Below are 57,671 nucleotides of genomic sequence, written 5' to 3'. Positions count from 1 at the left end.
TTAGAGATTCGTAAAGTAGTAGCAGACAATAAGGTTCACATGATGGATTTGTTGAAAAAAGAAAAAATGCTCTAATTTTTTTCTGAATATAGTTTAGAATCTGAATTAGATAAGCAAGAGGGGCTGATATATCGGCTCCTCTTTTTTGTATACTTTTGTAAAAAAGAATAAGTTTGCCTGTTTAAATACGAAAATACTGGTATAATAAAAAAAGAAGTTTATTAAAATCCGATTAGCTTAATCGGTATATTATTAGGAGTGGATTAAAATGGATCGTGTGTATAATTTCTCAGCAGGACCAGCTGTTATGCCGGTGACTGTATTACAAAAAATTCAAAAAGAGCTGTTATCGTATCAAGACAGTGGTATGTCAGTTATGGAATTAAGCCATCGGTCATCCTTATTTCAATCTATTTTGAATGACGCTGAATCATTATTACGTGAATTGATGGATATTCCTTCAAATTATGAAGTGTTGTTTTTACAAGGCGGAGCGAGTTTGCAGTTTACCATGCTGCCAATGAATTTAGGGAAAGCTAAAGTTGCATACGTCAATACTGGAAGTTGGTCGCAAAAAGCGATTGAAGAAGCTGAAAAAATTAACGGTCTAACGGTAGAAGTTATCGCTAGCTCAAAAGAGAATCAATTTTCCAAAAATCCTGTAGTACCCCTAGTCGATGAAACATTTGATTATGTGCATATCACAACGAATAACACAATTGAAGGCACAGCTTTTCTTGATGTTCCAACTAGTGGAGATGTACCACTAGTAGCGGATATGTCTTCAAATATTTTATCAAGCAGCTACAAGGTATCGGATTTTGGTTTGATCTATGCTGGAGCTCAAAAAAATATAGGACCTTCTGGCTTAACAGTTGTGATTTTGCGCAAAGATTTAATCGGTCTAAAAGAAAATTTACCGGCAATGCTAGACTACAAAGTGCAAGCAGATAATGGTTCAATGTACAACACTCCACCAACATTTGCTATTTATGCAGCTAAATTAATGTTTGAATGGCTTCAAGAATTAGGTGGCGTTGCGGAAATTGAAAAATTAAATCGAAAGAAAGCCGCTATGCTTTATGAAACAATTGAAGCATCAAAACTATATCGTTCACCGGTTGATAAAGGGTCACGTTCTTTAACCAATATCCCATTTGTTACGGGAGATGCAGAAATGGACAAATTATTTATTAAACAAGCAGAAAATAAAGGGATGATTAATTTAAAAGGGCATCGTTCTGTAGGTGGGATGCGCGCTAGTTTATATAATGCCTTTCCTTTAGAAGGTGTAGAAGAATTAATTAATTTTATGAAAGAATTTGAAGCGAAAGTGGAAGGGGACTAGCAAGATGTATGCAATCAAAACGTATAATGCAATAGCCGATGAAGGATTAAAAAAATTTGAACCTGAACATTACCAGTTAAATAAAACGGAAAACCCAGATGGAATCGTACTAAGAAGTCAAAATTTGCACGGTATGGTGTTTCCTAGCGATCTAAAAGCCATCGCACGTGCGGGTGCAGGAACGAATAGTATTCCCGTAAATGAATGTTCTGAAAAAGGGGTAGTTGTTTTTAACACCCCGGGAGCTAATGCAAATGCAGTGAAAGAATTGATCTTAGCTAGTCTACTATTAGCGGTTCGCCCAATTATTGAAGGTGTGGAGTGGGTGAAAACGCTCAAAGGCCCAGATGTAGATAAAAAAGTAGAAGCAGAAAAAAACCGCTTTGTCGGGAGCGAATTGGCTGGAAAACAGTTAGGGGTTATAGGATTAGGGTCAATTGGCGCGATGGTCGCAAATGATGCTTACCGTTTGGGAATGGAAGTGGTAGGGTATGATCCGTATGTGTCAGTTGATACTGCATGGAGTATTTCTAGCCGGGTCAAGCGAGTGTTAACTATTGAAGAAGTGTTAAAAACATCTGATTATATCACGGTTCATGTACCACTGATGGAATCAACCAGAGCAATGATCAGTGCAGATAAATTAGCGTTAGTAAAAAGAGAAGCTGTTTTATTGAACTTTGCACGTGGAGAACTGGTTGACTTAGATGCAGTCATTGCTGCACTTGAAAAAGGTCAGTTGAAAAGTTATTTGACCGATTTTGCTGACGAACGCCTAATTGAATTGGACAATGCTGTTGTCTTACCGCATTTAGGGGCATCAACAGCAGAAGCCGAAATCAATTGTGCTAAAATGGCTTCAAAAACATTGAAATATTTTTTAGAGACCGGTAATATTGTTCATTCAGTTAATTTTCCAACTGTAGAAATGGCTCTTAATTCGCCGCTTCGTTTAGCAGTCATCAATCGTAATGTCACGAATATGGTCGCACAGATGTCAATTGGTTTAGCTGAATACAGCGTGAATATCGTGAACATTATGAATAAAAGTCGCGGAGACTATGCGTATACGTTGATTGATATTGAGTTTATTCCCGCTGAAAAATTAGCACTGATCGTTAAAAGAATCCAAGATGTCGAAGGGATTTTAAGTGTTCGAGTGATCAAAAATGATAATGGTAAATAGGAGGAGAAAATATGGTTAAGATTAAACCGTTTAAAGCTATTCGACCAGCACGAGAGTATGTAAAAGATATTGCTTCTCTTCCTTATGATGTGCTAAATACAGCTGAAGCTCGTGAACTGGGCATTCAAAATGAAAAATCTTTTTTACACATTGATAAATCAGAAATTGATTTGGCAAAAGAAAATTCTCCTTATGCGGAAGAAGTGTATCAAAAAGCTGCCAGTAACTTAAAAGATTTTTTGAAAAAAGATTGGCTAGTGCAAGATGATGAAGAACAGTTCTATCTCTATCAACTGACAATGAATGGACGTTCACAGATGGGATTAGTTGTTTGTGCATCTATCAAAGATTACCAAGAGAAAACAATTAAAAAACATGAATTTACGCGTGAAGAAAAAGAAGTGGATCGGATTCGACATGTTGATGCGGCTGATGCAAATACAAGTCCAATTTTTTTAACGTACCGCGATCAAGAGTCAATCGATACGTTAATTGAACAATGGGTGACCGAAAACGATCCTATTTATGATTTTTCGAGTTTTCATGCTGTAGAACACAAGGTATGGATCATTGATCAAAAGGCAGTTATAGCGCAATTGAAAAATTTATTTGAAAAAAATGTAGCTGAATTATATATTGCTGATGGACACCACCGAACAGAGTCAGCTGTGAAAGTAGCATTAAAAAGAAAAGAAAGTCATCCAGATGCACCGGAAGATGCAGAATTTAATTATTTTCTAGCCGTTCTTTTTCCAGCATCACAATTAGCCATTTTAGATTATAATCGAGTAGTCAATGGAGTAATCGAAGAAAATTTTCTAGAGCAATTAGCTGAAAAATTTGAAGTCGAAAAAGTGTTGGGCAGCTACAAACCTGAACAAGCAAAAACAATTGGAATGTACTTGAAAGGTGCATGGTATAAATTAACTGTCAAGCCAGCCTTTATTTCAAATCACCCTGTAAAAGGGTTAGATGTTTCGCTTTTACAAGAGCATGTATTGACGCCATTGTTTGATATAAAAGATATCCGAACAGATAAACGAATTGATTTTATTGGTGGAATTAGAGGATTGCAAGCGTTGAGTGATGCGGTAGATGAAGGATCATTTACAGTAGCTTTTTCCATGTATCCCACAGAAATCGCTGAACTGATACGAGTGGCAGACAGTGGAGAAGTATTGCCGCCAAAATCGACTTGGTTCGAACCGAAATTGTTAAGTGGATTATTTATTCATGACCTTGAAAGTAAATGATCGTATAAGAAAGAGCAAGCCAAGAACTTCATTTATTTTCTAGTAATGTAGGATTCTTTATGTTAAAATTAGGGGTAGAAGAAACGGCAGACAGGAGGGCATTGAAATTGTACGATACACTTTTAATTGCTGAACTAATTATTTCAGTTTTACTTGTTATTGTGGTGGCTATGCAACCAACAAAGACAAACAATGCTGCTAGTGCATTTACTGGCGGAGCTGAACAATTATTTGGAAAACAAAAGGCACGCGGGTTTGAGGCTGTATTGCAACGTGCTACAGTAGTACTTGGAACATTATTCTTTGCGTTGGCACTGGCTCTTGCTTATATAGCAATTAATTAACAAACTTAGTGAAGCTACCTGAATCTTCAGGTGGCTTTTTTTTCTAAAAAAATTCATTCTTTTGCTGAAGTGAAGTTGAGTGTAAGACTTTTCTTAATGATAATAGTGTTACAGTATGAAAAAAAAGGATTTTACAGTAAAATAGTAGAATGAAGACTTAAAGGAAACGAGAAGAAGGAGAATAAGAATGGCAATAAAATCATTTTTTTTTGAAAATGGGCCTCAAGCAGTCGTCTTGATGCACGCTTACTCCAGCACTCCTAATGATATGCGCATGTTGGGAAGAGCGTTAGAGAAAGAAAATTACACGGTTTATGCGCCTTTATTCAGAGGACATGGGACAACTGAGCCAGAAGATATTTTAGCTGCATCACCAATGGATTGGGTAGAGGATGCAAAAGAAGCGATTCAGTTCTTGCGCGAAAAAGGTTATCAAGAGATAGCAATCTTCGGATTATCTTTAGGCGGTGTCATTGCTACAAAAATACTGTTAGATAAAGAACCAGTCTTAGCGGGGGGCACATTCTGTTCACCAATGATAGATTTTCATAAAGGAAGCAATGTAAGAGAAGAGTTTTTAACATTTGTGCGGACAATGAAAAAGAAAGCTGGTTATTCTGAGATAGAAATTAACAATCTTATGCCAGAAGTAGTGCGAAAATTAGACAGTCAGTTAAATGAAATAAGTGCATTGACGCAATCAATGGAAACTCACTATAGTGAAATTAACCAACCTTTTTTTATTGCACAAGCTGGTCAAGATGAAATGATTGATCCGCAAGTAGCGATCGCGTTCAAAGAAAGATTAACACAAGCTGCAGTAGTTGACTTTCACTGGTATGAAAACAGTAAACATGCGGTAACGGTTGGAGTAGATAGAAAAGCCTTGCAAGAAGATGTGAGCAATTTTTTAAAACAGTTAGATTGGAATGGAGGATAAAAAATGAGCGATAAAAAAAAGTTACAAGAAGCGATTTTAGTTTTTATGACTGAACATAAAAATGTTTCGTTTCAAGTTAGTGATATCAGTGAGGGAATGGGCATGACAAGTGCAGCCGACTTCAAAACGTTAGTTAGTTCATTGGCTGAAATGGAGCGAGAAGGTAAATTATTTTTAAGTAGAAAAGGTCATTTTAAATTGCCAAGTAATGATCCGGTATTAACAGGGGTTTTTAGAGCCAGTGACCGAGGGTTTGGATTTGTTGCAATTGAAGATGAAGAAAAAGATATTTATATTCCACCTAATATGACCAATTATGCATTAGATGGTGACAAAGTAACGGTGGATATTATTAAACCTGCTGAACCTTGGTCAGATAAAGGTGCTGAAGGAAAAATTAAAGCTATTGTTGAACGCAACTTTACTCAATTAGTCGGAGAGTTCTATGCTTATAGTGAAGAAGGAATTGAAGAAACCGGATTATATGGGTATATCGATCCTCAAGATAAAAAAATTACAGATATTCGTGTGTTCATTGAAGCAGAAGGAATTAAACCCGTTGATGGTTCGATTGTTGTCGTAGAGATAACCTTGTATCCAGATGATGAATTTCCAAGAAGTATGCAAGGAATCGTCAAAAAAGTTGTAGGGCATATAAATGATCCTGGAATTGATATTTTGACAATCGTGTATAAACACGGTATTCCCACTGAGTTTTCAAAAGAAGCTTTGCAACAAGCAGATGCTGTTCCTGAAAAAATCAAAGAAACTGACTTTGAAGGGCGCCGTGACTTAAGAGATGAAGTTCTAGTAACGATCGATGGAGCAGATGCGAAAGATTTAGACGATGCTGTAGGCTTGAAATTATTGGATAATGGAAATTATCAATTAGGAGTTCACATAGCAGATGTATCGTATTATGTAACAGAAGATAGTCCTTTAGATAAAGATGCATTTGAAAGAGGAACCAGTGTTTACTTAACGGATCGAGTTATCCCGATGATTCCACAACGTTTATCCAATGGTATCTGTTCGTTGAACCCACATGTAGATCGCTTAACGATGAGCTGTGTGATGGAAATGTCACCGGATGGAGAAATTGTCGGACATGACATTTTCCAAAGTGTGATCCGAACAACTGAACGTATGACGTACACTGAAGTCAATGAAATAGTAACAGATAAAAATCAAGAAACACGTGAAAAATACAGTAGCTTAGTGGGTATGTTTGAATTAATGGAAACATTGCATCATACACTTGAGAAAAAACGTAAGTCTCGCGGGGCAATTGATTTTGATACAAAAGAAGCAAAAATTATTGTCGATTCTGTAGGAAAACCGTTAGATATTGAGTTGAGAGAACGTGGTGTAGGTGAACGCATGATTGAATCATTCATGTTGTCAGCTAATGAAACAGTCTCTGAACATTTTTCTCGGATGGAAGTTCCTTTAATTTATCGTATTCATGAGCAACCAGATAGCGATCGAATGCAAAAATTCATGGAATTTGTTACAGCTTTTGGTATCACAGTTAAAGGTACTAGCAAGGATGTTTCACCTAAGACATTGCAAACCGTTATCAATAGTGTAAAAGGAAAACCAGAAGAGCAAGTCGTTTCAACGATGATGTTAAGAAGTATGAAACAAGCCAAGTATGATGTGGAACCATTAGGTCACTTTGGCTTAGGCGCAGAATTCTATTCACACTTTACGTCGCCGATTCGCCGTTACCCTGACTTGATTTTACATCGTCTGATTCGTTCTTATGGCGAAGAAGGAACAGGGTCTGCTCAAAAAACAAAATGGGCAAATCGTTTACCAGAAATTGCAGAAGAAACGTCAAAAGCAGAACGTCGTGCGGTTGATGCAGAAAGAGAAACAGATGCATTGAAGAAAACAGAATTTATGGTGGATAAAGTTGGCCAAACGTTTGAAGGAATTATTGGTTCGGTCTTGAAATTCGGTTTATTCGTAGAATTACCGAACACAGTTGAGGGACTAATCCACATTTCAAATATGAAAGATGATTACTTTAACTACATCGAAGAACAAATGATGCTTGTTGGAGAACGAACTGGTGTGGTTTATCGCATTGGACAAAAAGTGAAAGTGAAAATTACAAAAGCTGATCCCGAAACACGTGAGATTGATTTTGAACTTGTTCCTGATCCAGATGCACCTAAGTATGATGGACCTAAACGTTCAACACAAGGCAGAGGTCGTGGCAACAGCCAACGTCGAGGAAAAGAAAGTTCATCTACCTATAAACCTAAACAAGAGGGAAGCAGTAAAAAGAAAAGCAAACCTTTTTATAAAGATGTAGCGAAGGCTAAAAAACCTAAAAAGAAAAATTAATTTAGAGCGAATGAGTCAGGAGGCGATTATTGATGCCAAAAGGTACAGGTAAAGTACTTGCTCAAAATAGAAAAGCAAGTTATGATTTTTCAATATTAGATACAGTAGAAGCTGGGATAGTATTGCAAGGAACAGAAATCAAGTCTATTAGAGCAGGTCGAATCAATTTAAAAGATGGTTACGCTAAAATTCAAAATGGTGAGATTTTTTTGCATAATGTTCATATCAGTCCTTATGAACAAGGAAATCAATTTAATCATGATCCATTAAGAACAAGAAAATTGTTGATGCATAAAAAACAAATTGTGCGCTTATTGGGAGAAACGAAATCTAGCGGAAATACATTGATTCCCTTAAAAGTTTATTTAAAAGATGGCTATGCAAAAGTATTAATCGGTTTAGCAAAAGGGAAGAAAAAATACGATAAACGAGAAGATTTAAAACGAAAAGATCAAAAACGTGAACTGGATCGAGCGTTAAGATCAAGATAAGCAGAAGTTGCGTTATCAAAGTCATTCCTTTTGACTTTGATAAAGTAAGTGATGTAAAGTAAGGACAAGAAGAAGTATCTAAAAATATAGTATGTGAAAGAAGGACTAACAATGTCTGTTTACGATTATACGGTCAAGGAAATTAGTGGAGATGAAGTTTCGCTTTCAAAATACAAAGGAAAAATTTTGGTAATTGTGAATACAGCAACCGAATGTGGTCTGGCCCCTCAATTAGAAGGTTTAGAAAAATTGTATCAAACGTATAAAGATCAAGGACTAGTTGTATTAGGGTTTCCTTCAAATCAGTTTATGAATCAAGAACCTCGTGAAGGTGAAGAAATTGCCAGCTTTTGTCAAAAGAATTTTGGTGTTTCTTTCCAACTTCATGAAAAAATACTGTTAAATGGTAAAAATGCAGATCCACTTTATCAATATTTAACATCAGAAACAGGAAATAAGAAAATTAAGTGGAACTTCACGAAATTTTTAATTGGTCGAGATGGCGAAATCATTAAACGATTTGGCTCAACAACCAAACCTGAAAAGATGGAAACCGATATTGCTGAAGCAGTAACAACTAGCTAATAGTATCAAAAAGGTCTCAGACAAACAGTCTTGAGCCTTTTTTATTAGCTGTATTTTGTGCCATAGCGACGCTCTTTAAAAATATGAGAACTATTTTAGTTTGTACAACAAAAAAATAAAACATAAGAAACATGGTATAATGATTTGGTATAGATTATAAAGGGGTGAGAAAACATGGACTTGACTAAAAAGTATTTAAGTTTATTAGCTAAAGAGTACCCGACTATAGGGGCGACAACTACTGAAATTATTAACTTAGAGGCTATCATGAATCTGCCTAAAGGTACGGAACATTTTGTTAGTGATGTTCATGGAGAATATGAATCTTTTCAACATGTGCTAAGAAATGGATCAGGTAATATAAAAGAAAAGATTAAAGAGATTTTTTATAATCGTTTAAGTCAAAAAGAAATGAATAGCCTAGCGACATTGATTTATTATCCTGAAAATAAAATTCGATTAGTTCGCAATGAGTTTGAAAATCAAGAGGAAACAAATGAATGGTATAGTATTACGTTATCTAGATTAATCGAATTATGCGTATTTGTCGCTTCAAAATATACCCGCTCAAAAGTTCGAAAAGCTTTGCCCAATGAATTTGCTTATATTATTGAAGAACTGCTATCAAAAGACGGAGAGGGCTACACAAATAAAGAAGATTACTATAGTGAAATTATTGATAATATCATTGCGTTGGATAGAGGTGCAGAGTTTATTGCGGCTATTTCTTATCTGATTCAACGTTTGGTTGTCGATCAATTACATGTGGTGGGGGATATTTATGATAGAGGCCCTTATCCCGACAAAATTATTGATACACTGATGGAACATCATTCGGTTGATGTCCAATGGGGAAACCATGATATTTTATGGATGGGTGCAGCCAGTGGTTCAGCTGTATGTATTGCAAATGTGCTGCGTATCAGTGCTCGTTATGATAATTTGGAAATTATAGAAGATGCTTATGGCATTTCATTACGTCAGTTGCTTACATTTGCAGAAATGACTTATCCAGAAGATTTAGAAAGCTGTTTTTATCCTAAAGTGGACCCAGATAAAAAAGATTATTTTGAAGATGAAATACGTCAAATCACTAAAATGCATCAAGCTATTTCAGTTATCCAATTTAAACTTGAGGGAGAGATCATTAAAAGGCATCCTGATTTTCAATTAGACCATCGCTTAGTTTTAAATGGGATTGATTATGAAAAGGGAACAATATTAATTAAAGGGATAGAGTACCCGTTATTGAATACGAATTTTCCAACTATTGACCCAGCTGACCCCTACAAATTAACAGCAGAGGAAGAAATGGTCGTTGAAAAATTGGTTTCAGCTTTCAAAAACTGTGAACGTCTGCAGAAACACATTTCTTATTTATATAGCAAAGGCAGTATGTATTTAACGTATAATGACAATCTATTGTTTCACGGCTGTATACCATTGACTGAAACAGGTAGTTTTATGGGAATGGATATTCAAGGAAAACAATATACTGGCAGAAATTTATTGGATAAATTTGAAGAAATACTGCGTAAAGGTTACTTGAACAAAGACCATGAAAATAACGAGAAATATTTGGATTATGTGTGGTACTTATGGACAGGACCCGTTTCTTCGTTATTTGGAAAAGACCAAATGACTACTTTTGAACGTTATTATATTAAAGAGAAAGCTACACATGAAGAAAAGAAAAATGCATATTACAAAATGCGGAATGATGAACAAACGTGTGAAATGATATTAAGTGAGTTTGGTTTAGATCCTCTTAAAGGGCATATTATCAATGGACATACACCAGTAAAAGAAAAACGTGGTGAAGACCCGATAAAAGCAAATGGTCGCATTATTGTGATTGATGGTGGATTCTCAAAAGCTTATCAAGGAACGACGGGATTAGCCGGCTATACTCTGCTATATAACTCTTATGGGATGGTTTTAGTTTCGCATCAACCCTTTACTTCTGTAAATGAGGCGATTGAAAATGAAATAGATATCATGTCTACAAGAAGAGTGATTGACCGAGAGCTAGACCGTAAGAAGGTAAGAGAAACCGATGTAGGTAAAGAATTGACTAAACAAGTCGGTGATTTGAAAATATTGCTAGAAGCCTACCGTAACGGAGATGTTATTGAAAAACCGAGACAAAATTATACTATACTCAAATGAGTTCCAAAGAGGTTAATCAAATGTTTACCTAATCCTAAACGGATATTTATATTATCGTGCATTTTTTTGGTACAATAAGAAGGATAAAAGAATGATTGATTCTATTACTGTACAGGAGGAGATTTTCATGGAAGAAGGTTGCACGTTTTATTTTGTTCGTCATGGACAAACGTATTTTAATCATTATAAAAGAATGCAAGGGTGGTCAAATACCCCTTTGACACCTCAAGGACGTGAAGATGTTCGTAGAAGCGGACGTGGTTTAGCAGATGTTGAATTTGATGCAGCTTATACAAGTGACTTGAGCCGCACAATTGAAACAGCCACTATTATCTTAGAGGAAAATAAAAAAGGTAAAGACCTGACATTAAAATCAATGCCGGAATTTCGCGAAGTTTTCTTTGGTTCATTTGAAGGAAGCGATGTGGATGAAACTTGGGCAAAAGTAAATGAAACAATGGGCTACTCAAGTGTTGCTGAGATGTGGGCTGAAACGTCTATCCCTGAACAAATGAATGCTTTTAAAAAAGCAGATCCTTATCACGATGCAGAAGATTTTTTAACTTTTTGGTTGAGAGTCGAACAAGGTTTGCTTAAATTAATCAATAAACACCGTGATACAGGAGATAAAGTCATGATTGTTGCTCACGGAAATACTATTCGCTATTTATTAAATAATTTAGTTCCAGAACTTGAAAATCCGCAGCCACTATTAAATGCAAGTGTCTCAGCTGTTAAATACTACAATGGAAAATACCATTTAGAAGTATACAATGAAGTGGGTCATTTTAAGGATTCAGAAAATTAATTTAGCTGATAGATTCAAAAAGAGGGAGATTCTTATGGTAGTGCCAAAAGCGTTAGTTTTTTTTGATTTAGATGGAACATTATTAAATAATAAATCTGAAGTAGACCAAGAAGTGATAGTTGCTTTAGAAAAGTTGAAAGAAAATGGCGGAGTTCCATTTATCGCAACAGGAAGAAGTCCAATTGAGATTCAACACGTCTTAGATACAACGCCTATTGAATCGTTTATCACGCTTAATGGTCAATACATTATGTATGAAGGCAAAGAAATTTACCGTAGTCAGATGCCGCAAGAGTTGTTAATTCGTTTAAAAAAAGCAACTGATAAGTTAGGTTTGGCGATATCTTTCTATACGAGCGATAAAATTCGTGTTACTAATACTTCGAAAGAAGTAGAGAGTGCGTACAATTTTATTCATGCTAAAACACCGCCAGTCGATACAGAGATTCACTTAAACGAAGAAGTATTGATGTCGTTGATTCTCACCACAGATACGTCAGTTGATGATCAGCTTAGAGAGGCATTTCCTGAATTATCTTTTTACAGGAATACGCCATACAGCATAGATGTAATCACGAAAGGCAATTCAAAAGCTACAGGTATTCAAGCTTTGGTCAAATTAATGCAGTTTGATAAAATTCCTACGTATGCTTTTGGAGATGGCCCGAATGATTTAGAAATGTTGACTCATGCTGACTATAGTGTCGCTATGGAAAATGGGATAGATGCGTTGAAGAAGGCAGCTGATTATGTCACTTCCAGTCATATCGAAGGTGGAATTGTTGAAGGATTAGAATTTTACGATTTAATTAAATAAATTTTTTAGTTTAATAAGAGTTGTCAGCAATATGCTGATGGCTCTTATTTTTTTAGCTGCTATAAAAATATTATACATTTTATATACATTAAAAACCTAATAAATGTATAAAATAATTAATTTTATCTTTTTAGTTGCATAAATAATATGTTTTGTTATACTGATAATAATTAAAATTACATGAAAGAAGGTTAAGGAATGATGAAAGTGGCTATTATTGGTGCAACGGGATATAGCGCTTTAGAGCTTATCCGTTTGTTAAACCATCATCCGTATGTAACCATTACGGAAATTATTTCGCATTCTCATTATGGGGAGTTGTTAAGCGATTTATATCCTCATCTGAAAAATATTATGGAAAAACCTTTAATTGAATACGATCTTTCTTACCTAGAAAAAGAAGTGGATTTGTTGTTTTTCGCAACTCCAGCGGGTATCAGCAAGGATTTGATTCCGGATGTTCTAAAAACGTCTTTGCAATGTGTTGATTTAAGTGGAGATTTTAGATTGCTAAAAAAAGATTATGAGAAATGGTACAAAAAAACAGCTCCGGCAAGTGAAATACAAGAAAAAGCCACGTTTGGATTAGCTGAAATTTATCCAGAAGAAATAAGAAAAGCGGTCTTTATTTCTAATCCGGGATGTTATTCAACCGCGGCTTTATTGGGACTAATTCCTATTATTAAAACTGGATTGGTCACAAAAAAAGGAATCATTATTGATGCTAAAAGTGGTACTTCAGGGGCAGGACGTACACTCTCGAGTATGACGCATTTTTCAGAAATGGATGAATCACTCATTCCCTATAAGTTTGGTGAGCACCAGCACACACCTGAAATTGAGTATTATCTATCAAAAGAAGTGGGTGAGGAAATAAATGTAACGTTAACGACTCATTTGGTTCCAATGACTAGAGGTCTCTTATGCACCATGTATGTACCGCTAACCCAACCAAAAACAGCAAAAGAAATAGAGAAATTGTATCAAGAATTTTATGAAAAAGATTTATTTGTTCGGCTTCATCCGCTAGGTTCACTACCGCAAACAAAACAAGTTGTTGGAAGCAATTATGTTGCTATTGGTATTCATGTAAATGAACGAACCCAGCAGTTGATTATTGTCACAGCGATAGATAATTTGGTTAAAGGAGCAGCCGGCCAAGCGATTCAGAATATGAACCTAATGAATGGCTGGTCTGTTCAATCAGGATTAGATTACAGCCCAGTATACCCTTAAAAAAGTGAGGAGATAAATAATGTTGACCCATATAAAACAACCCATACAAACAATTCATATAGTAGAGGACGGTCATGTGACCTCGCCAAAAGGTTTTACCGCTGGAGGTGTACATACTGGTTTACGCAAATCAGCGCTTGATTTCGGCTGGATTCATTCTGAGATTCCAGCGACTGCGGCAGGTGTTTATACCCTAAACAGTTTTCAAGCTGCTCCACTTAAACTAACCAAACAACATGTAGATAAAGCCCAAAAAATCCAAACAATAGTGGTGAATTCTGGTAATGCTAATTCTTGTACCGGCGAGGATGGGTTATTAAAAGCTCAAGCAACTGCCGAACTTGTAGCTTATGAAAAGGGCATCGATGAGCATTTAGTAGCGATTGCTTCTACAGGAATCATTGGTGTTCCGTTGCCCTTTGAACCTATCAAGAAAGGTATCCAGTACTTGAATGACCCACTGTGTCAAAAGGTAACAAACTTTGAACGGGCTATTTTAACGACTGATATTGAAACCAAACACATTGCGATTGAACTGGAAATTGATGGGAAGATGATTACCATTGGTGGAGCTGCAAAAGGGTCTGGCATGATTCATCCTAATATGGCGACAATGCTAGGTTTTATTACAACAGATGCTGTTGTTGATAGTGAAAGTTTGGAATACGCGCTGAAATCTACGACTAATCAGACGTTTAATATGATCACAGTTGATGGAGACTCAAGTACGAACGATATGGTCCTTGCTCTGGCAAATGGCACACAAGGAAATAGCGTATTAACTAAAAGTCATCCACAATGGACTAAATTTATGGCAGGTTTTCAATACGTTTGCAAGATACTGGCTAAATCTATTGCACGTGATGGAGAAGGAGCTACCAAATTAATCGAAGTAGAGGTTTTAGGAGCCGAAACACTAGAAGCTGCTCGAGCTATTGCCAAAACAGTCATTTCTTCAAATTTAGTTAAAACTGCGATGTACGGCTCAGATGCCAATTGGGGAAGGATTATATCAGCCATTGGATACAGCAATCAAAAAATTGAACCGGCATGCGTAAAAATTTTAATTGGCGATACAGCAGTTGTTGAAAAAGGAATAGGTATTCCCTTCGATGAAGAAGCGGTCATGCTTACTTTAATAAAAGACGAGGTAAAGTTGTCGATTGATTTACAACAAGGCGTTCAAACAGCAACAGCATGGGGCTGCGATCTGACCTATGATTACATTCGTATTAATTCATCGTATCGGACATGAGGTGAGAAAATGGATATCTTAATTATGAAAATCGGTGGCAGTATACAAGACAAATTACCAGAGTCTTTCTACAAAACAATTGCTCATTTGCAGCAGACAAAAAAATGTTATCCGGTGATTGTTCATGGTGGTGGACCAATGATAAATGACTTATTAAAGAAATTAGACATTCCTACAACCTTCATCAATGGATTGCGCGTAACGACAACGGAAGTCTTGCAAGTAGTGGAAATGGTTTTAAGTGGTTCAATTAATAATGAGATTGTTACTCAATGTCAAATCCAACAACTGCAAGCTATTGGGTTGAGTGGTATTGATCATGGTTTACTGAAGGTAATCCCTATTCAGACAACAGAAGCTATTGGATTTGTGGGAGAAGTTACTGAAGTTAATACTGATTTTCTAATGAACTTACTCGAAAACAACGTTATTCCAGTCATTTCGCCTATTGGAATGGATGAGACGGGACAGCATTATAATGTCAATGGAGATATGGCAGCGTCGGCGGTTGCAAAAGCTTTAGGTGGTAAGTTAGCTTTTATCAGCAACGTTCCTGGCGTCATGAAGCGAAAGAAGAATGAACTGAAAATATATTCTTCATTAACGAAAGGAGAAGCTGAACAACTGATTAAAGATGAAATCATTACTGATGGAATGATTCCTAAAGTACGTTCAGCAATTGGAAGCCTGTCTATCCAAATGAAACAAGCAGTTATTCTTAATGGCTTAGAACCAGAAGACATTGCGAGTTATTTAAAAGGAAATCAAGTGGGAACAAAATTTGTTTATAAGGAGGAAGCGGCGTATGTCTAAAGAAAATAAACCATCTGCTCTGATGGCAACGTATGCGCGTTTTCCGATTACAGTTCTAAAAGGCAAAGGGACGCATGTATGGAATGAGAAAAATGAGATGTACTTAGATTTCACATCGGGCATTGCAACTTGTAACTTAGGTCATGTTCCTGATCAAATCACACAAAAATTGCACCAACAAGTAGATACTCTTTGGCATTGTTCTAATTTGTACACGATTCCTTCTCAAACAGAACTAGCTAAAGGACTCGTTCAACATTCTTTATTTGACCAAGTCTTTTTTTGCAATAGTGGAGCAGAAGCAAATGAAGCAGCATTGAAAATCGCGCGCAAATATGCAAAAGATCATGGGCATCCAGAACGTACATCGGTTGTATCTTTTAAAGAATCCTTTCATGGAAGAACTTACGCTACAATGTCCGTAACGGGGCAAGAAAAGGTCCAGACTGGATATACACCTTTGATGCCTGGTGTCCGAACGTTAGCCTTTAATGAACTGTCAGATTTGAAAAAAATTCCTAATGGTAAAACAGCGGCAGTACTGCTGGAGTTAGTGCAAGGTGAGGGTGGCGTTAACCCAGCCCAAAAAGAATGGCTGCATGCGTTACAAGATATTTGCAGAACAGAGGATATTCTATTGATGGTCGATGAAGTTCAAACGGGGATGGGAAGAACAGGAACATTATTCGCGTATGAACAATATGGTATTGAACCGGATGTAATGACTTTAGCTAAAGGGTTGGGATCTGGTTTTCCAATTGGAGCTATGTTAGCCAAAACGCATATCGCTGCATCTTTTACTCATGGAACTCATGGGACCACATTTGGTGGGAATCCCTTAGCAGCGACGGCAGGCATAGCTACTTTACAGGAAATGGTTAAACCTGGGTTTTTGAGAGAAGTGCAGCAAAAAGCAGCTTATCTGCAGGAACAATTAGAACAAGTGGCAAGTCGTTCTAGCGCTATAAAAAAAGTGAAAGGGCTCGGTTTCCTAATAGGAATTGAAATAGATGCAGAAGCAAAAGAACTCGTAACGTTATTGCAAGAGCAGCATATTTTAACCCTAACAGCTGGACAACGGGTTTTGCGTATTTTGCCACCCTTAACCGTCACAATCGAAGAAATAAATGAATTTATTACCAAATTAGATCACGTATTACAGTTCGTAGAAGAAAAAAAGAAAGTGAGTGAAAATCCATCATGACAGAAACAGAATCGAAATGGCATCAGAAAAATATTTTACAAGTAGCTGATCTGACAGAAAAAGAGTTAACGTTGCTTATTGAGGAAGCAATCGTTATGAAAGAACAAACTAAAGCAGGTATTCCTCATCTTTACTTACAAGGAAAAACACTGGGTATGATTTTCGAAAAGTCTTCTACACGGACAAGGGTGTCTTTTGAAGTTGGAATGACACAATTAGGCGGACATGCCTTGTTTTTAAGTTCTAAAGATATTCAATTGGGGAGAGGTGAAAGTATCGCGGACACTGCTAAAGTTCTTTCGCGGTATGTTGATGGACTGATGATTCGAACATTTGGTCATGAAATAATTGAAGAGTTTGCCGAAAACGCAACTGTTCCTATTATAAATGGCTTGACTAACGAACATCATCCGATGCAAGTTCTAGCTGATTTTATGACCATTTATGAAAAAAAAGGGACACTGAAAGGGTTAAATTTAGCTTATGTAGGAGATGGAAATAACAATATGCCTCATTCACTAATGGAAGGGGCAGCCATTATGGGAATGAATATGACTATAGCTAGTCCAAAAGGGTATGAACCGTTAGAAGTTATTCTAAAAAAAGCTAAAATTAAAGCAAAACAAACAGGAGCGGCTATTCAATTTACTTATGATCCGGTTGAAGCCGTAACAAATGCCGATATTGTAGTAACAGATGTTTGGACAAGTATGGGCATGGAAGCGGAAGAAACAGAACGGGTAAAACACTTTCTGCCTTATCAGGTGAATGCAAAGCTAACTCATCATGCCAAAGAAGATTTTATTTTCTTACATTGCTTACCTGCACACCGTGGTGAAGAAGTAACGTCAGAAGTGATTGATGGTAGTCACTCAGTAGTTTTTGATGAAGCAGAAAATAGATTACATGCTCAAAAAGCTGTACTGAAAAAGTTAATGGGAGATAATTAAAAATAAAAAAAGCAGTCAGGAAAATTATTTCTCCTGACTGCTTATTTGCTACATGTAAAAATGATTTATTCATGCAGTCGTTAATTGATTAAAAGTGGTTCCAACTGCGCCTTTAATAAATAAATCGGTTATTAGATTCATTTTAAGAGGGTTTTGTTGTTACATACTCCTTGAAATGAGCGGCATTTACCCATAGATAAAAAGCGTATAACAAGGTGATTACTGTATTAAAAACTATTATTTCAATAGGTGTATTTCCAACATTTGAAATAGATGCCAAAAAATTATAGAGAATATGAGCAAAAATACAAGCTTTTAGGTTGCGCGAGGAGACCATTACAATCATAAATAAAATTCCAACCACGAAAGCATTGACAATTTGAAGGAAGTTTTCAAAAACTGACATTTCGACTACAACGATGCTAATGATATGACCGACAGCAAAGGTAAAGCTAATGAAGAAGATTACGATTATATGATTCCATTTCCGGCTCAATGCGTCGAACATGAGACCACGAAAGATTACCTCTTCCAAAAAAACTACACCACTATACATTCCTAAAAAAGCCATGATAGTTAATGAAGATAAATTTGTGCGGAGACCATATAAGAGTGAAAAACAGCTAACTAGAAGAAGTGGCAAATAGTACAGCATAGTAGTAGTTTTTTCTATGGCAGGAATAGTTAGTCCGATTTGAACACTTAATCCAGTTCGATAGAGATAAAAAAGACATAGTAGAGCTAATACTAGCTGTGGCCATGCACTAAACAAATAGAGTTGTTGGTCAGTTTGAGCTATATTTCCCATTACAGTACTAAGCAGAAGATAAAGACCAAGCCATAAAAGAGCCGGAAACATAAGCTTTCTTTGATAAGTTTTCATGAATCAAAGCCTCCTTATAAGAGTCTGAGAAATTAGAAAATGCATATGTGTAGGAGTGAGCAATTAGGTGTGTAGATTACTATTTACGCCTCTATTATACTACATTTATAAAAAAAGTTGGAAATCAGCTATCTATCCTGTGGATTTGAAAAAAACTGTCATCCATATAATTCAACTGCTCTTTGATACTTTTCAATTGAAGCGAACGTATTTTCTTTTCCATTAAAATGTGTTACAATACTCTTAGAGAGTTAACTTAAGATGATTCATGTGTTAAACAAATCATTCTTTCTGTACACACAACCCAGTCACTTAGGGGACGTTACGGAATCGACAGGTATAGGTCGAGCTTGGATGGCGTTTCGTAGGTTACGGCTACGTAAAAACGTTACAGTTAAATATAACTGATAAAAACAATAATAACTCTTACGCTTTAGCTGCGTAATAACAGCTTAGTGTAGATCCTCTCGGTATCGCCCATGTGCTCGAGCAAGGGTCCTATAATAAGTGGGATACGCTAAACCTTTCCGTCTGTAAGTTTTAGAAGAGATCATCAGACTAGCGATATATGATGCCTGTTGTGCGGCTAATACTGAGCGAAACCTTAATAGTACAACTATGAACGTAGATGTCCGGGTGCCGATATATTTGGACAGGGGTTCGACTCCCCTCGTCTCCATACTATCAAATTGAATAAGCTGTTAAAACGTTGATATGCCAGTATCTTTAAGACGTTTTAACGGCTTATTTTTTTATGATGAATGCCAATTTGAATGCTTTTTATTAGAGGTATTTAAGTCTTTTTTGAAGTAAGACTTATGTTGTTTTAATCGTTATTTTGTTAAAAAGTTACTAGATACAGTGAATTGACAATAGTCTAATTAGACTCTATACTGTTGAGGTCTAATTAAACTATTGAGTAAAGGAATGAAAGTTAAATGGTAAAATCTTTTTTAATGTTAGGGCAATCAAATATGGCAGGTCGTGGCTTCTTGCATGAAGTAGACCCTATCTATAATGAAAAAATAAAAATGCTTCGCAACGGTCAGTGGCAAATGATGACAGAGCCGATTAATTATGACCGCCCTGTTGCTGGTGTAAGTTTAGCAGCATCTTTTACAGAGGCATGGTCGAAAGCCCATCCAGATTATGACATCGGTTTGATTCCTTGTGCGGAAGGTGGCAGTACTTTGAATGATTGGCATCCGCAAGGTACTCTTTTTCAACATGCTTTATCTGAAGCTCGTTTCGCACTTGAGTCTAGCGAAATCTGTGGCATACTTTGGCATCAAGGTGAAAGTGATAGTAATAATTCTCTACATGAAACTTATTATGAGAAATTATCTTTTATCATTGAAACTTTAAGAAAAGAATTAAAACTTGAAGATGTTCCATTAATTATTGGTGGGCTTGGTGAATTTTTAGGAAAAACAGGATTTGGAAAGTATTCAACAGAGTTTCAAGAGATCAATGAACAATTACGCAAATTCGCTCACGAGCAGCAAAATTGTTATTTTGTATCGGCAGAAGGTCTAACTGCCAACCCAGATGGCATTCATTTTAACGCTGTTTCTCAAAGGAAATTCGGTTATCGCTACTTCGAAGCATTTTCAAAAAAGTGTCATATATTAGAGCCTCTTGCGGATGAAAATCAATCACTAAAAATAAACAATAACTATTCGAATACTGAACTAATTTATATTCACAGTATGAATTTGGCTCTCGGTAAAATCACATACGCTGAATTTGAAGCACGAATGGCAAAGGTAATGCAGACTTGATTCCTTTACTTATCCTTGGCTTACTTATTCAAAACCCTGGCGCTCATGGATACGAACTATTAAGTTTGATGGAAAAACAACATTATAAATATATCGTTAACTTCACTAAAGGATCATTTTATTACAATTTACAACAACTTGAAGAAAAAGGTTTGATTGAACAAACACATCAAATACGTCCAAACAATGGCCGTGAAATTCACACCTTTAAAATCACGCCTTTAGGAATAGAAGAATTCGAAAAATTAATGGCTAAATATGGGACTAAATCCGAGTATGTAAACTTACAATTCTATGGGGCTTTACTCTTTGCAGATGAATTTGATACAAATAAATTGTTAGAATTAATCCAGTCACAAATTGATCAAACTGAAGCCCGAATTGCACGTCTCGATGAATACCTAGCTAACACAAAAGAATTACCTAGTAAAATTGATTATTTTCGTCGCATGAACGAAAATTCTCGTTTTCATCATTTAGTAAACTTAAAATGGTTTAAAGAATTAAAGGCAGAAATAGAAGATACTACTGTATAAAAAAAGTAAAAACGAAGATCCCGTATTATTAAGTAAATGTGATACGGGATCTTTTAATGGAATTGTGTTTTTATAGAAGGCCTTTAAAATGCACCCAAATTTCGCTTTGGGTGCATTTTTTTGTTACTTAAACCTAAAGTTAATTAGTATTTACGAATAAGCGTTATACCACCTAACGTTTTATGCTTTAGTTCATCGACTAAATTTTTCTTATGTAACGAAAATTACAACACTTTACTCGTAACGAGTTTGCCAGATAATCAAGATCGAAAAAAAACACATCTTTTTGAGATGTGTTTTTTTCGACTGTTAAACTGCATTTAAATAATTGGAAATATGTTATATTCATTGACTGATTGATTTAGATGACTGAAGGTAAACTTCGTATAATTTAGACAACACAGTAATGTTACTACTAGACATTTTCATTAATTCTATAAATACGGGTTTCATTAGTGCAGACTTTTCATTTTCGTTTACAATAGTTAATGCCTCATGATTAAGGATAAATAGATCATCTAATATAAGATGGAATTCTTTTATAAATTCTTGAAATCCTTCTTTATCATCTAATAAAATATTTTTTAAGCTTTGATTTTTTTCATGGAGATTTTCTAAGTACTCTCCAACTGTCATCTCTAGCGAGTCTGAAACATCATGTAACTCATTAAAAAATTCATCGTTAATGTCGATTAACATAAATTACACCTCCATAATCACAATAATTGATTATATAACATTCCAAACAAAATGAAAATAGCTTTTGAAAAACACTTTGAAAACAGTGTTTTATATGAACAAAATATGTCTAATGAATAAAAACTGATAAATAAGGAGATACATCGAAATAGTTGGGTTCTACCTCATGGAGCGTTACAATAGAACTATAAAGTAGGAAAAATGCTAAAAAAATATAGGAGGATATCAATTATGAAAATTGGGATACCAAGAGAAATTAAAAATAATGAAAGCAGAGTTGCTATATCGCCTGCAGGTGTAAATAGCCTTGTAGAACATGGACATGAAGTCATGATAGAAGTAAGTGCAGGAAAGACGGCTGGATTTACAGATGAAGAATATCAATCAGCAGGAGCTGTTTTACTAGAAGAAGCTACGGAAGTTTGGAATGCTGAAATGATTATTAAAGTAAAAGAACCCATACCTAGCGAGTACAAGTATTTTAAAAAAGGAATGATTCTGTTTACTTACTTGCATTTAGCTCCGGCATTAGAGTTGACCAAAGAACTAATGAGTAAAGGCGTTACCGCTATTGGATATGAAACAATGGTTGGAAAAGATGGTACATTGCCACTTTTAACACCAATGAGTCAAATTGCCGGCAGAATGGCTGCGCAAGTTGGTGCTGAGTTTCTTGAAAGTGTTAACCAAGGAAAAGGGATTCTTTTAGGAGGCGTGCCCGGTGTTCAAAAAGGGAAAGTAACCATTATAGGTGGTGGAGTTTCGGGAACAAACGCAGCTAAAATCGCTATCGGTCTAGGAGCAGAAGTAACGATTTTAGATGTAAATCCAAAACGTCTTGGAGAGTTAGATGATTTATTTGAGAATAAAATTAACACTTTAATGTCAAATGAATTCAATATCGCAAAAGCTGTTAAAGAAGCAGATTTAGTGATTGGTGCTGTTCTGATTCCAGGTTCAAAAGCGCCAACACTTGTAACCGAGGAAATGGTTAAACAAATGGAAAAAGGTTCAGTTATCGTTGATATAGCTGTTGATCAAGGTGGAATCGTTGAAACAGCTTCTGAAGTGACGACACATGATGATCCTGTATATGTAAAACACGGCATTGTTCATTATGCGGTTGCAAATATGCCAGGAGCTGTACCTAAAACGTCTACTTTAGCATTAACGAATGTTACGATTCCTTACGCAGTAGAAATTGCAAATAAAGGATTGATCAAAGCAGCTAAAGAGAATTCAACAATTTATACAGGTATCAATGTCATGAATGGAAAGTTGACTAAAAAAGAAGTCGCGGAGTCTTTGAACTTGCCATATCATGAAGCATTAGGTTCTTTTAATTAATTTAGTCAGTGATTTTGAATGAAAAATGATAGTAAACAAAACAAATAAATGAATTTTCCTCTGAAATGCAGTATACTAATGGAGAAACTAACTGCAAAAAGGAGCATTCGCATGTCAAAAGGAAATAAAAAAGTTCAAGTAGAAGTAAAAGAAACCCCTAATAATAGAGATGGTTTCACTGAGTTGGAACTGTATGTGAATGATGAAAAAATTGGTCAATTGCAACAAGCAGAAGGCCAGACTGTTACCGTAACGACTAACTCAGGAACAGAGTCTAAAGTAAGATCTGTCGATGAAGGAATAAATAAACTAATTATGGACTACAATCTACACCAAATGTAAGTCTGATTGTCTAATGCAGATCTAAAAACAATCCTATTTTTATAGGGTTGTTTTTTTAGGTTTTTACTTTCTTTAAAGAGCGTCCTAAAAGCTTTTTAAACTCATCTATGCTATGATTTTTCTATACATAAAGTAAAGGATGTGGTCGTTTTGACAACGGATATAAAACAGGCTTCTTTCAAAGATAAGTTTAAGTCTCTGATAGAAGTGGTAAAACCCAATTGGGCACGAGCGGAAGTCTCATCAAATGCAGCTGAGTTGGCTTACTTCACGTTATTATCGCTATTCCCGATATTGTTGGTTGTAGCAAATATTATTCCGCTATTCCCGATAAATGCCGCAGATATTTTGCCAATGCTAGAAACAGCTGTCCCGCCAGATATTTACACTGTCTTAGCACCAGTCCTAGAAAATTACCTGAGCAGTTCGAGTGGTGGAGCTATTTCTATTGGGTTGATTACGTCATTGTGGTCTGCTAGTAAGGCTTTTAATGCATTACAAAATGTATTAAATGACGTTTATGGCGTTGAAAAAAGAAATAACTTCATTATCGTTCGATTAGTATCATTCTTAGTTCAATTAGCCATTGTGGCTATCGTAGGAGCATTGATTTTCATCTTTGTTTTTGGGGAACAAATTTTATTGTTTATCCAAGATTTTATTGGAATCGATTTAAGCCTTGTTCTGCAAGTCTTTGGCTATAAATGGTTAGTTCTATTAGTTGTCTTAATTCTAGTCATTACTATGGTTTATTTTTTAGTACCGAATCACCGTTTGCACATTAAATATGCTCTTCCAGGTGCTATATTTGCTACAGTAGGTTGGTTGATCTTATCTCAAGCCTTTACACTGTATGTTAAATATGCTGGAGGAGAAGCAGCCGCTAGTGCCACTTTTGGGGTGTTCATTGTTTTGATGTTGTGGCTTTATTTATCGGCTATAATTTTATTAATAGGTGGACTGATCAATACCGTTTACTTTGAATTCAAAACGGGCAGATCAGTTAATGAAGTTAAGCTTGAGAAAGATGAAGCTGAAAAAGATGACAAGCAAAAAGAATATCCAGACAGTTCAGATTCGATTCAACATAAAAAATTAGTAAAAGTAAAAACAGTAGAAAAACAAAAGAAAACTGAGTGAAGACTCAGTTTTCTTTTTCTTCATACGCTTATATCCAAATAGCGTTGTAAGATTTTTCTAAGAAATGCGACAAGCCTTTTTTTTAGGTTGTTTTTCTTATATAATGGATGGAGTTTGATAATGAATTTTTTTGATAGATAGGACACAAGGAGAATTTTAAAAAATGACAGAAAATAAAGAAACAAAAATAGATTATGGGATTATCTTATCAGTATTGTTGCTAGCAATCATTAGTATTGCGACTATCTATTCAACCACTCATTTAACTGGGAACTCCGGAATCGGTGATACATTGATGCAAGTCATCTGGTACGTAGTTGGTGCAGTTGCCATCGTAGTGATCATGCAGTTTGATTCTGAGCAGTTATGGAAACTTGCCCCGATAGCGTATGGATTTGGGCTTTTTCTATTAGTGTTGGTACTATTCTTTTACGACCGGTCTCTTGAATTAGTTACCGGAGCAAAAAGTTGGTTTAAGATAGGTCGATTAACCTTTCAGCCTTCGGAAATCATGAAAATAGCCTTTATTCTAATGTTGGCTCGTGTCGTTACAAAACACAACGGCGATTACCCGACTCATTATCCTAAAGCAGATTTCTTATTGCTAGGCAAAATCATATTAACGTCTATTCCGCCACTTGTATTAGTTATGCTACAAAATGACTTAGGTTCAACATTAGTGTTTATTGCCATTATTATTGGTTTAGTGTTGATCTCAGGAGTCTCTTGGAAGATTATACTGCCACTATTTACAGGAGTGGCTGCACTTGGTGGAACATTACTTATATTAGTTGTATACAATCGTGACTTTTTACTGCGCTTAGGTTTTAAACCGTATCAATTTTCTCGAATCGACTCTTGGCTGAACCCATATGGAGACTCAGGAGATACCTCCTATCAATTGATTCAAAGTATAAAAGCGATTGGATCAGGTAAAATGTTCGGCAAAGGATTCGGAACGTCAGAAGTTTATGTACCGGTTCGAGAGTCTGACATGATTTTTTCAACCATTGGAGAAAATTTTGGATTTCTTGGCAGTTGTATTTTAATTTTTATCTACTTTTTATTGATTTACCAAATGATCCGCATTTGCTTTGATACGAAAAATGAATTTTATGCGTATATTGCCACAGGTGTTATTATGATGATTTTGTTCCACGTTTTTGAAAATATCGGTATGAGTATTGGGTTGCTTCCGTTAACGGGAATCCCATTGCCATTTATTTCTCAAGGGGGAACTGCGTTGTTAGGAAATATGATGGGTGTTGGACTCATAATGTCCATGAGGTACCATTACCGCAGCTACATGTTCTCTGAAGAAGATGAAGATTTCAAATAAAAGAAATACAGCTATTGGAGTGAGCCAAATTGCTTAAATTCTATCAACACCCTACTTGTTCAACGTGCAAAGCAGCCAGAAAATGGTTAGACGGACATGAGCTGGACTATCAGGCGATAAATATGATTGAGACTCCGCCAACGCAAGAAATTCTAACGAGTTTAATAGAGCAGTCTGATTTGCCTCTCATCCGTTTTTTCAACACCAGCGGGAATAGATACCGTGAATTAGGGTTGAAATCCAAAGTGCCCAGTATGAGTATAGCGGAAGGTGCAGCAGTATTGGCGTCAGATGGCATGCTGATCAAGCGTCCATTGCTGACGGATGGAAAGACAACAACACTTGGTTTTAAAGCAAACGTTTATGAAACAACGTGGAATGGAAACTAAAAAACGATTGGAGCGGTTAACGTGGAACAACAAATGAGATACAGCGAAAATGGTTTGTGGGTATTAAAAGAAGGCGACAACTACCGCATCGGTTTATCTGAAAAAGGTCAAGATGATTTGGGTGAAGTCATGTTTGTAGAATTACCAAACACATTAGCTGAAGTAAGAGAAAACGATGTATTACTAGGTGTAGAAGGAGCAAAAGCAGTTACTGAATTGTTGTCTCCTTTAACAGGTGTCGTAGTCCAATTTCATACTGAGTTAACGGATAATCCGGAAAAATTAAACAGTACAGATGAAAAAGACAACTGGATTCTTGAAGTGAAAGATGTGGAACCTGGTACTTTTGAAAAATTGTCAGCAGAAGTTTAAGAATTAAAGTTGACAGAAAAAAACAGCTCTGTTAGAATATGTTAAATATCAATAACGCGATGATAAGAAGAGTACGTTCGTAATAACCATTTATAGAGAGCCTTGTTTGCTGAAAAAAGGTAATGGAAGTTGAACCGAAGATGGTCTTTGAGCAGAATAAGTGAATGCTTTGCATAAGCCTATTCCGGGTGCACCCGATAACGTGCCACAGTATAAAAAAGTTGAAAAAAACTTAAGTACTGTATGAGGTTGATTTAGTGATAAATTGACAAATTAAGGTGGTAACACGAAAAGTCGAAACTTTCGTCCTTATACTAAGCAAGTATGCTCAGTATAAGGGCGGAAGTTTTTTTATTTGAATGAAATGAGAGGGGTGATTGAAGTGATTGAATTAAAAAACGTAAAAAAAGTGTTTCAAACAAAACAAGGCAGTTTAACAGCTGTAAAAGATATCAATGTCTCAATCAAAGATGGCGAAATTTATGGTATCGTCGGTTATTCTGGAGCAGGAAAAAGTACGTTGGTTCGAATGTTTAATGGCTTAGAAATGCCAACAGATGGCACAGTTGCTATTGAAGGGAAAGTCATCTCACAATTGAAGGGGAAATCCCTGAGAAAAGAACGTCAAAAAATCGGAATGATTTTTCAACATTTCAACCTATTGTGGTCAAGAACGGTAGAAGAAAATGTTTTATTCCCGCTTGAATTAGCCAAAATGCCTAAAAAAGAACGTGAAGCTAAAGCAAAAGAACTGATTGGTTTGGTAGGACTGGAAGGAAGAGAAAAAGCTTATCCTTCACAATTGTCAGGTGGTCAAAAGCAACGTGTTGGGATTGCAAGAGCACTAGCTAATGATCCAACGTTATTGCTGTGCGATGAAGCAACAAGTGCCCTTGATCCACAGACAACGGATGAGGTGTTAGATTTATTATTAGATATCAATAAACGCTTAAATTTAACCATTGTATTGATCACGCATGAAATGCATGTGATTCGTAAAATCTGTGATAAAGTGGCAGTTATGGACAATGGAAAAATTGTTGAAGAAGGCTCTGTGATAGATGTTTTCAAAAAACCGCAACAAGAAATAACGAAACGTTTTATCCGCCAAGATTCAAATCCGGATAGCGAAGATACGGATCTGATTTTTGAAGAGTTATTAGCTGAATATCCTGAAGGAAAGATTGTTCACTTAACGTTCCATGGCAAACAAGCTAAGATGCCAATTATGTCAAAAATTGTTCGAGAAGATGGTGTTGATTTAAGCATCATCCAAGGAAGCATTCAACAAACGCAAGACGGTGCAATTGGTTCACTTTATGTTCAACTAACAGGTGAAAGTCAAAAAATACAAATTGCTATTGAAGAGTTAAGAAAATTACAAGTAGAAGTCGAGGTGGTAGAACATGTTGTCGAAGCTTAGTTTTGGAGCCAGTGTTTTATCAGAGTACCTCGATTTTTCAGAAGTCAATTGGGAAAAAATGCAAGAAGCAACGATTGAAACGATTAGTATGACACTTGGATCAGTCGTAATCATTTTCTTTGCCGGATTATTGCTGGGGCTATTATTGTATGAAACAAATGGAAAAAATACAGTGTTTGCCAAAATACTGTACCGAGTAGTGGCTATTTTAGTCAATGTTTTCCGTTCAATCCCATTTATCATTTTGATTGTGCTGTTGATTCCCGTCACAAAAACGCTTGTAGGATCCATTATTGGACCGGTAGCTGCATTACCAGCATTGATTCTTTCATCAGCACCATTCTTTGCACGACTGGTTGAAATTGGTTTTAGAGAGATCGATAAAGGTGTCGTTGAAGCAGCTGAAGCTATGGGGGCCAGCAAATGGCAAATCATTTACAAAGTCTTGATTCCAGAAAGTTTGCCAGCAATTGTATCAGGTATTACAGTTACTACGATTTCTTTAGTTGGTGCTACAGCGATGGCAGGTGTAATTGGAGCAGGCGGTTTAGGAAACTTAGCGTATCTTGATGGTTTCCAACGTAGCCAGCCAGCTGTAACACTAGTCGCAACATTGATTATCTTAGTGATCGTTTTTATCATCCAAGCTATTGGCGATGTGCTTGTCAAAAAAGTCGATAAACGGTAAGTCAGCATAACAGCTAACTGAAAAGAAACAAAAATCATTAGCTGATAAATAGCAACACTGCAATTTAAATAGGGGATTTAAATTATTAAAACAATAGAAAATAGGGGGATTTAAAGATGAAAAAGAAAACACTTTTATCAGCATTAGTAACAACAGGGGTAGTCTTAACGTTAGCGGCTTGTGGCAGTGAAGAAAGCAAAAATGAATCGACTGGTTCAGGATCAGAAGATACAACAATCAAAATTGGAGCCAGCAACGTGCCACATGCTGAAATTCTTGAATTTGCTGAACCGATTCTTGAAGAAGAAGGCATCAAACTGGATATCACTACTTACAATGACTACGTGATTCCGAATGTGGCTTTAGATGAAGGCGAAATTGATGCTAACTATTTTCAACATATTCCATTTTTTGATGCAGCAGTAGAAGAAAATGGCTATGATTTTGCGAATGCTGGAAGCATTCATATTGAACCTTTAGCAATTTTTTCTCAACGTTATAAAAGTTTAGATGAGGTAGAAGATGGTGCAACTGTCTTAGTCAGCAACAACCAATCAGACTGGGGACGCATAATTGGAATTTTCCAAGAAGCCGGACTTGTAACGATTAAAGATGGTGTGGATCTTACCACAGCTACGTTTGACGATATTGACAAAAATTCTAAGAACTTGAAATTTGAATACGAAAATGATCCAGCTTTGATGACGACATTGTACCAACAAGATGAAGCAGAGTTGATTGCTATCAATTCAAACTTTGCTGTGGATCAAGATATCAGCCCGCTTGAAGACTCAATTGCTATTGAAAGTTCTTCTTCACCATATGCAAACATTATTGCCGTTCGCTCAGAAGATGCTGAAGATCCAGCTATTTTGAAATTGGTTGAAGTATTAAAATCTAAAGAAGTCCAAGATTTCATCTTAGAAGAATGGGATGGAGCAGTCGTTCCCGTAACAGAATAAACCTGTTCAAACTAGTAGAAATAAAGGAACTAATATTTTTTTATAAATGGTGTGGATGCTTAAAAAAAATTCTTATGGAATAGACGGACGGATTTGCTTGTAAGAGCTCTGATACCGTCTTAAGCCTTAGGTCTTAAGATCTTTCAATCTTCAACAGGGCTACAAGTAATCTTATTCCTCCAGAATTTTAAGTAATCAAATTAAGTCATCATCAAAATTAAAAATCATGCAATCTGAATAAGGTGTTAACCCGCTAACTAAATCATTTAGTCGGCGGGTTATTTTTAGATTGTTTTCGTAGTTTGTAGAGTTGACGGTATGGGAAATTGGAATTGGTAATATAAAAGAGAGAAGTTCAATTAGAATAGCGGTTGTTTTATGTATTTAGCGAAACATTAAGATAGTACTCTTTTCAAGATAATGATACACTCAATGAAAGGATAGTTGGTTAGGAGTGAGTATCATGTATAAGGAAATGCCTACAAAAAAGTTAGATGAAAGTGTGATTCGCTATGAACGAACAACGAATGTTATTGAAAGTTTTTTTACCTTAGCTTTTTTTGGCGTTTTAATGTTCTTGACAGTGCGATTTGATTGGCCAAAATGGTTGATAGCAATTTGGATTAGTTTACCGGTAGCGGACTTTTCAGTCAGTGTCTTCTTGTTACCTTATTTAAAATTAAAATCGGTGCGCTATGAAATGCATCCGCTTTATTTAGAAATCATGCACGGCTTGTTTTTTAAAAAGAGAACGTTGATTCCAATCGAACGCATCCAACATGTGGTCGTGAAAGAAGGTCCGCTGACTAAAAAATATGGCATACAAATGAATGTAGTTTTTACCGCAGGAACAGAACATGAGATTCCTTTACTCCTTAAACAAGAGGCTGAAGAATTGAGAAGTCAATTGATAGAACGAATAAAGGCGGTGAAATCAGATGTATAATGAAAAAAAACTACACCCGATAACACTGGTGACCACTGCTTACAGTCGCTTGGTTTCATTTATCTGGCCAATTATTTTCTTCGCCTTTTCAAGTTCTAGATTAGATGGTTTTGGACTGATTTTAACGGTGCTTTCAATTACGATTTTTGGTTTAGTTTACTTAGCTGATGTGTTGCGATTTGTTCGCACAACTTATTGGATTGAAGGCAACCGCTTTGTTGTTAAAAGTGGACTATTTGTTCAAAATGAAAAAGATGTTCAAATCACCCGTATTCAAAGCATCGATTACAGTGAAGATATTGTTCACCGTTTTTTCAATGCTACTAAACTGGAAATCAAAACACCAGGAAAAGGTATTGTTTTAGATGCTTTATCGAAAGAAAATGCCTTGCAATTGGCAAATCAACTGCACTTTCTAAAAGAAACCTTTCTTGTATCTGAGAGGAAAAGTACAACAGAACCACAGATTGATCGTCATAGCGGATTTTCATTACAAAAAGCTGGCGTGACCCGAACCGTTTATACGATGAGTTTAGTTGATATTCTTAAAATGAATGTGATGGGCGGTTCTGTTATTAAAGGCTTTATCGTATTTGTTGGAGCGATAAATATTTTTGGCGAACTCATTCCAGACGCACTTTTTGACCAAGCAAGAACTTTTGTCAGCCAAACGGCTATTGTATCTATTTTGTTGCTTAGTATAGGTGTATTTCTGCTTTTGTTTTTTATCGGAAGTCTACTGTCCATTATAAAAAACTTCGAATACAAAGTTGATGTAACGAATAACTATCTAACGATTGAAAAAGGATTACTAGAGGTCAAAAGTCAGACGATTGCGGTAGCAAATATTCAAAGTGTTTGGGAAAAGCAGAATTGGGTGCAAAAGTTAGCAGGGTACACGACGTTTTCGGTAGGTATCACCAGTGATGAAAACGTTGCGGATAAAAAAGATACAAGTGAAGCAACTGAAAAGGGAGAAATCATTTTACTGCCGCTCGTCAAGACAAAACAATTGGCTGTTTTAAGAGCAGAAATCGTACCGCAGTTTATCTGCCAACCGGCTCAACCTGTTGTTCCCCTTCGTTCTTGGAGAAGGTTTATCCAAGTTCCGCTACTAATATGGATTAGTTTATCACTATTGGTATCCTATATTTTATGGCCATTTGCCTGGATTATTGGAGCTGTGATGAGTTTGTTGACAATTCTTTATGGATACCGAAGTTACAAAAGAACAGGATATACTCTTTCAGAAGCAGAAATCACCTTCCAATTGCCTAAATTCATCAGCACAGAAACGGTTTATTTACGTAGAGACCGAATCTTAAATCTAACCGTTAAACAAACACCCTTCTTAAAGAAAAGTCATTTAGGAAAAGTAGAAGTATCTAGTGCACTTGGAGATTCCGCCCAGGTCAAACAGTTATCTTTTATAGAAGAAGCAGATTGTGAACGAATATTTAATTGGTTTTTAACAACAGAGAGGAGTAAAGTGTATGGGACTGGAAACAAAGATTCATCCCCAAGTATTGAAGCTATGGCGCATTCGCGGGTTCATGAATAGTCTTCCTTTAGTGGTCGTTACTTTACTGTATAACTTTCTGTTCCAAATCATGCCCAATACTGCGTTACCTGAAGCGGGTATTTATATCACTATCGGAGTAACAATTATTGGTGGATTTTTACTCATTTATGTTGTGCCAACGTTAAATTATCAGTCTTGGAAAGTGGAATATAAAAATGATGAGATTGATTTTGTTTCGGGCATCGTGATAAAAAAAAGAGTCACAATTCCGCTCATTCGGATTCAAAACATCGAATCTAATAAAGGTCCTTTAACGCAAAAAATGGGGCTAATGTCTTTGATTATCTCAACTGCAGCAGACAGTCATAAGTTGCCTGAAATGCCTGAATTAGAAGCAATTGAGCTGCAAAAAAGAATCCAACGTTTGATTCAACATAGTCTTTAATAAAAAAACTAGTTCATGATCTGACCATCAAACAGTAGAACACTACTGTTTTAGGAAAGAAGCAGAACTAGTTTTTTTAAGTCATTTTTTTGATTACTCGTTTAATAAAATCGGTAAACAAACGTTGCATCATGACATCGTGTGACAGCATTAATTCAGGGTGCCATTGCACAGCGACAATACTTTGACTAGACGATTTAGCTTCAAAGGCTTCGACTAATCCGTCTTTGCTCCAAGCGACAGCTCTAAAAGGGTCAGCTAAATTTTTGATTGCTTGGTGATGATAAGTATTCACTACATATTGATCGCCAAAGATTTTTCCAATCGTACTATCAGGATCAATTGTAATCGTATGAGCGCCAGTCTCAAAATGAGTCAGTTGAATGTGTTGGACAGCTAAATCAGGATAATCCGAAACATCTTGATAAAGTGTGCCACCGTAAGCGACATTCAATAATTGAAGACCACGGCAGACTGCAAAAATGGGTTTGGCCTGATGAAGTGCTTCTTTTACAAGAGCAATCTCAAAAGCATCACGAGCTGGGTTAGTGGCACCTAGTTTTAAACTAGGTTCTTCGCCAAATAGTAATGGTGATACATCTTGTCCGCCAGCCAACAAAAGTCCGTCCACTTTCGACATGTATTCTTTAGCTTCGTGTGGGTCACTGATTGGAAAAACTACAGGAATCGCATCCGCTTGCTGAACGCCTTTAACAAATCCTTGCGGTGTATAAGTGATTGGAAAACCATTCATAGCGGCGTGGTCTAATAAGATATTTCCGGCAATTCCAATAAGAGGTTTCATGAAAATCATTCCTTTCTTGACGAGCTGAACAACTATAAAAGTAGTTTAGAAAATTCAGCTAAATTTCTTAATAGTTCCTTTTATCAGTTTACTTGATTCAAAGTAGAAAAGTAAACCCATAGCCATGACTAATAAGATTGCGAAAGTAGAAAGGTTAGTCTAGAATATAAGCTATGAAAGCAAAAATCCAATCACTCATGATTTGTGAAAATAATCTAATGTACAGGAGCGAATGAAACTTATGTCAGTACTAGAAGTAAAAAACTTACATGTGTCCATTGAAGAAAAAGAAATTTTAAAAGGCGTAAATTTAGTGATGAATACCAATGAAATCCATGCCATTATGGGACCTAACGGAACAGGTAAATCCACCCTTTCGGCAGCCATTATGGGGCACCCTAGCTACATTGTTACAGAAGGTGAAATTTTATTGGATGGGCAAAATGTATTAGAAATGGCGGTTGATGAACGTGCACGTGCGGGGTTGTTTCTAGCTGTTCAATACCCAAGTGAGATTGCTGGAATTACCAATGCTGAGTTTATGCGTGCGGCAATCAATGCTCGCAGACCAGAAGACGATAAAATCTCGGTGATGAAGTTTATCCAAAAGTTAGATGAAAAGATGGCAGTATTGGATATGCCAGAAGAAATGGCTGAACGCTATTTGAATGAAGGATTTTCCGGTGGCGAGAAGAAACGCAATGAAATCTTGCAATTAATGATGATTGAACCGACATTTGCCATTCTGGATGAAATTGATTCAGGTCTAGATATTGATGCATTGAAAGTCGTATCAAAAGGAGTTAATGCGATGCGCGGTGAAAATTTTGGCGCATTGATCATTACTCACTACCAACGCTTGTTGAATTATGTCACACCCGATGTGGTGCATGTCATGATGAACGGTATTATTGTAAAAACTGGTGGGCCAGAACTCGCTAAACGCTTGGAAGCAGAAGGCTATAAAGGGATTCGTGATGAACTTGGTTTAGATATTGTATTGGAAGATGATTAAGGAGGATCAAGATGAAAGAGATAAATTTTAATGCTTATCTTGATGCTGTTCAGCAGTTTTCAGTGATGCAAGAAGAACCTCTGTGGATGCTGGAATTGAGGAAAACAGCTTTAGCGAAAATTGTTGGATTGGAATTGCCAGTATTTGAGCGCGTCAAGTACCAACGCTGGCCATTGTTTGAAGTGCCAGATTTGTTCAGCTATGAAGAAGGAATTCTATTAGCGGAAGATTTCTTAACGGGCGATAATGATGCTCCGCGCGTGATTCAAGTCGGCAATCAAACGGTTATGGAACAATTGCCCATGAAATACTATGAACAAGGGGTTATTTTTACCGATATTTTTACGGCTTTACAAGAACACCCAGATGTAGTCGAACAAGTCTATATGACGTTGGCAGTCGCGCACGATGAAGACAAACTAACGGCTTTCCATACAGCCTTTATGACGAGTGGATTATTCTTGTATGTTCCTAAAAATGTTGTGATTGAAGAACCGTTGGAAGCACTGTACGTGCAAAACAGTCAAGTCCAAAATAGTTGGATTAAACACGTATTGATCTTTGCGGATACCAATAGTGAATTTACGTATGTGGAAAAATATGAAACAATTGGGACTGAAAAAAATACCGCTAATATCATTGTGGAAGTAATTGCTAATCCAGGAGCGAAAGTGAAATATTCTGCGGTTGACCAATTAGGTGAAAATACGACAACGTATATCAACCGTCGCGCCCACATTTTGAAAGACGCGACTATCGAATGGGCAATAGGTGTGATGAATACCGGAAATGTGGTGGCCGACTTTGATACCGATTTGATTGGAGAAGGTGCACACAGCGCTGTGAAAATCGTTGCCATCAGTATGGGCAAACAGATCCAGGGAATCGATACGCGCGTGACTAATTATGGTCGCAATACGATTGGTCATATTCTGCAACACGGTGTGATTCTAGATAAATCAACGCTAACGTTTAATGGTATTGGACACATTATCAAAGGCGCAAAAGGTGCTGATGCCCAACAAGAAAGCCGTGTCTTAATGTTATCCGAACACGCCAGAGGAGATGCCAATCCAATTTTATTGATTGATGAAAATGACGTTACTGCTGGACACGCAGCCAGTGTAGGCAGAGTCGATCCGGAAGAATTGTATTACTTAATGAGTAGAGGTATTCCGAAACAAGAAGCCGAACGGTTAGTGATTCGTGGCTTCCTAGGTTCCGTGATTGCGGCGATACCACTGAAAGTTGTGCGTGACGGATTAGTGGATACGATTGAAAGGAAGTTAAGCAAATGAGTTTTTCAGCCAAACAAGTGAAAAATGATTTTCCAATTCTAACTCAAATTATCAACGATGAACCGTTAGTCTATTTAGATAATGCGGCGACCACTCAAAAACCAACAGCCGTATTGGCTGCTCTTGAAACATATTACCGTGAAGCCAATGCCAACGTCCATCGCGGTGTGCACACATTAGCTGAACGAGCTACAACAGGGTACGAAGCAGCGCGTGAAAAAGTACAACACTTTATCAACGCCAATGAATCAGCTGAAGTCTTGTTTACCCGTGGTACCACGACTAGTTTGAACTGGGTAGCCAAAAGCTACGGCGAAGCGAATGTAAGACAGGGTGATGAAATCCTCATTTCTGTAATGGAACATCACTCTAATTTGATTCCTTGGCAGCAGTTAGCTAAGAAAACCGGTGCTGCATTAAAGTATATCGAGCTGACAGAAGAAGGCTTGTTGGACATGGAGAGTTTCCACGCTCAATTAAGTGAGAAGACTAAAATCATAGCGTTGGCGCACGTTTCCAATGTACTTGGGGTCATTAACCCGATTCAAGACATTGCACGACTGGCCCATGCAAGAGGAGCCGTATTAGTGGTCGATGGAGCGCAAGCTGTTCCGCATATGCCGGTGGATGTCCAAGAGTTGGAAGCTGATTTTTATGCTTTCAGTGGACATAAGATGGTCGGACCGACTGGCATTGGCGTGCTGTACGGGAAACGTACCTTATTAGAACAAATGGACCCCGTTGAATTTGGTGGGGAAATGATTGCTGTGGTGGATGAACAAGACAGTACGTGGAAAGAATTGCCTTGGAAGTTTGAAGCCGGCACCCCTAATATTGCCGGAGCCATTGGACTAGGTGCAGCCATTGATTATTTATCAACGATTGGCTTGTCAACGATTCAAGAACACGAAAAAAGCTTGATGGCTTACTTATGGCCAAAATTAATAGCGATTCCAGGATTAATAGTCTATGGACCAAAGGATATAGCAAAACGAACCGGTATCGTAACGTTCAACCTAGATGGGCTTCATCCACATGATGTGGCAACCGCTATGGATATGGAAGGGGTAGCGATTCGAGCTGGCCATCATTGTGCTCAACCCTTGATGCGCAGATTATCAGCCGATTCAACCGCTCGAGCGAGTTTTTATCTGTACAATACGACAGCAGATGTGGATAAATTTATTGAAGCATTGCTGGCTACAAAGGAGTTTTTTGCTCATGGCCTTAACTAAACTGGATCAATTGTATCGTCAAGTCATCTTGGATCACTCCAGCCATCCACATCACCATGGGAAATTGGAACAGTCAACAACTCAAATCGAGTTGCTTAATCCGACTTGTGGGGATGTGCTGCAACTACAACTAGTCGTTAAAGACCAAGTGATTAAAGATATTCGTTTTGATGGAAGCGGTTGTACTATCAGTCAAGCTAGTGCGAGTATGATGACGGATGCCGTGATAGGGAAAACCGTTTCTGAAGCACTCGCCTTAGCAGATCAATTCTCTCTGCTTGTACAAGGCAAAGACGTTCCAAAACTGGAAGAGCTAGGGGATGCGGCATTATTGAATGGCGTCGCAAAATTCCCTGCCCGCATCAAATGTGCGACGTTATCTTGGAAAGCACTGGAAAAAGCATTGAGTGGAATAAAAGACTGATGAAGGAAAGCAAGGAGTGAAGAATAATGGGAGAAGTACCAGAACGTGAGAATTACCAATTTGGGTTTCATGATGATGTGGAATCCATTTATACAACGGGAAAAGGATTAACGGAAGCAACCGTTCGTGAGATTTCAAAACGCAAACAAGAACCGGACTGGATGCTGGATTACCGATTGAGAGCCTATGATCACTTTACTAAACGAGCGATGCCAACATGGGGAGCAGATTTATCAGAAATCGATTTTGATAACATTACGTATTACAAGACTGTCAGTAACCAACCTGAACGTGACTGGGAAGATGTACCAGATAAAATCAAAGAAACTTTTGAACGTATTGGAATTCCTGAAGCTGAGCGCAAATATCTAGCTGGAGCTGGCGCGCAATACGAATCTGAAGTGGTTTATCACAACATGAAAGAAGAATTTGAAAAAATGGGGATCGTCTTTACTGATACCGATTCCGCACTAAAAGAATACCCAGAGATTTTTAAAGAACACTTTGGAACAGTTGTACCGGCAACCGATAATAAATTAGCGGCACTTAATTCGTCTGTCTGGTCTGGCGGAACCTTTATTTATGTGCCAAAAGGTGTGCGCTGCGACGTACCATTGCAAATGTATTTCCGGATAAATGATGAAGCAATGGGGCAATTCGAACGCACTTTGATTGTGGTGGATGAAGGCGCAAGTGTGCATTACGTCGAAGGCTGTACCGCACCAACTTTTTCATCTAGTAGTCTACATGCTGCTATCGTTGAGATTATTGTTAAAAAAGACGCTTACTGCCGCTATACGACGATTCAAAATTGGTCCAACAATGTCTACAACTTGGTAACCAAACGTGCGGTAGCCGAAGAAGGTGCTACTATGGAATGGATTGATGGCAACCTTGGAGCCAAAACAACGATGAAATACCCAAGCATCTTATTGAATGGCCGCGGAGCTAGAGGAACGATGCTGTCGATTGCGATGGCAGGAGCCGGACAAAACCAAGATACCGGAGCAAAAATGATCCATAACGCACCCAACACCTCAAGTTCGATTGTCTCAAAATCCATCGCTAAAGACGGTGGAGAAGTGAATTACCGTGGGCAAGTGACGTTTGGCAAAAACTCAGGCGGATCTATCTCCCATATCGAATGCGACACGATCATCATGGATGACTTATCCAAGTCAGATACGATCCCGTTCAACGAGATTCATAACGGCAATGTCTCGCTCGAACACGAAGCCAAAGTCTCTAAAATCTCAGAAGAACAACTCTATTACCTGATGAGCCGTGGCTTGACCGAACAAGAAGCCACCGAAATGATCGTCATGGGCTTCGTCGAACCCTTCTCAAAAGAACTCCCAATGGAATACGCAGTAGAGTTGAACCGATTGATTGCGTATGAGATGGAAGGGTCAGTTGGTTAGTATAACGACAGATTTTAAAATTTGGAATGTATTAATGGAACAAAATTATTCTGAATTCAGTTGGTTATCTAATAGGTCATTAACCTAAGGAATTGACAATGATAAAGATCGAGGGTCCATGCATTCAATGCATGAACCCTCGATCTTTTATGATGGAAGAAGATTTCTTTCCTTCCCTTTTTATTTCGTCATCTTGACCAGTGAAGTAATAGTCTAGATGCAAGTGCGAGTCCACATAAGAGGTGGCAAAAAACGCCTTTGTTAATCGCTTACTTTACGTGTTTTTCGTTTGTACACGAGGTCTTTGTGCGGATTTTTGACCGCCTCTTCGAACTTGTTTACTTTTAGCTCGTGTTCCATTATTACGCGGGGCAACTGCTTTTCTCGCCTGCTGTGTTGGTGCTTGAGTGCCTTCTTTCAACAGATAGGGATGGTCTTTTATGACTGAAACTTTCCTCTTACTAAGTTTTTCAATGTCGCGCAACAAGTCTGATTCTGTTTCATCACAGAAAGAGATAGCTTTTCCACTTAGCCCTGCTCGTCCTGTACGGCCGATACGGTGAACGTAGGTTTCTGGAACTTCAGGCAAGTCAAATTGGATAACTTGCGAAAGCTCAGGCACATCGATACCACGGGCTGCGATATCTGTCGCTACGAGAACGCTAGTTTTCATGGTCTTGAAGTTTTCTAAAGCTTGCTGACGCGCATTCTGGGACTTGTTGCCGTGAATCGCTTCGGCGGAGAAACCCGCTTGCAAAAGTTTTTTGACGATTTTGTTGGCGCCATGCTTGGTTCTGGAGAAGACTAGGGAGCGCTCAACCTGCTTATTCTTCAAAAGATGGATAAGGAGGTTAGTTTTGTCGGCCTTGGCTACGCGATAAACACTCTGTTGGATGACTTCAACAGTGGATGAAACCGGATTGACCACCACTTTTACCGGGTTTGATAAAATAGTTCCTGCAAGTTTTTCGATTTCTTTCGGCATCGTTGCTGAAAAGAACATACTTTGACGTTTCTTAGGCAATTCGCGGATAATATGGCGTACATCACGTAACATCCCCATATCCAACATCATATCGGCTTCGTCTAAGACGAAGAACTCAACCTGGTTCAGTTTGACAAATCCTTGTTTGATAAGGTCCAACAGTCTGCCTGGGGTCGCAACTAGGATATCTGTTCCACGTTTCAGCGTGGCTGTCTGAGGATTCTGGGAAACGCCACCAAAAATTACTTGGATATTCAATGGAAGGTATTTAGCGTATGTTTGGAAACTATCACCGATTTGTATGGCAAGTTCACGTGTAGGAGCAAGGATTAAGGCTTTGATGGCACCTTTTCCAATTGTTTTTTCTTCCATAATATTTTGAAGGATCGGTAAGGCAAATGCAGCTGTCTTACCAGTACCAGTCTGGGCACAACCCAACAAGTCCTTGTTGTTCATCAGATGCGGAATGGCATCCTCTTGGATAGGCGTTGCTTTCGTATAGCCTGCTTCTTTCAGTGCGTGCAATATGTGTTGGTTCAATTCTAATTCATTAAATAACAAATGGTTCTCCCTCGGCATGTTATACATGCATTTAATTTTTGTGAATGTGTTTCGGATTAGGTTGGTTTAGCATACAAGAGTCTGACTATCTTTCAAAAATCGACCTAATCCGAAAAAGTATATAGTTTCTCTGAGAAATAGCATGACTGGCCTATTGTATCAGAAATGGAAGTGAGAGTCACATTATTTTATTTTTGAAAAAGAATATGAGATATCCAATATATACAAGTATAACAATGGTATATTTTAACTATATATACCCACGGAAGGTTTAACAGAAAAATTTATAAAATATATGAATTGACTATAGTATCTTCTGTAATAACGGCTCTTTCTAAAAATGGTATTCTTAAAGTGAAATGCTTTAAGATTGGACACTATGATGTGACATTAATATTATCGGCGAGTCATGAATAATTAGTGGTAAACTGAGCACATAACATGTTAATAAGTACATAGTTTGGAGGAATAGTAATTGGAAATAGATTTAGGGAAAAATTATTTCTTTGTTAATACGTCATTTGAAGATAGCGATCGTTTAGATGATTTTATTGACCAAGGAACATGGGAACTTAATTTAGAAGATAAAGAAGATGAAATGCAAAGGTTTAGTGAAATAAGTGTAGGAGATTACGTAGTTGCTAAAACGTCGGTTACACGAAAAACAGAACTTCCATTTGAAAACCCAAATAATAATACTATTTCAGTTATGCGAATCAAAGCAGTTGGAATAGTCGAAGGTATATCAGGCGAAGAACGTTCTATAACTGTAAATTTATTGAAGGATTATCGTCAAGAGAAGAAAGAATGGTTTTTCTATACTAGTGAAGAACCAATTTGGCAACCAGAGATATCTAAATCAGAATTCGCAAAAAGATTGATTGAATTTTCTATGGAAGATGTAGAACAAGATTATCAGTATTTCTTAAATGATCCCTATTGGAAAGGCCAATGGTATGGAAAACTTGATGTTACTTTAAAAAAAGGCGTGCCACTTACTTTACGCTATGAAGACTTAGAAAAAAGAAGACTACTCTCATTTAAAGTAAATAGGAACGAATTTTCAAGAGAGAATCTTAAACACTTTGCTTGGAAACGAATTGTAGAACAAGTTGCCTTACTCTTAGAAATTCCATACAAAGAGGATACTAAAATTACTTTAAAAGATGTTTTTCCTGATGCTACAGATGCGAAATTGAAGGATTTAACGAGCAACTTTCGAAACGCAATCGGCTTTTACTCTTCTAAAGAGAAAGTGGAAGAACAAAAAACTATCCGAATTGCTAGCAAAATGACCAATATTTTGGAAATCCAACTGGGTGGGAAAAGTGTTTGGTATGCAACCTTTGCTGGAATAGATGCTCTTATGCTGGTGCAAGGTTTGCTAAATAAGTTCGGTACGGGTACAGAAGAAATTCTTATTGAATATTCAGCTAATAAGAAAAATGTAGCGGTTAAAGAAAGAAAAGATAAAGAGGTTAACGGCATAGAAACAGAAGCAACTGAAAAAATTGAAAGTATGGGTTTAAATACAATTTTATATGGTCCTCCAGGTACGGGTAAAACGTATCAAATTAATGAATATAGGGAAAAATTAATCGGAAATCAACTGACGAAAGAACAAGAGTATCATTTTGATGGATACTCTTGGAAAGATATTATTTATCTTGCCTATAAAGAATATGATTACAAAACACTAACAATCAAAGAGATAGAAGGTTCAAAAATCGTTCAGGAGTATGCGAAAACGAAAAAAAGTAAGTCGATTTATGGAACATTAAGCACGGAAGTTATTGAAAATGCCACAAAAGAGAGTACTGTATCTGCTTATCGCAAGGGAACAGACTTTTTTGAAAAGGTCGATAATCAGTGGTCACTAACTCAAGTGGGAAGAATAGATGCTAGTGAAGTTCCTACACCTGTACAAAAACAAGGAGAGGGAGACTTCTTTTTTGAATTTGTTACATTCCATCAATCATTTGGTTATGAAGATTTTATTGAAGGCATTAGAGCTGAATCGGTTAATGGAAACATCCATTATGAAGTGAAAGATGGAGTATTTCTACGTTTCTGTCGTAAAGCACAAAAAGATTTGGAAAATGGGAAGACAAACAAATTTTTATTTGTTATCGACGAGATAAATCGTGGGAATATTAGCAAAATTTTTGGTGAGTTGATCACATTAATAGAAGACAGCAAGCGAATTCGCTATGAAGATGGAAAATGGGTAGGAATGACTGCAACATTGCCTTATTCTGGTGAAAGTTTTGGTGTTCCAACTAACGTATATATTCTAGGAACGATGAACACAGCAGATCGTTCAATTTCGATGATGGATACGGCTTTGAGAAGACGTTTTGAATTTGTAGAGAAAATGCCAGATTCAGATGTGATCCGAGAAAATGTTGGAGATAACGGAATCATTGACACTGTTGATGTAGCAGAAATATTGGATATACTTAATAAACGCATCCGTGTTCTTTATGATAGGGAACATACTCTAGGTCATGCCTTTTTTATTAACAATCAAACGATGGAAGACTTACAAAAAACTTTTGAAAATAAAATTTTACCGCTACTTCAAGAATATTTCTATGATGATTTCAGAAAAATAAAAGCGATACTAAATGATTCGCAAGAAATCTATATTAGACATGAAAAGGAAAGTTTAGCTGATATTTTCGATACGACTATATTAGATGAGTGGGTCGAAGAAGATAGTGGACATTATGAATTGATTACATCAGTTTCAATAAAAGAGTTCGAAAAATTTATTACCAACATTGCAAATCCTAATTCTGGTGCGGTAAATGAATAGAACGATTACTATTGCAGAATATGATCGAATTTATGTAAATGATGTTTTTCAAGGTATAAAGATTACTCAAAAGGATATTCTTGAATTAAAAGTCTTTATTGATGAAAGCAATGGTGAAACTTCAAACATTTCGGAATACTTACGGCCTATTCGTAATGGCGTTCAAGCAAATAATTACGTTGGTGTTTTGCAGACTAAATCAGGTCTGACTATCGAAATTCTACCTAAAATTTCGCGCACGCATCAAAATCAGGAACAAGTTAAGAAGTTATTTATACGCATGCTTCGTACAGTGAAACACATTAATGGAAAGAGTTTCGATATGTCACACTTGAGTGAACATAAAAATAACGTCTTAGAGATATTTATTTCCATGTTTATTGACGAAGTTGATAAGATTTTAAAAAGAGGTTTAAAATCAGACTATATTCCTGTTAGAAGTAATGAAATATTTTTAAAGGGAAAGTTATTGTTGCAGCAACAAATACAGCATAATTCTGTGAATAAAGCTAAATTTTATACCGAATTTGATGAATTTAAAGTTGATGGAGCAGAAAATCAAATTATAAAAACAACGTTAACGTACTTATTAAGTTTATCTCACGAAGCTAAAAATCAGCGTTTGATTCGAGAACAATTGCTGTATTTTGAAAATGTGAATTTGACCTATAATCCTCCAATAACTTTTCAACGCATAGCTATAAAACGTCAATTTTCATATTATGAACGTGCTATAAAATGGGCCGAAATTTTTTTGAAACGGAAATCATTTACTTCATTTAAAGGAAGTTCTTTGGCGTTTGCCTTACTTTTTCCTATGGAAACTATCTTTGAGGCGTATATTGCGGATAAAATGAAAAGAGCTTTTCCAAATTTTAAAGTAAGTACTCAAGAACAACAGTATTTTCTATTTGATGGTTATGATGGGAGTAAAAGCAACTATAGGTTACGACCAGATATTATCATTCGTTCTAATCAAGGGAGCGGCAACTTAGTAATAGTGGATACAAAATGGAAGTTATTAAAAGCAGATGGTCCTTCACAAAGTGATTTATATCAAATGTATGCCTATTTTACGCGGTATCGTCATCATTCAGAATCAGTGGAAAAAGTGATTCTGCTTTATCCTAAGAGTGATTATTATGGTGAACGAGTTTTTAAAAGTTTTAATTTTTCTGATAATCAATCGGATCTTGAAGCAAAGATTGAAGTAAAATATATTGATTTGTTTAGCGATAATATTGAAAACCAACTTCAGAATATAGTAGCTGATTTTTAAAACTACAGTAAAAATGGTAATAAACGTTTCAATGTAGATTCTGTAAACTTTTCACCTTTATTCTTCTTCTTTTTAATGATAGGGATTTTTATATTAGGCTATTATGCTAGACGTATTGTATTGTTGTATGTAATGCACCAAACATTTCCATATTTTATGATGAGTCAGTTGAATTTTTGCTCCAAAAATAGAATTTTGCACAGGATGATTATTTTAAAAGAACTGGTTAGTTAAAATCTAGGTAAAAAGGAGAAAAAAACTGTGGAGTGGAAAATAAAAACATTTAACGAATTGAGTAACGACGAGTTGTATGAAATTATAAAAATTAGAAGTGAAGTGTTTGTAATAGAGCAGCAGTGTATTTATGAAGAATGTGATGGTAAAGACAAAAAAGCCTATCATTTATTTGGGGAAGAAAATGGAGAAATCCTGGTATATTTACGAATACTCGAGAAGGGTGTTTCATTTAATGAGGTATCTATAGGAAGAGTATTAGTTAATAAAAAATATCGCAGCAAGGGTCTTGCAAAAGAAATGATGTCACGTGCAATAGCATTTATTGAGGACAATTTAAATGAAAAAGTAATTAGAATATCTGCACAGGAGTATTTGCTGGAATTTTATTCGAGTTTAGGGTTTGTGAAGGTTTCGCAAGTGTATTTGGAAGATGGCATTCCACATATGGAAATGGTCTACAATAATCTTTAGAAAATATGAAAAGGTAAAAAGAAGAAGCTGATATTATAAAGAAAATAAACTATCTTGTTTTTCTATTTAAAGGAAATTTTGATAAATCAGAACCTATGAATGATTTAGACTAAAGCCTAGTATGTAAAAAGAAGAAAATAAAATCAATCAGGAGGTGGGTGATTGTCTCCTCTATCGCCTGATTGATTTATATCTATTACTGCCTTATTTCTCTTTTTCGAATAGGCATCCATATTTCACTGTATGCAAAGTCTTTTTTATTTGGATCCAGTCTTGTAAACGAAAACCCCTGGTAGATTCACTATTTCATAATCAGAAGTTGGTAAACATCCTTCAAATGTTAAGCAAGTTCATCATCTTGGATGACAAAGCCTGTTTTATTGAAAGCGCATACTTTTTAACCTATAATGAGGGTAGAGTTGTGAAGTGAAAAATAAAAAGTAAAGGAGCATAATTATGAATTCGAAATATGGCAAGTTATTTGAAGAAGTGACGTTTAATAATGGTGTAAAGCTAGACACACGTTTTGCGATGGCACCAATGGTAGTGGATGGTTCTTCTCTGGAAGGAGATGTAACAGAAGAAGATATCAAATACTTTGAAAGACGTGCGAATGCAGCCTCCCTATTAATCTCAGGTGCTGCTGCAGTAACTGAATATGGGAATGCATTTGGTTACGCACTTGGGATTTATCGCGATGAACAACTGGATGGGTTGACTCAATTGGCCACGAGCATGAAATCGAAAGGGAATAAAGCGATTTGCCAAATTTTCCACCCAGGTCGGGAAGCAAAAGTCACCTTCCAACAGCACGGTGTGGTGTATGGCCCAAGTTCAATGGATGTTGACTTTTTAGATTATCCGATTACCGGATTAACCGAAGAGCAGGTTGAAGAGGTAATTGATCAGTATGTGAAGGCAGCAGGGCGGGCAATAGATGCAGGATTTGACGGTGTGGAAATTCACGGTGCAAACCACTACCTAATTCAGCAATTCTTCTCTGAAATATCCAATAAGCGAAATGATAAGTGGGGAGGCAAACGTGAAAACCGTGCCGCCTTTGGGATAGAAATTACAAAACGAGTAAAAGAATTAGTAACGAAGCGTGGCAAGAAAGATTTCATTATCGGTTACCGGATTAGCCCGGAAGAAATCCATGGGAATATAGCAGGATATACACTAGACGATTCTCTCTATCTAATTGATAAGATAGCTGATTTAGGGATTGATTATATTCATTCCTCTTTGTGGGGAGCAGAAGCGTATAAATCGAAAGCCCTAATGGGAGATCATGAAGGTGAAATTATCAACCAAGTGATCCATGAATTGCTTGCTGGCAGAACCAAACTAATCGCAGCAGGTGACATATTAAGTGCCGATGCAGCCTTGGATGCTCTAAACTATACGGATATCATCGCCTTGGCTTCGGCTGTTCTTATGGATCCTGAGATAAGGCAAAAAATTAAAAATGGTCAAGAAGAGACAATCAATTTTGATGTAACCGATCGTTATGATGAGTTGGCATTGCCGAAACACTTCCCGATTATGCTACCAGCAGTTAATGCGAACGGACATATCCCACAAGAAACATTTGACTATATTAAAACGGTAATGCTTGAAGAAGATAGAAAGTACACTTTGGAAAATAAAAATATCTAATAGCTATTTTAGATAAAAGTGTTCCCACAGTTTTACTCATATGAATTTCTGATAATTAACCAAAATATTGTGATCAAAAATAAGAGATTGCCATTTTAATTATGCAAACTCGTATTTTGATTAGTATATTTTTTATTTAAAATCGTATTTAAGTATTCTAAACAATATGGAGGATAACTATGAGAAAAATTTATTTCTTATGTACAGGTAATTCATGTCGAAGTCAAATTGCTGAAGGTTACGGTCATAAATTTTTAGACTCAAAAGAGTTTGAAGTAAAAAGCGCAGGAATTGAAACACATGGATTAAACCCGAGAGCAGTCAAAGTAACGGCAGAAGACGGGATAGATATCACTACGCAGACATCCAATCTGATTGATACCGATTATTTCAAAAAAGCTGATTTAATTATCACGTTATGTGGTGACGCAAGAGACAAATGCCCAGTAATACCAGCGGGAGTGACGCATGAACATTGGGGACTAGAAGATCCCGCTAAAGCAACGGGTACTGAGGAAGAAATACTAACTGTGTTTCGTGAAACAAGAGAACTAATCAAAGAAAAAGTAAAAGCAATCAGGTAGAAATTTTGATTAGGATAAAACATAAAAGAACCGATAGTAACGACTAATTCAATAATTGTTTCAAGGTAGTGACTCCCAAAAGTTAGAGTGAAATCTAAAATTTGGAGGTCGCTTTTTCATGGCAAAAAACAGTTTCTATGCTGGTATTTTTTACTATTTGGAATTTTTTCGTCATAAATTGACATGTTTTTTTTTCGTTAAAATTTAGTGGTTGTTGAAGAACTAAAGCCCGATTTAGAAACGCAATTGCTTATTCAGGCAACATAACGAGATTTAGTGAAAATGTCATTGTTACTCTACGTACTAAATAGGTAACTAAATTGTATCAAAAAAGGATTCTACGGTTTTTAAGCGATAGAGTCCTTTTGGATTGGTAAATTACTTAGTTGTATCATTCTGATCGAGTGTCATTAATATAAATAAATAATATAAAAAATATTCCCCAAAAGTTTAATTTTACTCTAACTTTTAGGGGCAACACTATTTGTTTCGGTCTCTTTAAAACGTCTCTTTGATTATTTTAACTCAGGATCATTTTCGATAATTTTTCTTCCATCTTTGATTATTTGGTCAAGATCCGTATTTCTCAATGCTTCAGGTCTTGGTTTATTAAACGGTTTTTCAGACATGGCTTTTCCTTCTTCATATTTGAAAGGTTGTCCATCTATGGCTATTTTGCCTTCAACTATTTCTTTAGACTCATCACCTTCAGAGAAATTGTAAAGTGTGTGACTGAATTCTGAATGTTCTAAATCAGCTGTACCATGAGGAACTATTACCCCATATTTATCTTCCAATTCTTTCGCTACTTGCATAAACTGTAGTTGATGTTGAGTCTCACGCGCCATTAAGAAGCTCAACATATCGCGAACTCCTTTATCCTCTGTCAGATGGTATTGACGAGTAACTTGTAGTCGTCCCATAGATTCACGAGTAATATTGTAACGCATGTCAGCCAGCAAGTTTCCGCTTGATTCCATATATGCAGATGTCCAAGGATTACCATTGGCATCTTGAAGACTAGCGCCTAAACCATTTACAATAGCATGTTGTGGATTCATACCGCCCATTACTGCGGCAAGGGCAGGGTCGCCACAGTTATAAGCGCTTTCTTGAACGTTTAAAGGAGCATCGTCCAGAAGATGAGCAATCATCGTAGCGAGCATTTCAATGTGCCCAATTTCCTCTGTCCCTGTATCTAATAATAAGTCTTGTATTTTTCGTTTCCAGGAGTACTTAAATTCCAACCTTGGAATAAATATGCAGCCATTCCGGTCATTTCACCCCAGTGGCCACCAAGATTTTCTTGTAACCGACGTGCCATTAAAGCATCTGGTTTATCAGGTAGAGTGTTATACTGTAAAATTTTCGTGTGCTTAAACATAAATTTTCCTTCTTCTAAAAAAGTTTTTTTAGTAATGAATCTTTAATTCACGAATAATATAGCACATTTAAATATCGTTCACAAAAATTCTGGTCAAGTCTTACTTTTTTTATAAGTAGTTGATAGCTTTATTTTAGTACTGGTTGATGAAACACGGTTCTAAGCAATTTAATGTATTTAAGTAAGCACGCCCAGTATATTGGCGCTGAAAAAGATTTAAACTAGGGGATGTAAAATGGATTATAATAACTATTTAAAAAGAATTTCAGAGCGATTTTCTAATATTCTAATTTGTCAAATTAAGCTAGACAAATCAAAATATCTCTTTATCCCATAATCTTTGCTTAATGGATAAAGAGAATATTACTTAGAAGTGAAAATACAATAAGCTAACTAAGAGAAAAGATAGGTGAGTTTTTGATATTTCAGAGCATTTAAATCGTGGTTTGTGTTTAATATTTGAATTAATCAATAAAAAGATACTGATATAATAAGGCTTACTTTGATTATTTGTGAATGTTTTAACATTTCTATTTACTTTAGCAAAAATCAATCATATAATTAAGAAAAGGAATGATTCTTAATTATCAAGCTTGATTTTTATATTTAGTCTTCTTATTTTAGATAGAATGTATAGATAAAGGTAAGAAAGTATAAATCTTCACAAATAGAATGAAAAACTAATCAATATAAATGGAGTGAAAAAAATGACAATATCAAAAATAGTGAAATACTTTGGACTTGTTGCAGCTTCAAGCTTATTGCTGGGAGCGTGTGGACAAGAGAATACGACAGAAGACCAGACAAATACGGACAATAAATCAACCGAACAGATAGCAGGAACAACTTTTCCATTAACGTTGGATAATTACACCGCATCGTCAGAAGGTGCAGTATTTTCAGAAAAAGAAATAACGTACGAATCTAGCCCGAAATCGATTGTTGCCAATAACCAGGGAACAGCGGAGTTGCTAATCCAACTTGGATTAGCTGAAGACATTGTAGGCGTAGCCGCCTTATACGGTGAAGGCGATGAAACGGTAACTGAGGAATTCTCTAGCATTCCCGTTTTGTCAGAAGGATATGTTGGAAAAGAATTAGTTGTAGGTACTGATCCGGATATCGTTGTGGGACGTGGGCAACTGTTTGCCAATGCCGAATGGGGAACGGGAACAGTGGAAGAATTGAATGATTTAGATATTCAGACGTATATTCAAGCGACATCAACGACAGGCGCAACTTTTGAGGATATCTATACTGATATTGATCATTTAGGAAAATTATTTACGGTTGAAGAGAAGGCACAACAATTTTCAACGGATATAAAAACAAGAATGGACGCAATCGTTGCAGCCATTCCTGATAAACAGGCAACTCTTGATTATGCTTATATTTTTGGGGCAGAAGGTACGGACGTGAATATTTATAGTGGTGCAGCAGACACTTACTTAAACGATGCCTTAAGCTATATGGATTTAGAAAATACATTTGCAGATGTAACGGGAGAAATCAGTGTCGAAGCTTTATTGGAAGCTGATCCAGATGTATTATTATTGGTTAACTATACGGGTGGACGCGATCCAAAAGAGAGCTTAGCTGATTTGAAAGCAAATGACGCACTTTCAAGTCTGACAGCAATCAAAGAAGACCGCATCTATACGATTGATTACAATCAATTCTGGAGTTATGGGTACCAAATTTTAACCGGTATGGAACAACTCAATACTGAAATGCAGTCAAAAAATTAATTCACAGCAGGAAGGAGTAAACTGATGAACCGTATTGATAAGCAACGCAAATTATTTTATATATGTTTACTCCTTTTTACTGTATTGATTATCTTTTCGATTGGAATCGGTGTTGCGGTCGGACAAGTCGCAATACCTCTGAAAGAATCGTTTCAGATACTGCTTGAAAATTTGTCAGGAGGAATAGTTAATGACTTATCTGGCATTTCTTCTAACTCTTACGAAAGTATCATCTGGCAGATTCGTTTTCCAAGAGTCCTTTTAGCAATGCTGACGGGTATGGGATTATCCTTAGCCGGTGCGGTTATGCAGACAACGGTCCAAAATCCACTCGCAGATCCTTATATCTTAGGTATTTCTTCTGGCGCCTCTCTAGGTGCAACGTTTGCTATTCTAATTGGCTTTGGTGGAACTAGTATCTTGGCTCAATTTGGGTTATCATTTTGGGCATTTTTAGGAGCGGTGACAGCGGCTCTTCTAGTTTTACTATTGTCGAATATTCATGGACAAATGAATTCAATCAAATTGATTTTATCCGGGATGGTATTAAATGCCCTTTTTACAGCCTTTTCCAATTTCATCATATACATAGCCAATGATGCGGAAGGGATTCGTTCAGTAACATTCTGGATGATGGGAAGTTTGGCAGGAGCAAGTTGGTCCAAGCTTCCTTTGTTGGCAACCGTTGTTCTAGTTTGTTTGCTCTTTTTCTTAACACAAATACGGATTTTAAATATTATGCTATTAGGCGATGAATCAGCCGTTACGCTTGGAGTAAATTTGAAATTTTACCGCAAATTGTATCTCGTTATTACATCAATTCTAACCGGAGTTATCGTGGCAAATACTGGAATGATTGGATTTGTAGGATTGATTATTCCTCATATTGTCCGTGGAATAGTCGGATCAAATCATCGGTACTTCTTACCGTTATCAGTTTTTTCGGGATCTTTATTTATGGTATGGTGCGATATTTTATCTCGTATTATCCTGCCAACAGTTGAGTTGCCTATTGGTATTTTGACCTCTTTAATTGGCGCACCGCTATTCATTTACATTTTTGTTAAAAAAGGCTACGAGTTTGGAGGGTAAGTATGAATTTAACGATTGATAACGTATCGGTATCTATTGGCTCCCAGCAAATTGTACAAGATGTTTCATTGCATGTCCGTCAAAATCAGTTTGTAGGTCTGATCGGACCGAATGGCTGTGGGAAATCAACTTTATTGAAAAGTGTTTCTAAACTACTTGAACCCAAAACGGGAGTTATTACGCTGGGTGACGAGAATGTTCAAGACCTTTCACATAAACAGCTCGCAAAAATATTGGGTGTCGTGGGACAGTTTCATGAAGTCAATTTTGATTTTTCTATCCGTGATATGCTATTGCTCGGACGATCACCGTACAAAGGTTTAATGGAGAGAGACAATGCGTTAGATTATGAAATTGTCGAAAAGGTTCTTCTCCAAATGGACTTGGAAAAAATGGCGGATAGGAGTTTCTTATCTCTGTCAGGTGGAGAAAAACAGCGAGTTATATTAGGTAGAACGTTGGTCCAACAACCTAAATTTTTAGTTTTGGATGAGCCCACCAATCATTTGGATATTAAACATCAATTGAGTATTTTAAGAACAGTCGCTTCCTTACCGATAGGTGTATTAGCAGCTTTACATGATTTGAATCTAGCTGCACGCTTTACGGATTATTTGTATGCGATGAAAGATGGACGAATTATTAAAGAGGGTAGACCGGAAGAAGTGTTAACGGAAGCGGTCATTCAAGAATTGTATGAAGTGGAATGTCGCACCTATATTAATCCTATTTCAGGCAAAAAAGCCATTGAATTTTTATAAAAACACCTCTGTCGAATTCGACAGAGGTGTTTTGCGTCAATCTATTAATTTACAGTAGTTTAAAAATCTTTATTACATTGCCATCCAACTGGGCTCTAAGGTATTTCCGTCTAGATCTTGTACTTCAAGTCCAAACATTTGATCTTCAGACATTCCCATGTCTACTTTGTAGAAATCACCACCATTGGTTTTTGCCGTTTCAGCAAACTTTTTGACGGCATCAGCGCTTTCCAGGCTGAATGAAATTAGAGCACTGCTAGTGGTTTGAGTATCTGCAATTGTTTTATCTTTAAGAAAACGGCTATAAAATTCGTGATTCAGTAGCATAATCCAAAAATTATCATCCCAAACCATTGCGACAGCTTCATCGTTTGAGAATTCATTATTTTTAGTAAACCCTAATTTTTCATAAAATGCAGCAGAGCGATTGACATCAGATACAGGGAAATTCACAAAAACCATAGTTGACATAAAAATCCTCCATTCTCTTCATATTCTGATTTTATTACAAATAAAGCATCTCACGAGGGAGCTTTTTTGTCAAAAATAGTAGATTAAATTGCGCTAGTCATTATAAGGTTTATGGCAAGTCTAGACGAGTAAGTATAAAACCTGAAGGATCTTATACAGTTATGTTGGATGGTTTAGCAGAAAAAGAATTATGAGATTGATGGGGATGGCTATGAAGAATATATCATTGATGAAGTGGCAAAAAAAAATTCAGGATCTTCTTTATAAGTCAGTAAAATGGTTTTAAACGAAATAACTAAAAATTAATTTAATTAAGAAAGTCATACAGGTCATTAGCTTTGCTAATACCCTGTATGACTAATGGTAATTTGTATCGAATGAGCTATAGGAATATACTAAGTATATAAAAGAAAGCGTTGTCTTAATGATCAAAAATTATTAGCATAAATGAATTTCCTACTGATTTCGTAAGAAAGCCATTGCTGCTAAGTCGTCCGTATTATTGTCAGAAAAGAGGGGTAAGTAGAAATGTATCAAACAATCCTGTATGAAGAAAAAGAGAATACTGCGTACATCACTTTTAATAGACCTGAAGTCGGAAATGCCTTCTCAGAAGTTTCATTTCGAGAGATTCCAGAAGCTTTAACGAAGGCGTCAGAAGATGGGAATATTCGTGCAGTTGTTTTGACAGGTAAAGGAAAGTTGTTCTGTGGAGGAGGGGACATTAACCAGTTTAAAGAGATGATAGAAAAAGATGATGGAGGGATTCCAGAACATTTGGTCGAAGCTACAGGGGCAATGGGTCGTGCCATTCGAAACTGCAGCAAACCGGTTATTGCTTCTATCAATGGAGCGGCAGCGGGTGCGGGCATGGGGGTAGCACTAGCAGCTGATTTTCGTATCATGGAGAAACGCAGCTCTCTTGTTACAGCCTTTGTAGGCATGGGATTACCAGGAGACACAGGTGTACTATATTTCTTGCAAAAGATGGTAGGAATCTCAATGGCAACAGAATTGTTAATGTTTTCTAAACCTATCAAAGGAGAGCGTGCATTTGAATTGGGTTTAGCAAATAAAGTGGTTGAAGATGGAACTTTAGAGGAAGAAACATGGGCATTTGCAAAAAAAGTAGCTTCATTACCAACACAAACGGTTTCCTATCAAAAGCAACTTTCCAATGAGTTTTTTTATAGTGATTTAGAAAAATTCAATTATAGAGAGGCACAACTGATGCATCTGTCTTCTTTAACAGATGATCATAAAGAGGCTGTCATGGCGTTTCTTGAAAAAAGAGCACCTCACTTCAGAGGACACTGAATTAAGTTGCTCATGTAAAAAGGTGATTAATAGACTACTGAAGAATAGCCTTTACTAGTACTTTTAGTACACTTAGTATTAAGGTAATCGGACAGTTCATATAAAAAATATTGACATCTCTTGTATTTAAATATATTCTTACATTACAAAAGTAAATTAGTCTTCAGGGCAGGGTGCAAGTCCCTACCGGTGGTAAAGCCCACGAGCCGTAAGGCAGATTCGGTTAGATTCCGAAGCCGACAGTATAGTCTGGATAAAGCGAAGACAAAGTAATTGCAGAGAAATTAAGATAGCTAGAGTCTTTTTTTGGACAGATAGCAATCATGAATTTGTGAAGCAACTATTAACTAGTCTTATTTAGCTATAAGTCGAAGCCCTGGATATAAAATTCTGAGGGCTTTTTTGTGTAGAAAAGTAAAAATTAAATAGTCTTCAGGGCAGGGTGCAAGTCCCTACCGGTGGTAAAGCCCACGAGCCGCAAGGCAGATTCGGTCAGATTCCGAAGCCGACAGTATAGTCTGGATAAAGCGAAGACAAAGTAATTGCAGAGAAATTAAGATAGCTAGAGTCTTTTTTTGGATAGATAGCAATCATGAATTTGTGAAGCAACTATTAACTAGTCTTATTTAGCTATAAGTCGAAGCCCTGGATATAAAAATCTGGGGCTTTTTTGTGTGGAAAAGTAAAAATTAAATAGTCTTCAGGGCAGGGTGCAAGTCCCTACCGGTGGTAAAGCCCACGAGCCGTAAGGCAGATTCGGTTAGATTCCGAAGCCGACAGTTATAGTCTGGATAAAGCGAAGACAAAGTTTACAAAAATCAAAAAGTAACCGAGTACAAAGTATTCGGAGTTATTTGTTGAGCCTTGTAAAAAAAATGACGAAAGCCCTGAGAGTACATTCTTGGGGCTTTTTTAATTTGAATGGAGTGAGAGGATTGGATGAAGTGTACATGAGGATGGCACTGGACTTGGCAAGAAAGGGAAAAGGATGGACAACTCCTAATCCTTTAGTTGGAGCGATCATTGTAAAAGGTGGAAGAGTTATTGGGCAAGGGTATCATCAAAAATACGGACAGCCCCATGCGGAAGTAAATGCGATTGCATCAGCCAAAGAAGATGTGACTGGGGCAACGTTGTATGTCACGTTAGAACCGTGTTCTCATTTTGGGAAAACACCACCTTGTTCAGACTTACTGATAGACAAGAACATTAAACGAGTAGTCGTGGGCACACTCGATCCAAACCCACTAGTTGCTGGAAAAGGAATTGAAAGGCTTCGTAGCAATGGAATTGAAGTAGTTACAGGTGTACTAGAAGAAGAGAGTCAAAAATTGAATGAGATCTTCATAAAATACATTGTTACGAAAGAACCATTTGTGGTTATGAAAAATGCAATGTCTCTAGATGGAAAAATCGCTACAGTGACTGGTGAATCTCAATGGATTTCTGGTGAGTCCTCTAGGAAACAAGTCCATTCCCTGCGCCATGAATTAGCTGGAATTATGGTCGGTATAGAAACGATTATCAAGGATGACCCACAACTAACTTCTAGAACACTAAACAGTCGTAATCCTATTAGAATTGTTGTCGATAGTCAGCTAAGAATCCCAATCGCTTCAAAGGTATTAACTCAACAAGATAAAGCGAAGACAATTGTGGCCACCACAAGAAGAGCCAATAAGGAAAAATTAGATACGTTAAAGCAGATGGACATTGAAGTGCTTGTAACTAAAGAAAAAGGTGGAAGAGTTGATTTAAAAGAATTAATGAAGCTACTAGGAGCTAAAGGAATTGATAGTATCTTACTGGAAGGCGGTGCAAATTTGAATTTCTCGGCTTTGGAAGAAGGAATCGTGGACAAAATACAGTCCTATATTGCGCCAAAAATCATTGGAGGAAAAGAGGCTAAAACAGCTGTAGAAGGGGCAGGAGTTCACTCATTAAAAAATGCATTTCAAATTGATCGGATGACGCCTGTAATGGTCGGAGAAGATCTGTTTGTGGAAGGCTATATTATTAAATAAAGAGAAGCAATCGATTGGAGGAAAAGCATGTTTACAGGAATTATCGAGGAGATGGGAACGATTCAAGCAATCAGGCGAGGTGAAAATTCTTCAATACTCAAAATAAAGGGACAAAAAGTATTGCAAGGGACTCGTATCGGAGATAGTATCTCGACAAATGGGATTTGTTTGACCGTGACGAAAATAGAAAATGATTCCTTTGATGCGGATGTCATGTCCGAATCGTTAAAACGGACGAACATAGGGGAATTAGCGCCTGGAAGTTACGTTAACTTGGAACGAGCACTAAGTTTGGAAACGCGTCTTGGTGGCCATATGGTGAGTGGCCATATCGATGGAACGGGAAAGATAAGAGAAATGAAGCGTGAGGATAATGCCGTTTGGATCACGGTTGAAACAAGTCCTAAATTATTGCGTTACATTATTGAGAAAGGTTCTATAGCGATTGATGGCGTTAGTTTGACAGTTGTGACGGTTGATAATCAATCGTTCAAGGTTTCTGTCATTCCTCATACCGGTGAAGAGACCGTTCTATTGCATAAGCAACCAGGAGATGCTGTAAATCTTGAATGCGATATGATCGGAAAATATGTTGAAAAATTATTAGGTTTGGATTCGAAATTGCCAGTTCAAGAGAGTCAAGTAACGACAGAATTTTTGAAAGATAACGGGTTCTTTTAGAACAGAATGGAGAGACATATGTTTAATACAATTGAAGAGTTACTTGCTGATTTAAGAGCTGGGAAAAACATTTTATTGGTAGATGATGAAGACAGAGAAAATGAAGGAGACATTATTTGTGCGGCTGAATTTGCTACTACAGAAAATGTGAACTTTATGGCTAGTTATGCCAAAGGTCTAATTTGTATGCCTATGCCTAAAAGCTATACAAAGAAGTTCGCATTGCCACAAATGAGTCTAAACAGTACAGATAATCATGGGACAGCTTTTACCATTTCAGTGGATCATGTGGAAACGACAACGGGTATTTCAGCTGGGGAACGGTCATTGACCGCTATGAAATTGGTGAGCGATGATGCAAAAGCGGAAGACTTTAGAAGACCAGGGCATATGTTCCCGTTAGAAGCTGTTGACGGGGGTGTATTGGTTCGAAATGGACATACAGAAGCAACGGTTGACTTGATGCGTTTAGCAGGTTTGCAACCAGTGGGTCTGTGTTGTGAAATCATGAATGAAGATGGATCGATGGCAAGAAGAGACGATTTATTGGCTTTAGCTGATGATTATGATTTGAAAATCGGTACAATTGCCGATTTAATTGAGTATCGAAAAACCCAAGAACAAGTTATTTTCCGCGAATCTAAAGCACTGTTACCTACCAAATATGGAGATTTTGACATCTATGCCTATGAACATACGGTAACTGGTGAACACCATGTCGCCTTGGTTATGGGTGAAGTCAGTGATGGAGAGCCGGTACTTTGTCGTATCCATTCGGAATGTTTGACAGGTGATGTATTTGGTTCTAAAAAATGTGATTGTGGTCAACAATT

53 protein-coding genes, 1 other RNA gene, 1 pseudogene, 3 riboswitches and 1 other annotated feature (2 of these 59 cut by a window edge) are annotated in these 57,671 nt (G+C 36.8%); of the genes and pseudogenes, 49 read left to right on the top strand and 6 right to left on the bottom strand.

Going from position 1 to position 57,671, the window contains the following annotated elements:
* The 17 genes from BP18_RS06925 to argF all read left to right on the top strand — a co-directional run.
* Positions 1-75: the end of a mannose/fructose/sorbose PTS transporter subunit IIB gene (locus BP18_RS06925; protein ID WP_007721473.1), read on the top strand. The gene continues 423 nt to the left of window position 1, outside the view; only the last 75 of its 498 coding nucleotides appear in the window; its start codon lies off the left edge, out of view; the stop codon is at positions 73-75.
* A gap of 193 nt (positions 76-268) precedes the next feature.
* Positions 269-1,348 carry a 3-phosphoserine/phosphohydroxythreonine transaminase gene (gene serC, locus BP18_RS06920; protein WP_029278409.1) on the top strand — a complete coding sequence of 360 codons (1,080 nt, stop codon included), beginning with the start codon at positions 269-271 and terminating at the stop codon, positions 1,346-1,348.
* Positions 1,349-1,352: 4 nt separating this feature from the next.
* Positions 1,353-2,534: a 3-phosphoglycerate dehydrogenase family protein gene (locus BP18_RS06915; RefSeq protein WP_035050517.1), complete on the top strand. Its 1,182-nt coding sequence runs from the start codon at positions 1,353-1,355 to the stop codon at positions 2,532-2,534.
* An 11-nt stretch (positions 2,535-2,545) separates the two neighbouring features.
* Complete coding sequence (locus tag BP18_RS06910) at positions 2,546-3,787, top strand: DUF1015 domain-containing protein (protein ID WP_007721466.1); 1,242 nt, start codon at positions 2,546-2,548, stop codon at positions 3,785-3,787.
* Positions 3,788-3,894: 107 nt separating this feature from the next.
* On the top strand, positions 3,895-4,131 hold the full coding sequence (secG, locus tag BP18_RS06905; protein ID WP_007721464.1) for a preprotein translocase subunit SecG: 237 nt from the start codon (positions 3,895-3,897) through the stop codon (positions 4,129-4,131).
* A 187-nt stretch (positions 4,132-4,318) separates the two neighbouring features.
* Entirely contained in the window at positions 4,319-5,071 is a 753-nt protein-coding gene (locus BP18_RS06900; protein ID WP_029278454.1) for an alpha/beta hydrolase, read from the top strand.
* A 3-nt stretch (positions 5,072-5,074) separates the two neighbouring features.
* The gene (gene rnr, locus BP18_RS06895; RefSeq protein ID WP_007721460.1) at positions 5,075-7,426 is read left to right on the top strand and encodes a ribonuclease R; all 2,352 of its coding nucleotides are present in this window, start codon (positions 5,075-5,077) and stop codon (positions 7,424-7,426) included.
* A 32-nt stretch (positions 7,427-7,458) separates the two neighbouring features.
* Complete coding sequence (gene smpB / locus BP18_RS06890; protein ID WP_007721458.1) at positions 7,459-7,917, top strand: SsrA-binding protein SmpB; 459 nt, start codon at positions 7,459-7,461, stop codon at positions 7,915-7,917.
* A 111-nt stretch (positions 7,918-8,028) separates the two neighbouring features.
* Entirely contained in the window at positions 8,029-8,502 is a 474-nt protein-coding gene (locus BP18_RS06885) for a glutathione peroxidase (RefSeq protein ID WP_029278456.1), read from the top strand.
* 174 nt (positions 8,503-8,676) lie between these two features.
* Entirely contained in the window at positions 8,677-10,671 is a 1,995-nt protein-coding gene (locus BP18_RS06880; protein WP_029278458.1) for a fructose-bisphosphatase class III, read from the top strand.
* A 127-nt stretch (positions 10,672-10,798) separates the two neighbouring features.
* Positions 10,799-11,479, top strand: coding sequence for a histidine phosphatase family protein (locus BP18_RS06875; RefSeq protein WP_035050515.1), 681 nt, complete (start codon positions 10,799-10,801; stop codon positions 11,477-11,479).
* Between the two features lie 34 nt (positions 11,480-11,513).
* Positions 11,514-12,296 (top strand): Cof-type HAD-IIB family hydrolase, encoded by a 783-nt coding sequence (locus BP18_RS06870; RefSeq protein WP_029277707.1) that lies wholly within the window; start codon positions 11,514-11,516, stop codon positions 12,294-12,296.
* A gap of 198 nt (positions 12,297-12,494) precedes the next feature.
* Positions 12,495-13,532, top strand: coding sequence for an N-acetyl-gamma-glutamyl-phosphate reductase (gene argC, locus BP18_RS06865; RefSeq protein WP_029277708.1), 1,038 nt, complete (start codon positions 12,495-12,497; stop codon positions 13,530-13,532).
* Between the two features lie 19 nt (positions 13,533-13,551).
* Entirely contained in the window at positions 13,552-14,787 is a 1,236-nt protein-coding gene (gene argJ, locus BP18_RS06860) for a bifunctional glutamate N-acetyltransferase/amino-acid acetyltransferase ArgJ (protein ID WP_007721446.1), read from the top strand.
* A gap of 9 nt (positions 14,788-14,796) precedes the next feature.
* A complete protein-coding gene (argB, locus tag BP18_RS06855) occupies positions 14,797-15,600 on the top strand; it encodes an acetylglutamate kinase (protein ID WP_007721444.1) in 804 nt (267 codons plus the stop codon).
* On the top strand, positions 15,593-16,804 hold the full coding sequence (locus BP18_RS06850) for an acetylornithine transaminase (protein ID WP_035050514.1): 1,212 nt from the start codon (positions 15,593-15,595) through the stop codon (positions 16,802-16,804). The genes argB and BP18_RS06850 overlap by 8 nt, the downstream gene beginning before the upstream one ends.
* Positions 16,801-17,754, top strand: a complete 954-nt coding sequence (gene argF, locus BP18_RS06845) for an ornithine carbamoyltransferase (protein WP_029277712.1) — start codon at positions 16,801-16,803, stop codon at positions 17,752-17,754. Before BP18_RS06850 ends, argF begins: the two co-directional genes overlap by 4 nt.
* A 142-nt stretch (positions 17,755-17,896) precedes the next feature.
* On the opposite strand, the gene BP18_RS06840 is transcribed toward argF, so the two are convergent.
* Positions 17,897-18,637: a CPBP family intramembrane glutamic endopeptidase gene (locus BP18_RS06840; RefSeq protein ID WP_029277714.1), complete on the bottom strand. Its 741-nt coding sequence runs from the start codon at positions 18,635-18,637 to the stop codon at positions 17,897-17,899.
* Between the two features lie 315 nt (positions 18,638-18,952).
* Here BP18_RS06840 and ssrA point away from each other — a divergent pair.
* The 3 genes from ssrA (at position 18,953) to BP18_RS06830 (ending at position 20,954) form a co-directional block, all read left to right on the top strand.
* Positions 18,953-19,319, top strand: a transfer-messenger RNA (tmRNA) gene (gene ssrA / locus BP18_RS12425).
* Positions 19,320-19,575: 256 nt separating this feature from the next.
* On the top strand, positions 19,576-20,418 hold the full coding sequence (locus tag BP18_RS06835) for a sialate O-acetylesterase (RefSeq protein ID WP_035050513.1): 843 nt from the start codon (positions 19,576-19,578) through the stop codon (positions 20,416-20,418).
* A complete protein-coding gene (locus BP18_RS06830) occupies positions 20,415-20,954 on the top strand; it encodes a PadR family transcriptional regulator (protein WP_029277716.1) in 540 nt (179 codons plus the stop codon). Before BP18_RS06835 ends, BP18_RS06830 begins: the two co-directional genes overlap by 4 nt.
* Before the next feature lie 345 nt (positions 20,955-21,299).
* Here the strand turns inward: BP18_RS06830 and BP18_RS06825 are convergent, their stop codons facing one another.
* On the bottom strand, positions 21,300-21,653 hold the full coding sequence (locus BP18_RS06825; protein ID WP_029277718.1) for a hypothetical protein: 354 nt from the start codon (positions 21,651-21,653) through the stop codon (positions 21,300-21,302).
* Between the two features lie 231 nt (positions 21,654-21,884).
* Here BP18_RS06825 and ald point away from each other — a divergent pair, with 231 nt between their 5' ends.
* The 12 genes from ald (at position 21,885) to BP18_RS06765 (ending at position 32,568) form a co-directional block, all read left to right on the top strand.
* Positions 21,885-23,000 carry an alanine dehydrogenase gene (gene ald, locus BP18_RS06820; protein ID WP_029277719.1) on the top strand — a complete coding sequence of 372 codons (1,116 nt, stop codon included), beginning with the start codon at positions 21,885-21,887 and terminating at the stop codon, positions 22,998-23,000.
* A 111-nt stretch (positions 23,001-23,111) separates the two neighbouring features.
* On the top strand, positions 23,112-23,342 hold the full coding sequence (locus BP18_RS06815; protein ID WP_029277720.1) for a DUF2969 family protein: 231 nt from the start codon (positions 23,112-23,114) through the stop codon (positions 23,340-23,342).
* A 141-nt stretch (positions 23,343-23,483) separates the two neighbouring features.
* Positions 23,484-24,482 (top strand): YihY/virulence factor BrkB family protein, encoded by a 999-nt coding sequence (locus tag BP18_RS06810; RefSeq protein ID WP_029277722.1) that lies wholly within the window; start codon positions 23,484-23,486, stop codon positions 24,480-24,482.
* Between the two features lie 163 nt (positions 24,483-24,645).
* The gene (locus BP18_RS06805; RefSeq protein ID WP_029277723.1) at positions 24,646-25,821 is read left to right on the top strand and encodes an FtsW/RodA/SpoVE family cell cycle protein; all 1,176 of its coding nucleotides are present in this window, start codon (positions 24,646-24,648) and stop codon (positions 25,819-25,821) included.
* 29 nt (positions 25,822-25,850) lie between these two features.
* On the top strand, positions 25,851-26,210 hold the full coding sequence (locus BP18_RS06800) for an arsenate reductase family protein (RefSeq protein WP_029277726.1): 360 nt from the start codon (positions 25,851-25,853) through the stop codon (positions 26,208-26,210).
* A 21-nt stretch (positions 26,211-26,231) separates the two neighbouring features.
* Entirely contained in the window at positions 26,232-26,582 is a 351-nt protein-coding gene (locus tag BP18_RS06795; RefSeq protein ID WP_029277728.1) for a glycine cleavage system protein H, read from the top strand.
* 50 nt (positions 26,583-26,632) lie between these two features.
* Positions 26,633-26,896, top strand: a binding site (T-box leader).
* A gap of 68 nt (positions 26,897-26,964) precedes the next feature.
* On the top strand, positions 26,965-28,005 hold the full coding sequence (locus BP18_RS06790) for a methionine ABC transporter ATP-binding protein (protein ID WP_035050511.1): 1,041 nt from the start codon (positions 26,965-26,967) through the stop codon (positions 28,003-28,005).
* On the top strand, positions 27,989-28,693 hold the full coding sequence (locus BP18_RS06785) for a methionine ABC transporter permease (RefSeq protein WP_007721406.1): 705 nt from the start codon (positions 27,989-27,991) through the stop codon (positions 28,691-28,693). Before BP18_RS06790 ends, BP18_RS06785 begins: the two co-directional genes overlap by 17 nt.
* Positions 28,694-28,809: 116 nt before the next feature.
* Positions 28,810-29,655: a MetQ/NlpA family ABC transporter substrate-binding protein gene (locus BP18_RS06780; RefSeq protein WP_007721404.1), complete on the top strand. Its 846-nt coding sequence runs from the start codon at positions 28,810-28,812 to the stop codon at positions 29,653-29,655.
* Between the two features lie 463 nt (positions 29,656-30,118).
* Entirely contained in the window at positions 30,119-30,601 is a 483-nt protein-coding gene (locus BP18_RS06775; protein ID WP_029277732.1) for a PH domain-containing protein, read from the top strand.
* Positions 30,594-32,162 (top strand): PH domain-containing protein, encoded by a 1,569-nt coding sequence (locus tag BP18_RS06770; RefSeq protein ID WP_029277734.1) that lies wholly within the window; start codon positions 30,594-30,596, stop codon positions 32,160-32,162. The genes BP18_RS06775 and BP18_RS06770 overlap by 8 nt, the downstream gene beginning before the upstream one ends.
* A complete protein-coding gene (locus BP18_RS06765) occupies positions 32,095-32,568 on the top strand; it encodes a PH domain-containing protein (RefSeq protein ID WP_231549446.1) in 474 nt (157 codons plus the stop codon). Before BP18_RS06770 ends, BP18_RS06765 begins: the two co-directional genes overlap by 68 nt.
* Positions 32,569-32,644: 76 nt before the next feature.
* Here the strand turns inward: BP18_RS06765 and BP18_RS06760 are convergent, their stop codons facing one another.
* Positions 32,645-33,373 (bottom strand): gamma-glutamyl-gamma-aminobutyrate hydrolase family protein, encoded by a 729-nt coding sequence (locus BP18_RS06760; RefSeq protein WP_007721392.1) that lies wholly within the window; start codon positions 33,371-33,373, stop codon positions 32,645-32,647.
* A 241-nt stretch (positions 33,374-33,614) separates the two neighbouring features.
* Here BP18_RS06760 and sufC point away from each other — a divergent pair, with 241 nt between their 5' ends.
* From sufC to sufB, 5 genes are read left to right on the top strand one after another with little or no spacing between them, the layout of a single operon-like run.
* Complete coding sequence (gene sufC / locus BP18_RS06755; protein ID WP_007721390.1) at positions 33,615-34,388, top strand: Fe-S cluster assembly ATPase SufC; 774 nt, start codon at positions 33,615-33,617, stop codon at positions 34,386-34,388.
* An 11-nt stretch (positions 34,389-34,399) separates the two neighbouring features.
* A complete protein-coding gene (sufD, locus tag BP18_RS06750) occupies positions 34,400-35,686 on the top strand; it encodes a Fe-S cluster assembly protein SufD (protein ID WP_029277738.1) in 1,287 nt (428 codons plus the stop codon).
* Positions 35,683-36,921 carry a cysteine desulfurase gene (locus BP18_RS06745; RefSeq protein ID WP_029277740.1) on the top strand — a complete coding sequence of 413 codons (1,239 nt, stop codon included), beginning with the start codon at positions 35,683-35,685 and terminating at the stop codon, positions 36,919-36,921. Before sufD ends, BP18_RS06745 begins: the two co-directional genes overlap by 4 nt.
* Entirely contained in the window at positions 36,908-37,345 is a 438-nt protein-coding gene (gene sufU, locus BP18_RS06740) for a Fe-S cluster assembly sulfur transfer protein SufU (protein ID WP_029277742.1), read from the top strand. Before BP18_RS06745 ends, sufU begins: the two co-directional genes overlap by 14 nt.
* Positions 37,346-37,371: 26 nt before the next feature.
* On the top strand, positions 37,372-38,766 hold the full coding sequence (sufB, locus tag BP18_RS06735; protein ID WP_029277744.1) for a Fe-S cluster assembly protein SufB: 1,395 nt from the start codon (positions 37,372-37,374) through the stop codon (positions 38,764-38,766).
* A gap of 274 nt (positions 38,767-39,040) precedes the next feature.
* Here the strand turns inward: sufB and BP18_RS06730 are convergent, their stop codons facing one another.
* Positions 39,041-40,312, bottom strand: a complete 1,272-nt coding sequence (locus tag BP18_RS06730) for a DEAD/DEAH box helicase (RefSeq protein WP_029277746.1) — start codon at positions 40,310-40,312, stop codon at positions 39,041-39,043.
* Between the two features lie 475 nt (positions 40,313-40,787).
* Here BP18_RS06730 and BP18_RS12335 point away from each other — a divergent pair, with 475 nt between their 5' ends.
* The 5 genes from BP18_RS12335 (at position 40,788) to arsC (ending at position 47,360) form a co-directional block, all read left to right on the top strand.
* Entirely contained in the window at positions 40,788-43,130 is a 2,343-nt protein-coding gene (locus BP18_RS12335; protein WP_051669247.1) for an McrB family protein, read from the top strand.
* Positions 43,123-44,409 carry an McrC family protein gene (locus BP18_RS06720; protein ID WP_029277750.1) on the top strand — a complete coding sequence of 429 codons (1,287 nt, stop codon included), beginning with the start codon at positions 43,123-43,125 and terminating at the stop codon, positions 44,407-44,409. Before BP18_RS12335 ends, BP18_RS06720 begins: the two co-directional genes overlap by 8 nt.
* 261 nt (positions 44,410-44,670) lie before the next feature.
* Positions 44,671-45,117, top strand: a complete 447-nt coding sequence (locus BP18_RS06715; RefSeq protein WP_029277752.1) for a GNAT family N-acetyltransferase — start codon at positions 44,671-44,673, stop codon at positions 45,115-45,117.
* 456 nt (positions 45,118-45,573) lie between these two features.
* A complete protein-coding gene (locus BP18_RS06710) occupies positions 45,574-46,776 on the top strand; it encodes an NADH-dependent flavin oxidoreductase (RefSeq protein WP_029277754.1) in 1,203 nt (400 codons plus the stop codon).
* Positions 46,777-46,955: 179 nt separating this feature from the next.
* The gene (gene arsC / locus BP18_RS06705) at positions 46,956-47,360 is read left to right on the top strand and encodes an arsenate reductase (thioredoxin) (protein WP_029277756.1); all 405 of its coding nucleotides are present in this window, start codon (positions 46,956-46,958) and stop codon (positions 47,358-47,360) included.
* A 515-nt stretch (positions 47,361-47,875) separates the two neighbouring features.
* Here arsC and BP18_RS06700 read toward each other — a convergent pair.
* A pseudogene (locus BP18_RS06700) lies at positions 47,876-48,684 on the bottom strand (manganese catalase family protein).
* Between the two features lie 767 nt (positions 48,685-49,451).
* Between BP18_RS06700 and BP18_RS06695 the strand changes: the two are divergent.
* Genes BP18_RS06695 through BP18_RS06685 form a run of 3 tightly spaced genes read left to right on the top strand, consistent with a single transcriptional unit; the run spans position 49,452 to position 52,345 of the window.
* Positions 49,452-50,492, top strand: coding sequence for an ABC transporter substrate-binding protein (locus BP18_RS06695; RefSeq protein ID WP_035050508.1), 1,041 nt, complete (start codon positions 49,452-49,454; stop codon positions 50,490-50,492).
* 24 nt (positions 50,493-50,516) lie between these two features.
* The gene (locus BP18_RS06690) at positions 50,517-51,584 is read left to right on the top strand and encodes a FecCD family ABC transporter permease (protein ID WP_007721358.1); all 1,068 of its coding nucleotides are present in this window, start codon (positions 50,517-50,519) and stop codon (positions 51,582-51,584) included.
* Positions 51,585-51,586: 2 nt separating this feature from the next.
* Positions 51,587-52,345: an ABC transporter ATP-binding protein gene (locus BP18_RS06685; RefSeq protein WP_007721355.1), complete on the top strand. Its 759-nt coding sequence runs from the start codon at positions 51,587-51,589 to the stop codon at positions 52,343-52,345.
* 72 nt (positions 52,346-52,417) lie between these two features.
* Here the strand turns inward: BP18_RS06685 and BP18_RS06680 are convergent, their stop codons facing one another.
* Positions 52,418-52,816 (bottom strand): VOC family protein, encoded by a 399-nt coding sequence (locus BP18_RS06680; RefSeq protein ID WP_007721352.1) that lies wholly within the window; start codon positions 52,814-52,816, stop codon positions 52,418-52,420.
* Between the two features lie 528 nt (positions 52,817-53,344).
* Here BP18_RS06680 and BP18_RS06675 point away from each other — a divergent pair.
* The 4 genes from BP18_RS06675 to BP18_RS06660 all read left to right on the top strand — a co-directional run.
* Complete coding sequence (locus BP18_RS06675) at positions 53,345-54,133, top strand: enoyl-CoA hydratase/isomerase family protein (protein ID WP_029278525.1); 789 nt, start codon at positions 53,345-53,347, stop codon at positions 54,131-54,133.
* Positions 54,134-54,288: 155 nt separating this feature from the next.
* Positions 54,289-54,403, top strand: a riboswitch (FMN riboswitch).
* Between the two features lie 154 nt (positions 54,404-54,557).
* Positions 54,558-54,672: riboswitch (FMN riboswitch) on the top strand.
* A gap of 153 nt (positions 54,673-54,825) precedes the next feature.
* Positions 54,826-54,941, top strand: a riboswitch (FMN riboswitch).
* A 142-nt stretch (positions 54,942-55,083) separates the two neighbouring features.
* Positions 55,084-56,157, top strand: a complete 1,074-nt coding sequence (gene ribD, locus BP18_RS06670) for a bifunctional diaminohydroxyphosphoribosylaminopyrimidine deaminase/5-amino-6-(5-phosphoribosylamino)uracil reductase RibD (protein ID WP_029277637.1) — start codon at positions 55,084-55,086, stop codon at positions 56,155-56,157.
* Positions 56,158-56,184: 27 nt separating this feature from the next.
* Positions 56,185-56,838 carry a riboflavin synthase gene (locus BP18_RS06665; protein WP_029277639.1) on the top strand — a complete coding sequence of 218 codons (654 nt, stop codon included), beginning with the start codon at positions 56,185-56,187 and terminating at the stop codon, positions 56,836-56,838.
* Between the two features lie 18 nt (positions 56,839-56,856).
* On the top strand, positions 56,857-57,671 hold the 5' portion of the coding sequence (locus tag BP18_RS06660) for a bifunctional 3,4-dihydroxy-2-butanone-4-phosphate synthase/GTP cyclohydrolase II (protein ID WP_007721328.1). The gene runs 379 nt beyond the window's last position; the window shows 815 of its 1,194 coding nt (coding positions 1-815); it begins with the start codon at positions 56,857-56,859; the stop codon falls past the right edge of the window.

This window comes from Carnobacterium jeotgali MS3 (assembly GCF_000745125.1).
Lineage (GTDB): Bacteria > Bacillota > Bacilli > Lactobacillales > Carnobacteriaceae > Carnobacterium_B > Carnobacterium_B jeotgali.
The sequence above is the reverse complement of the archived record's forward strand: the minus strand, read 5'-3'. Positions and strand labels throughout refer to the sequence as shown.

Bases quoted from the DNA above. Each gene is read 5' to 3' on its own strand.
- BP18_RS06875 (WP_035050515.1), top strand. From the start codon at position 10,799: ATGGAAGAAGGTTGCACGTTTTATTTTGTTCGTCATGGACAAACGTAT.
- BP18_RS06785 (WP_007721406.1), top strand. From the start codon at position 27,989: ATGTTGTCGAAGCTTAGTTTTGGAGCCAGTGTTTTATCAGAGTACCTC.
- BP18_RS06775 (WP_029277732.1), top strand. From the start codon at position 30,119: ATGTATAAGGAAATGCCTACAAAAAAGTTAGATGAAAGTGTGATTCGC.
- ribD (WP_029277637.1), top strand. From the start codon at position 55,084: ATGAGGATGGCACTGGACTTGGCAAGAAAGGGAAAAGGATGGACAACT.
- BP18_RS06780 (WP_007721404.1), top strand. From the start codon at position 28,810: ATGAAAAAGAAAACACTTTTATCAGCATTAGTAACAACAGGGGTAGTC.
- BP18_RS06885 (WP_029278456.1), top strand. From the start codon at position 8,029: ATGTCTGTTTACGATTATACGGTCAAGGAAATTAGTGGAGATGAAGTT.
- argC (WP_029277708.1), top strand. From the start codon at position 12,495: ATGATGAAAGTGGCTATTATTGGTGCAACGGGATATAGCGCTTTAGAG.
- BP18_RS06690 (WP_007721358.1), top strand. From the start codon at position 50,517: ATGAACCGTATTGATAAGCAACGCAAATTATTTTATATATGTTTACTC.
- smpB (WP_007721458.1), top strand. From the start codon at position 7,459: ATGCCAAAAGGTACAGGTAAAGTACTTGCTCAAAATAGAAAAGCAAGT.
- BP18_RS06665 (WP_029277639.1), top strand. From the start codon at position 56,185: ATGTTTACAGGAATTATCGAGGAGATGGGAACGATTCAAGCAATCAGG.
- sufC (WP_007721390.1), top strand. From the start codon at position 33,615: ATGTCAGTACTAGAAGTAAAAAACTTACATGTGTCCATTGAAGAAAAA.
- BP18_RS06695 (WP_035050508.1), top strand. From the start codon at position 49,452: ATGACAATATCAAAAATAGTGAAATACTTTGGACTTGTTGCAGCTTCA.
- BP18_RS06850 (WP_035050514.1), top strand. From the start codon at position 15,593: ATGTCTAAAGAAAATAAACCATCTGCTCTGATGGCAACGTATGCGCGT.
- BP18_RS06880 (WP_029278458.1), top strand. From the start codon at position 8,677: ATGGACTTGACTAAAAAGTATTTAAGTTTATTAGCTAAAGAGTACCCG.
- BP18_RS06915 (WP_035050517.1), top strand. From the start codon at position 1,353: ATGTATGCAATCAAAACGTATAATGCAATAGCCGATGAAGGATTAAAA.
- BP18_RS06680 (WP_007721352.1), bottom strand. From the start codon at position 52,816: ATGTCAACTATGGTTTTTGTGAATTTCCCTGTATCTGATGTCAATCGC.
- argB (WP_007721444.1), top strand. From the start codon at position 14,797: ATGGATATCTTAATTATGAAAATCGGTGGCAGTATACAAGACAAATTA.
- BP18_RS06815 (WP_029277720.1), top strand. From the start codon at position 23,112: ATGTCAAAAGGAAATAAAAAAGTTCAAGTAGAAGTAAAAGAAACCCCT.
- sufU (WP_029277742.1), top strand. From the start codon at position 36,908: ATGGCCTTAACTAAACTGGATCAATTGTATCGTCAAGTCATCTTGGAT.
- BP18_RS06835 (WP_035050513.1), top strand. From the start codon at position 19,576: ATGGTAAAATCTTTTTTAATGTTAGGGCAATCAAATATGGCAGGTCGT.
- BP18_RS06745 (WP_029277740.1), top strand. From the start codon at position 35,683: ATGAGTTTTTCAGCCAAACAAGTGAAAAATGATTTTCCAATTCTAACT.
- BP18_RS06760 (WP_007721392.1), bottom strand. From the start codon at position 33,373: ATGAAACCTCTTATTGGAATTGCCGGAAATATCTTATTAGACCACGCC.
- BP18_RS06840 (WP_029277714.1), bottom strand. From the start codon at position 18,637: ATGAAAACTTATCAAAGAAAGCTTATGTTTCCGGCTCTTTTATGGCTT.
- arsC (WP_029277756.1), top strand. From the start codon at position 46,956: ATGAGAAAAATTTATTTCTTATGTACAGGTAATTCATGTCGAAGTCAA.
- BP18_RS06910 (WP_007721466.1), top strand. From the start codon at position 2,546: ATGGTTAAGATTAAACCGTTTAAAGCTATTCGACCAGCACGAGAGTAT.
- ald (WP_029277719.1), top strand. From the start codon at position 21,885: ATGAAAATTGGGATACCAAGAGAAATTAAAAATAATGAAAGCAGAGTT.
- rnr (WP_007721460.1), top strand. From the start codon at position 5,075: ATGAGCGATAAAAAAAAGTTACAAGAAGCGATTTTAGTTTTTATGACT.
- serC (WP_029278409.1), top strand. From the start codon at position 269: ATGGATCGTGTGTATAATTTCTCAGCAGGACCAGCTGTTATGCCGGTG.
- BP18_RS06805 (WP_029277723.1), top strand. From the start codon at position 24,646: ATGACAGAAAATAAAGAAACAAAAATAGATTATGGGATTATCTTATCA.
- argF (WP_029277712.1), top strand. From the start codon at position 16,801: ATGACAGAAACAGAATCGAAATGGCATCAGAAAAATATTTTACAAGTA.
- BP18_RS06870 (WP_029277707.1), top strand. From the start codon at position 11,514: ATGGTAGTGCCAAAAGCGTTAGTTTTTTTTGATTTAGATGGAACATTA.
- sufB (WP_029277744.1), top strand. From the start codon at position 37,372: ATGGGAGAAGTACCAGAACGTGAGAATTACCAATTTGGGTTTCATGAT.
- BP18_RS06825 (WP_029277718.1), bottom strand. From the start codon at position 21,653: ATGTTAATCGACATTAACGATGAATTTTTTAATGAGTTACATGATGTT.
- BP18_RS06770 (WP_029277734.1), top strand. From the start codon at position 30,594: ATGTATAATGAAAAAAAACTACACCCGATAACACTGGTGACCACTGCT.
- BP18_RS06765 (WP_231549446.1), top strand. From the start codon at position 32,095: ATGGGACTGGAAACAAAGATTCATCCCCAAGTATTGAAGCTATGGCGC.
- BP18_RS06900 (WP_029278454.1), top strand. From the start codon at position 4,319: ATGGCAATAAAATCATTTTTTTTTGAAAATGGGCCTCAAGCAGTCGTC.
- BP18_RS06720 (WP_029277750.1), top strand. From the start codon at position 43,123: ATGAATAGAACGATTACTATTGCAGAATATGATCGAATTTATGTAAAT.
- argJ (WP_007721446.1), top strand. From the start codon at position 13,552: ATGTTGACCCATATAAAACAACCCATACAAACAATTCATATAGTAGAG.
- BP18_RS06710 (WP_029277754.1), top strand. From the start codon at position 45,574: ATGAATTCGAAATATGGCAAGTTATTTGAAGAAGTGACGTTTAATAAT.
- BP18_RS06685 (WP_007721355.1), top strand. From the start codon at position 51,587: ATGAATTTAACGATTGATAACGTATCGGTATCTATTGGCTCCCAGCAA.
- BP18_RS06675 (WP_029278525.1), top strand. From the start codon at position 53,345: ATGTATCAAACAATCCTGTATGAAGAAAAAGAGAATACTGCGTACATC.
- sufD (WP_029277738.1), top strand. From the start codon at position 34,400: ATGAAAGAGATAAATTTTAATGCTTATCTTGATGCTGTTCAGCAGTTT.